This is a genomic window from Roseibium sp. TrichSKD4, from assembly GCF_000148725.1.
In the GTDB taxonomy this organism is placed as follows: domain Bacteria; phylum Pseudomonadota; class Alphaproteobacteria; order Rhizobiales; family Stappiaceae; genus Roseibium.
Map to the genome: position 1 here is coordinate 170150 of NZ_GL476314.1, position 50015 is coordinate 220164.

At 51.7% G+C, this 50015-nt stretch carries 42 protein-coding genes, 1 tRNA gene and 3 pseudogenes (1 of these 46 cut by a window edge); 22 read left to right on the forward strand and 24 right to left on the reverse strand.

The genetic code is table 11. From position 1 onward, the window contains the following. Both TRICHSKD4_RS12855 and TRICHSKD4_RS12860 read right to left on the reverse strand, forming a co-directional pair. Positions 1–1075 (reverse strand): annotated as a pseudogene (locus tag TRICHSKD4_RS12855) (amidohydrolase); it reaches 763 nt to the left of the window's first position. Positions 1076–1236: 161 nt separating this feature from the next. Then, positions 1237–1698 carry a DUF302 domain-containing protein gene (locus TRICHSKD4_RS12860; protein WP_009759458.1) on the reverse strand — a complete coding sequence of 154 codons (462 nt, stop codon included), beginning with the start codon at positions 1696–1698 and terminating at the stop codon, positions 1237–1239. Between the two features lie 278 nt (positions 1699–1976). Between TRICHSKD4_RS12860 and msrP the strand changes: the two genes are divergently transcribed. Beyond that, a complete protein-coding gene (gene msrP / locus TRICHSKD4_RS12865) occupies positions 1977–2942 on the forward strand; it encodes a protein-methionine-sulfoxide reductase catalytic subunit MsrP (protein ID WP_009759459.1) in 966 nt (321 codons plus the stop codon). Positions 2943–3477: 535 nt separating this feature from the next. Here the strand turns inward: msrP and TRICHSKD4_RS12870 are convergent. The 4 genes from TRICHSKD4_RS12870 to TRICHSKD4_RS12885 all read right to left on the reverse strand — a co-directional run bounded on the left by TRICHSKD4_RS12870 (position 3478) and on the right by TRICHSKD4_RS12885 (position 7050). Further along, positions 3478–3798 (reverse strand): hypothetical protein, encoded by a 321-nt coding sequence (locus TRICHSKD4_RS12870; RefSeq protein WP_009759461.1) that lies wholly within the window; start codon positions 3796–3798, stop codon positions 3478–3480. Positions 3799–4104: 306 nt separating this feature from the next. Next, entirely contained in the window at positions 4105–5001 is an 897-nt protein-coding gene (locus TRICHSKD4_RS12875) for a LysR family transcriptional regulator (RefSeq protein ID WP_009759463.1), read from the reverse strand. A gap of 39 nt (positions 5002–5040) precedes the next feature. Next, on the reverse strand, positions 5041–6009 hold the full coding sequence (gene trxB / locus TRICHSKD4_RS12880) for a thioredoxin-disulfide reductase (protein WP_009759464.1): 969 nt from the start codon (positions 6007–6009) through the stop codon (positions 5041–5043). Positions 6010–6075: 66 nt separating this feature from the next. Beyond that, positions 6076–7050, reverse strand: coding sequence for a mitochondrial fission ELM1 family protein (locus TRICHSKD4_RS12885; protein WP_009759465.1), 975 nt, complete (start codon positions 7048–7050; stop codon positions 6076–6078). A gap of 211 nt (positions 7051–7261) precedes the next feature. Here TRICHSKD4_RS12885 and TRICHSKD4_RS12890 point away from each other — a divergent pair, with 211 nt between their 5' ends. Next, the gene (locus TRICHSKD4_RS12890; protein ID WP_009759466.1) at positions 7262–7732 is read left to right on the forward strand and encodes an Lrp/AsnC family transcriptional regulator; all 471 of its coding nucleotides are present in this window, start codon (positions 7262–7264) and stop codon (positions 7730–7732) included. Positions 7733–7757: 25 nt separating this feature from the next. Here the strand turns inward: TRICHSKD4_RS12890 and TRICHSKD4_RS12895 are convergent, their stop codons facing one another. The 4 genes from TRICHSKD4_RS12895 to TRICHSKD4_RS12910 form a co-directional block, all read right to left on the reverse strand. Beyond that, entirely contained in the window at positions 7758–8036 is a 279-nt protein-coding gene (locus TRICHSKD4_RS12895) for a hypothetical protein (RefSeq protein ID WP_050763420.1), read from the reverse strand. 90 nt (positions 8037–8126) lie between these two features. Then, positions 8127–8600: a transcription elongation factor GreA gene (greA, locus tag TRICHSKD4_RS12900; RefSeq protein ID WP_009759468.1), complete on the reverse strand. Its 474-nt coding sequence runs from the start codon at positions 8598–8600 to the stop codon at positions 8127–8129. A gap of 113 nt (positions 8601–8713) precedes the next feature. Next, complete coding sequence (gene carB, locus TRICHSKD4_RS12905; protein WP_009759469.1) at positions 8714–12076, reverse strand: carbamoyl-phosphate synthase large subunit; 3363 nt, start codon at positions 12074–12076, stop codon at positions 8714–8716. A gap of 188 nt (positions 12077–12264) precedes the next feature. Next, a complete protein-coding gene (locus TRICHSKD4_RS12910; RefSeq protein WP_139052100.1) occupies positions 12265–12537 on the reverse strand; it encodes a helix-turn-helix transcriptional regulator in 273 nt (90 codons plus the stop codon). 888 nt (positions 12538–13425) lie between these two features. Between TRICHSKD4_RS12910 and TRICHSKD4_RS12915 the strand changes: the two genes are divergently transcribed. Next, positions 13426–13869, forward strand: a complete 444-nt coding sequence (locus tag TRICHSKD4_RS12915) for a MerR family transcriptional regulator (RefSeq protein ID WP_040616861.1) — start codon at positions 13426–13428, stop codon at positions 13867–13869. 129 nt (positions 13870–13998) lie between these two features. On the opposite strand, the gene carA is transcribed toward TRICHSKD4_RS12915, so the two are convergent. Further along, positions 13999–15180 carry a glutamine-hydrolyzing carbamoyl-phosphate synthase small subunit gene (gene carA / locus TRICHSKD4_RS12920; RefSeq protein ID WP_040616862.1) on the reverse strand — a complete coding sequence of 394 codons (1182 nt, stop codon included), beginning with the start codon at positions 15178–15180 and terminating at the stop codon, positions 13999–14001. Between the two features lie 243 nt (positions 15181–15423). Between carA and TRICHSKD4_RS12925 the strand changes: the two genes are divergently transcribed. From TRICHSKD4_RS12925 to TRICHSKD4_RS28155, 4 genes are all read left to right on the forward strand, one after another. Beyond that, complete coding sequence (locus TRICHSKD4_RS12925) at positions 15424–15915, forward strand: GatB/YqeY domain-containing protein (protein WP_009759474.1); 492 nt, start codon at positions 15424–15426, stop codon at positions 15913–15915. A gap of 155 nt (positions 15916–16070) precedes the next feature. Beyond that, complete coding sequence (gene dnaG / locus TRICHSKD4_RS12930) at positions 16071–18035, forward strand: DNA primase (RefSeq protein WP_009759475.1); 1965 nt, start codon at positions 16071–16073, stop codon at positions 18033–18035. A gap of 412 nt (positions 18036–18447) precedes the next feature. Then, positions 18448–20457, forward strand: coding sequence for an RNA polymerase sigma factor RpoD (rpoD, locus tag TRICHSKD4_RS12935; protein ID WP_009759477.1), 2010 nt, complete (start codon positions 18448–18450; stop codon positions 20455–20457). A 65-nt stretch (positions 20458–20522) separates the two neighbouring features. Further along, positions 20523–21770 carry a DUF930 domain-containing protein gene (locus TRICHSKD4_RS28155; RefSeq protein WP_139052101.1) on the forward strand — a complete coding sequence of 416 codons (1248 nt, stop codon included), beginning with the start codon at positions 20523–20525 and terminating at the stop codon, positions 21768–21770. 2 nt (positions 21771–21772) lie between these two features. Here the strand turns inward: TRICHSKD4_RS28155 and TRICHSKD4_RS12945 are convergent, their stop codons facing one another. Beyond that, a complete protein-coding gene (locus TRICHSKD4_RS12945) occupies positions 21773–23233 on the reverse strand; it encodes an MFS transporter (protein ID WP_009759479.1) in 1461 nt (486 codons plus the stop codon). Positions 23234–23403: 170 nt separating this feature from the next. Here TRICHSKD4_RS12945 and TRICHSKD4_RS12950 point away from each other — a divergent pair, with 170 nt between their 5' ends. The 6 genes from TRICHSKD4_RS12950 to TRICHSKD4_RS12975 all read left to right on the forward strand — a co-directional run bounded on the left by TRICHSKD4_RS12950 (position 23404) and on the right by TRICHSKD4_RS12975 (position 28109). After that, the gene (locus TRICHSKD4_RS12950; RefSeq protein WP_139052102.1) at positions 23404–24186 is read left to right on the forward strand and encodes an outer membrane protein; all 783 of its coding nucleotides are present in this window, start codon (positions 23404–23406) and stop codon (positions 24184–24186) included. 96 nt (positions 24187–24282) lie between these two features. Continuing rightward, entirely contained in the window at positions 24283–24708 is a 426-nt protein-coding gene (locus TRICHSKD4_RS12955) for a ketosteroid isomerase-related protein (protein WP_009759481.1), read from the forward strand. A gap of 274 nt (positions 24709–24982) precedes the next feature. After that, positions 24983–25462 (forward strand): nuclear transport factor 2 family protein, encoded by a 480-nt coding sequence (locus tag TRICHSKD4_RS12960; RefSeq protein WP_009759482.1) that lies wholly within the window; start codon positions 24983–24985, stop codon positions 25460–25462. Between the two features lie 76 nt (positions 25463–25538). Continuing rightward, positions 25539–25850, forward strand: a complete 312-nt coding sequence (locus tag TRICHSKD4_RS12965; RefSeq protein ID WP_009759483.1) for a helix-turn-helix transcriptional regulator — start codon at positions 25539–25541, stop codon at positions 25848–25850. Next, positions 25847–26908: a permease gene (locus tag TRICHSKD4_RS12970; protein ID WP_009759484.1), complete on the forward strand. Its 1062-nt coding sequence runs from the start codon at positions 25847–25849 to the stop codon at positions 26906–26908. The genes TRICHSKD4_RS12965 and TRICHSKD4_RS12970 overlap by 4 nt, the downstream gene beginning before the upstream one ends. A 103-nt stretch (positions 26909–27011) precedes the next feature. After that, the gene (locus TRICHSKD4_RS12975; RefSeq protein WP_009759485.1) at positions 27012–28109 is read left to right on the forward strand and encodes an FAD-binding oxidoreductase; all 1098 of its coding nucleotides are present in this window, start codon (positions 27012–27014) and stop codon (positions 28107–28109) included. A 9-nt stretch (positions 28110–28118) separates the two neighbouring features. On the opposite strand, the gene TRICHSKD4_RS12980 is transcribed toward TRICHSKD4_RS12975, so the two are convergent. The 3 genes from TRICHSKD4_RS12980 to speD all read right to left on the reverse strand — a co-directional run bounded on the left by TRICHSKD4_RS12980 (position 28119) and on the right by speD (position 30165). Then, a complete protein-coding gene (locus TRICHSKD4_RS12980; RefSeq protein WP_009759486.1) occupies positions 28119–28628 on the reverse strand; it encodes a cytochrome b in 510 nt (169 codons plus the stop codon). A gap of 149 nt (positions 28629–28777) precedes the next feature. Then, positions 28778–29650: a polyamine aminopropyltransferase gene (gene speE / locus TRICHSKD4_RS12985; RefSeq protein WP_009759487.1), complete on the reverse strand. Its 873-nt coding sequence runs from the start codon at positions 29648–29650 to the stop codon at positions 28778–28780. Next, a complete protein-coding gene (speD, locus tag TRICHSKD4_RS12990; protein ID WP_009759488.1) occupies positions 29647–30165 on the reverse strand; it encodes an adenosylmethionine decarboxylase in 519 nt (172 codons plus the stop codon). The genes speE and speD overlap by 4 nt, the downstream gene beginning before the upstream one ends. A gap of 136 nt (positions 30166–30301) precedes the next feature. On the opposite strand from speD, the gene TRICHSKD4_RS12995 reads away from it, so the two are divergent. Further along, positions 30302–30892, forward strand: a complete 591-nt coding sequence (locus TRICHSKD4_RS12995; RefSeq protein WP_040616869.1) for a GNAT family N-acetyltransferase — start codon at positions 30302–30304, stop codon at positions 30890–30892. 56 nt (positions 30893–30948) lie between these two features. On the opposite strand, the gene TRICHSKD4_RS13000 is transcribed toward TRICHSKD4_RS12995, so the two are convergent. Beyond that, complete coding sequence (locus TRICHSKD4_RS13000; RefSeq protein WP_009759490.1) at positions 30949–31731, reverse strand: SIMPL domain-containing protein; 783 nt, start codon at positions 31729–31731, stop codon at positions 30949–30951. A 97-nt stretch (positions 31732–31828) separates the two neighbouring features. Beyond that, positions 31829–32896: an AI-2E family transporter gene (locus TRICHSKD4_RS13005; protein WP_009759491.1), complete on the reverse strand. Its 1068-nt coding sequence runs from the start codon at positions 32894–32896 to the stop codon at positions 31829–31831. 187 nt (positions 32897–33083) lie between these two features. On the opposite strand from TRICHSKD4_RS13005, the gene TRICHSKD4_RS13010 reads away from it, so the two are divergent. The 4 genes from TRICHSKD4_RS13010 (at position 33084) to TRICHSKD4_RS13030 (ending at position 38757) form a co-directional block, all read left to right on the forward strand. Further along, a tRNA-Ile gene (locus TRICHSKD4_RS13010) sits at positions 33084–33160 on the forward strand. 96 nt (positions 33161–33256) lie between these two features. Next, a complete protein-coding gene (locus TRICHSKD4_RS29320; protein WP_139052103.1) occupies positions 33257–34963 on the forward strand; it encodes a site-specific integrase in 1707 nt (568 codons plus the stop codon). A gap of 332 nt (positions 34964–35295) precedes the next feature. Continuing rightward, positions 35296–37398: a hypothetical protein gene (locus TRICHSKD4_RS13020; RefSeq protein ID WP_139052104.1), complete on the forward strand. Its 2103-nt coding sequence runs from the start codon at positions 35296–35298 to the stop codon at positions 37396–37398. Between the two features lie 606 nt (positions 37399–38004). Beyond that, a complete protein-coding gene (locus TRICHSKD4_RS13030) occupies positions 38005–38757 on the forward strand; it encodes an IS6 family transposase (RefSeq protein ID WP_009759495.1) in 753 nt (250 codons plus the stop codon). A gap of 65 nt (positions 38758–38822) precedes the next feature. Here the strand turns inward: TRICHSKD4_RS13030 and TRICHSKD4_RS13035 are convergent, their stop codons facing one another. From TRICHSKD4_RS13035 to TRICHSKD4_RS29325, 5 genes and pseudogenes are all read right to left on the reverse strand, one after another. After that, positions 38823–40103, reverse strand: a complete 1281-nt coding sequence (locus tag TRICHSKD4_RS13035) for an HlyD family secretion protein (RefSeq protein ID WP_009759496.1) — start codon at positions 40101–40103, stop codon at positions 38823–38825. A 6-nt stretch (positions 40104–40109) separates the two neighbouring features. Continuing rightward, positions 40110–40877 carry a hypothetical protein gene (locus TRICHSKD4_RS13040; RefSeq protein WP_040616815.1) on the reverse strand — a complete coding sequence of 256 codons (768 nt, stop codon included), beginning with the start codon at positions 40875–40877 and terminating at the stop codon, positions 40110–40112. Positions 40878–41026: 149 nt separating this feature from the next. Further along, positions 41027–42232, reverse strand: a complete 1206-nt coding sequence (locus tag TRICHSKD4_RS13045; protein ID WP_040616816.1) for an ATP-binding cassette domain-containing protein — start codon at positions 42230–42232, stop codon at positions 41027–41029. Further along, entirely contained in the window at positions 42216–43097 is an 882-nt protein-coding gene (locus TRICHSKD4_RS13050) for a cysteine peptidase family C39 domain-containing protein (RefSeq protein ID WP_009759499.1), read from the reverse strand. The genes TRICHSKD4_RS13045 and TRICHSKD4_RS13050 overlap by 17 nt, the downstream gene beginning before the upstream one ends. Positions 43098–43531: 434 nt before the next feature. Beyond that, positions 43532–43711: pseudogene (locus TRICHSKD4_RS29325) on the reverse strand (Tn3 family transposase); the annotation flags it as partial. 46 nt (positions 43712–43757) lie between these two features. Here TRICHSKD4_RS29325 and TRICHSKD4_RS13055 point away from each other — a divergent pair. The 4 genes and pseudogenes from TRICHSKD4_RS13055 to TRICHSKD4_RS13070 all read left to right on the forward strand — a co-directional run bounded on the left by TRICHSKD4_RS13055 (position 43758) and on the right by TRICHSKD4_RS13070 (position 48113). After that, positions 43758–44735 carry an IS30 family transposase gene (locus tag TRICHSKD4_RS13055; protein ID WP_009759501.1) on the forward strand — a complete coding sequence of 326 codons (978 nt, stop codon included), beginning with the start codon at positions 43758–43760 and terminating at the stop codon, positions 44733–44735. Between the two features lie 13 nt (positions 44736–44748). Next, positions 44749–45030 (forward strand): annotated as a pseudogene (locus tag TRICHSKD4_RS13060) (helix-turn-helix domain-containing protein); the annotation flags it as partial. Positions 45031–45113: 83 nt separating this feature from the next. After that, positions 45114–45866: an IS6 family transposase gene (locus TRICHSKD4_RS13065; protein WP_009759503.1), complete on the forward strand. Its 753-nt coding sequence runs from the start codon at positions 45114–45116 to the stop codon at positions 45864–45866. A 108-nt stretch (positions 45867–45974) separates the two neighbouring features. Beyond that, positions 45975–48113 (forward strand): ATP-binding protein, encoded by a 2139-nt coding sequence (locus TRICHSKD4_RS13070; protein ID WP_009759504.1) that lies wholly within the window; start codon positions 45975–45977, stop codon positions 48111–48113. 399 nt (positions 48114–48512) lie between these two features. Here the strand turns inward: TRICHSKD4_RS13070 and TRICHSKD4_RS13080 are convergent, their stop codons facing one another. Continuing rightward, on the reverse strand, positions 48513–49217 hold the full coding sequence (locus TRICHSKD4_RS13080) for a class I SAM-dependent methyltransferase (RefSeq protein ID WP_009759506.1): 705 nt from the start codon (positions 49215–49217) through the stop codon (positions 48513–48515). 177 nt (positions 49218–49394) lie between these two features. After that, the coding region (locus tag TRICHSKD4_RS13085) for an IS6 family transposase (protein ID WP_040616819.1) at positions 49395–50015 on the reverse strand (621 nt) is incomplete at its 5' end.

Consider the following 50015-nt stretch of genomic DNA (forward strand, 5'->3'; position numbering starts at 1 on the left):
TATCATCGCCTTGGCCGGGATGAATTGGCGAGGCATCCCACGCTTCATCATAGGGATAAAATGGATAGGCCCGAATGCGAGATGCGAGGTCTCCCGTTCGACCTGCTGCAAACAGAAGTTCAGCATCATTGTATCCACTGGAGAGTGCGCCCAAAGCCAGCTCTGAAATCGTTGTCAGTCCGAGTTTGCTCCAGGTTTGAGTGAGCTCGACCAATGCCGCCACCGGATTTACGTTTTGCATGGCCGGATTGGCTTGAAAGACCGGTTGGAATGCAACCTGGTTTTTCATAACGCCATTGAGCTTTCCATCCTCCCCGCGAACAAATTCGGCCCCTGGTGGGTTGATGACATCCTCGGTGATCCCGGCAACTTCAAACGCCTTTGAATTGGCATAGGCCAGATGACCTGAGGCATTCATCACAAATACAGGATTGTCTTTGGAGACAGCGTCGAGTTCGACAAAAGTGAGAGCATTCGGGCCGGTTTGAACTGATGGGTCAAAGTTCCGCGCTGCAATCCATTCGCCGGGCTTTACTTGAGTGGCCCGTTGTTTCAGGTGTGCCAAGACTTCTTCTGCAGTCCCAAAACGCGCCATGCCGACATAGTCCATCAAGCCAGCCACAATGCTTCCACTGACAACATGGATGTGTGCGTCGATAAAGCCGGGAAGGAGGACTTTTCCCTTCAAATCGATGATTTCCGCATCGCTTCCCGCTAATTGAAGAACCTCGATTTCCTCGCCAACTGCAAGAATTTTGTTTTCCCGTATGGCAACCGCCTCAGCTTCGGAGAAGGTCTCATCGACTGTCAGAATCGTACCGTTTCGATAGACCCGCGTTTTTGTAGCTTGCGCATTTGCTTTGGTGGCGCTGAAGGACAATGCCCCAATTGTTCCAACAACTGCCAGCGAGCCTTTTACAAAACCCCGGCGGTCGACCACCGCTTCGCAGCTAAAACCGGCCGGGGCCTGCTGTTCCGCCGATATTTTGGTGAGTTTTTTCGACAGTGCGGGGCTGTAAAGAAGCTGGCCGAGCGCGCCGCTGCAACACAGGCAAGTAAACGGGTCTGAATTCATGGCAAAAGTCTTTCAAGCAAATGGACAATAAGGATTGTACCAAAAGCAATCTGCCATCAGACACCAAGGGTATCAACTTGCGAAAAACACGTGTGGGCATAGGGTCTTTTCTGACCCTAAATCGATCAAAAGAGCGGCTGTTAAACCGCTCTTTTTAAATGTTACTTCGCGGCTTTGTCTGTCAGTTTGGCCAAAGCTCCGGTAATTTTCATGATGCTTGGATGGTCTTCAGGCAGACCATGTGCCTGCGCCAGCGTTTTGGGGGCGTGATAGGTGATCACAGTGCCGGTGTCAGTTTCAAAGGCGGACACGCGCATTGGAAGGTCGAGGCCAGCAGTGGGCGCATCTTTTATGATTGGCGTGCCCAAAACCGGGTTTCCGAAGATCAAGACCTGATTGGCGGGAATCTCCATTCCGGCCTTTTTTGCGCCTGCGGCATGGTCAATTCTGGCAAAAACCGTAGCGCCTGCTGCTTCAACGGCGTTCTGAAGATTGTCGATGGTTTGGGAAACTGAATGTGGACTGGTGAGCTGAGTGAAACTGTCATCCATGGCGAAACTCTGGCTTAAGGGGAGGGAGGCCAAAAAGGCCGTGATTACAAAGGCAAAAGCAGATCTGAGCATAAGTCTTCCTTAGCGTGAGAATATGCGAAATCTGATCACCAGCCTCTTGAGGCGCAAATAAACTTTTTGTTCTTTGTGTGTGTTTGAGAGGAAGTCGCTCCGGTTCATCCAAACAGACTTATGGTCTGAGCTTGTGCAAACCCATGCAGTTTTAGCCTGCGTTGCCGTAAAGGCTCGCTTGCTGTAATGGGTTTCGCCTTGCCGCTCATCACTTTGGCTTTACTTGCTTTTGAAGTCCCAATTGCCGTTTCCTCAACGCACGTTTCAGGAGCAGGAATATGACCATCTTTCAAAAACGACCCTGGGAATTGCCAGAGCGTGATGTGACACCAGAGGCGGTGTTCTTGAACCGCCGCAGTTTTATGACAGGGCTTCTGGCAACCGGCACGGCGCTGGGCGCTGGTATTGCGGCTCGTTCAGCCTTTGCCGAAGAGGACCCGAGTGCGCAGCTTTATCCGGTCAAACGCAATGATGGGTTTCAGGTGGATGACCGGCCTATGACCGAAGAGGGTATCGCGTCTACTTACAACAATTTCTATGAGTTTGGGTCGCACAAGCAAATTGCAGATGCTGCACAAGCGCTGTCGATCCGCCCGTGGACGGTCACCATTGATGGTGAAGTAGAAGAAGCCCAGACCATCGATATCGACGGGCTTTTGGCGAAAATGCCGTTGGAAGAACGGATTTACCGGCATCGGTGTGTCGAGGCCTGGTCTATGGTTGTGCCGTGGTCTGGCTTTCCTCTGGCTGAACTTGTCAAACTGTCAAAGCCGACATCCAAAGCGAAATATCTGCGGTTTGAGACCTTCCACAATCCGAAAGTTGCCAGCGGCCAGAAGCAGTCTTGGTATCCTTGGCCCTACGTTGAAGGCTTGACGATCGAAGAAGCCACCAACGATCTCGCCTTTATGGCAACGGGTGTCTACGGCAAGCCGCTTGCCAAGCAGTTTGGCGCACCTCTTCGTCTGGCTGTGCCGTGGAAATACGGGTTCAAGTCCATTAAGTCGATTGTCCGGATTTCATTCACCAGTGAGCGCCCGGTGAGTTTCTGGGAAGAAATTCAGGGCAAGGAGTATGGGTTCTGGGCGAATGTGAATCCGTCGGTGCCGCATCGTCGCTGGAGCCAGGCAAGTGAGCGCCTTCTAGGGACAGATCTTCGCCGTAACACTTTGCTTTTCAATGGATACGAGGAGCAGGTGGCCCATCTCTATAAAGGAATGGAAGGCGAACTGCTCTACATGTAATCGCTCGTTCTTTCAGGAGCATTTGGAGCGCATCTTTTGAACGTTCCGAAAATTTCAGACAAAAAAAGAGCCGGGTCCATTGGACCCAGCAGTCTAAATTCGAAATCACCAAAATGAGGTGAAATCACCTTCCAGAGGGGAACAGCTGGCAGTTGCCGGCCGCTGGGAGGAAGGTGCGGCGTCAACTGAACCAACAGTGATGCTTATATGCGATGCACAAGCTGATGAAACAAGAGGCAATGCTGCATTGCAGCTATGCAGTATTAACGTGTCTTAACTACTGGTATTCGCGAAATGCGTATCCATAGGCGCATTTCACGGCAACTTGTTGAAATTTAAAGCACAGTGCAGCCGAATAAGGCAAGTGAAATGATCGATATTGGTGTGTTGAACTAGAATGCAGGTCAAGATTGCTGCGATGCGGAATTTTGAGCAGGCACTAGGGCGACAGCGCACAGGAAGTGAGCAAAACACTTGGCCTCCTTTCGGAGGCCGGTTCGTGCTCAAGTGATTGAAGAATGTCTCGAACCAACACTCAGGCGTTTGGGTGATAGTATTTTTCGTCGATGATCAAGCCATTCGCCCAAGTCGTGACTACGGCTTGATCTTGTTTTACATGCTGACCGTCTTTGGTTTTGAACTCCATTGTGGCCTCATAGAAAGTCTTGTCCTTTCCGTCAGAGCCAGCTGAATGGGCGGTGTACTGGATGAATTCTGACACTTCAGAGAGAAGGTCTTCCTCAACTGCGATGCGATGCGCTTTGCCGACCTTCGGTTCTTGCCCGACTTCGCAAATCGAAACGTTCTGGTCAAAAAACTTTTCCATGCCTTCGAGGAATTTGCCGTCTTTAAGCATGACGAGAAGTTCGTTGAGATTGTTCAGATTGGTGTCGGTGATGTGGGTCCCCTGCCGTTTCGTTAGGCTAGGACCGGTATCCTAATAATTTGCGTTGTTCCAATAAGTTATGCCTATGATTGGCGGTCCGAACCCCAGGGTCTTGAACCTAGTCAATCTGCCGGGTGCGCTTTGTTGAGATTGTCGATTTGAACACACCTTCGCTCAGCCCTTGGGAAAACCCCAAGGCCAAATATTTTTCATAGAGATAGGTGGGGTAAAGGCACTGTTGCCAGCGAAAAATGTAGCTAGCGACTGGTCTGTTCCCTAAAATTCCCATTTCTCTGCGTTTGAGAGAAGAAACTCTCTGAAGGCTGTAATGCGGGCGGTGTTTTTGAGTTCCGATGGATAAACAAAATAGGTGTCGAACGAGGGTACTTTTTCCTCAATGTCCGACAAAACGCGTTTTAGTTCAGGGGCCCGCTCGACAATGTAATCGGGCAGCATGGCAATGCCGATCCCGCTTTGGACGGCGCGCCGAATAGCCAAGAGGTTGTTGATCCGGAGAATTGGAGAGCGCGGATCACCCGGAGCCCGCCCTGCAGTTTGAAGCCAGTTCATTCCACGCAAGAACGACGGAGCCTGCTCGCCAAAGGTGATGAGCCGGTGATTATCGAGATCCTCGGTGCTTTCCGGAGCACCAAAACGGCTCAGATAGTCCGGTGAAGCAAAGACATGGAAATGTACCGTGAACAGCTTGCGCTGGATCAGGTCTGGTTGGGTTGGCTGCCTCAGACGAATGGCAACGTCAGCTTCGCGCATGCCAAGGTCGAGCTCGTCGTCATCAAAGAGAAGCTGAAGTTCAACCTCCGGGTAAAGATCAACGAACTCGCTGATCCGGGAGGTCAGCCATGTTGACCCGAGGCCTACAGTGGTTGTGACCCGCAGGACCCCGGAGGGCTTTTCCTTGCTGTCGGTCAGGCGGCCTTGAACCGCTTCCAGCTTCATCAGAACATCGCGCGCGGTGCGATAGAGCAGTTCTCCCTGCTCTGTTAGCAAAAGCCCGCGTGCGTGACGGTGAAAGAGGGGGACGCCGAGATCGTGCTCCAGACCACTTACCTGACGACTTACAGCCGATTGGCTCATGTGCAGCGTATCACCCGCGTGGGTGAAACTGCCTGCCTGGGCAGCCGCATGAAAGATGCGCAGTTTGTCCCAGTCCATGTCGTCCCCCGATGTCTCGTTAGAGCTCTGGTCAGCCGATTATTCGGCAGCTTCTGATGTGCTTTGCGAGTCCAGCTCGGCCAGATATTTTTCCGCTTCCAGTGCAGCCATACAGCCCATTCCGGCAGCCGTTACTGCCTGACGATAAATGTCATCGGTCACGTCGCCAGCTGCAAATACCCCCGGAATGGATGTTTTGGTCGAGTCTGCTTCTGTGACCAGATAGCCGCCTGCTTTCAATTCCAGCTGGTCCTTGAACAGGTCCACAGATGGTGCGTGACCAATGGCAATGAAGACCCCATCGGTGGAAAGCTCTTTAGTCTCACCGGTTTTGGCGTGCTTCAGCCGAACACCTGTTACAGCCTTTGGAATTCCGCCACCAAGGATCTCGTCGACAACATGGTCCCAGACGATTTCTATTTTCGGATTTTTCTTCAGGCGTTCTTCCAGTATGCGTTCGCAGCGAAGCTCGTCCCGGCGGTGTACCAGAGTGACCTTGGATGCCAGATTGGCGAGATAGAGCGCTTCTTCTACGGCTGTGTTGCCGCCACCAACCACGACAACTTCCTTGTTGCGGTAGAAAAAGCCGTCACAGGTTGCGCAGGCTGAAACGCCAGCGCCCATGAATTCAGTTTCAGAGTCCAGCCCAAGCCAGCGTGCTTGCGCGCCTGTCGCAATGACCACGCTGTCTGCGGTGAAGACCGTGCCGCTGTCCGCTTCGAACCGGAACGGGCGAACGGATAGGTCAGCTTTCGTGATCGTGTCGTAGACGAGCTTTGTGCCGACATTCTCGGCTTGTTTTTGCATCTGCTCCATGAGCCAGGGGCCCATGATCGGGTCCGCAAAGCCCGGGTAGTTTTCAACATCTGTGGTGATGGTCAACTGACCGCCTGGTTGAATGCCCTGAACCAGTGTTGGCTCCAGCATGGCGCGCGCAGCGTATATGGCTGCTGTGTAGCCTGCGGGGCCGGAACCAATAATCAGAAGCTTTGTGTGTTCAGTCGTCATCTGTATCGCCTTGGCATTCTTCTAGCGCGTCTGTGTTGCCGCATCTTAACGGCTTCACCGTTCCTGTCATGTGACATTCGCGCTCATATGTGCGGTGTATCGTCTTTCGATTTCAGCAGCGATGAGCGGTGTTGCATCAATCGGGTCGTAGGTAGTGGTTATAAGCGGCCTGGGAAAGGGGTGCAGGATACCGAGTTCTCTAAGTGTCGCCAAAAAGCGATCAATTTTTTTGTGACCGCCATTGGGGTGGAAAACATGAATAGGGCGACCGCTAACGGCAGCCTCACCAATCATGTTTGTTGAATCGGCTGTAACGATAATCGCATCCGCCTTGGCCAGAAACTGCCCCAGGGGGTTCTCCCCCGTACCATCCCAAAGAAAATGTGTGCCATTGACGACAAGTTTTTCCAAAAAAGTCAGCAAAGGGCGGGGGGTGCGTCTGGAGGTGGTGATCATCAAAGATGCACCTCCGTTATCGCTCACCTCCTCCAGCCCGCGTATCAGGCGCTTAAAGTCCGCTGTTGTGTACTGGTGGTGTCGACTGTTGCCGCCAACAAGAACAGCGATCCGCTGCGCTGGCAGGTTGTCTATTCGTGGATCCGCAGTCGCCCGAATGTCTTTAAGGTATCGAGCACTGAACCGATGCGGCGATGTCGGCGTGACCAGAACATTTTCCCCACGCAACGCATCGTGCTCAGGCACCCATATGAAATCAGCGGCTGCTGTACCGGTTCTGGGATCCTTTAGGCAAACGGTGAATACAGCTCCGTTTGAAGCCGATTTCAAATGCCGCAGATAGGCAACAGCTCGGCGCCCCGAGGCGATGGCAATATCGGGAAGCGGAGGCTTGAGCGGACTATTTGGATTTCGAGATGATTCGCGCGGATCAATGGGGCCGTGGGGCAAAAACCATGAGAACGGAATGCGGGGGGACACCGTTTTGATTTCGTAATCCCCTCCAAGAGCACAGGCCACTCCTTCGCATTGCGCCAGATCACCTGCTTTTCCGTCCGTAATCAGCCAGATTCTTGGTAGTTTCATGAGATGGACCTGACCTGCGGCAAAAGGAATGACCTATCGTAATGTTTCGAAAATGAGGTGGAAATTGTTATAGTCTTGCACGAACGCGCAAAAAATCATACTTCGTTCGCAAAACATAGCCCTTGGACACGCACACTGAATGACACCCACCGCAGGTGCCAAGGCAAGACCAAAAACAATTCACTGTGGACGTGGCCCGAAGGAGACAAATGTGAAAGCGCGGCTAGACGCCATTGATTGGCACATTCTGAAAGAATTGCAACAAGACGGTCGAATGACCAATGTTGAGTTGGCTCGCCGCGTCGGAATATCCGCTCCGCCTTGCCTACGCCGTGTGCGCGCATTGGAGGAAGCGGGCCTCGTCTGCGGGTACCGCACCCTGCTGGATGAAAAGCAGCTTGGCTATGATGTGACTGCCTTTGCCATGGTGGGGCTTCACAGCCAGACAGAAGCGGATCTGGTTGCCTTTGAAAGCCAAGTGGAAAACTGGAAGCTTGTGCGAGAGAGCTACATGTTGTCCGGCGAAGTGGACTTCTTGCTGAAATGCATCGCGCCTGACCTGCAATCCCTTCAGAACTTCATCATCAGTGAACTGACGGCTGCGCCGAATGTTGACAGCGTGCGCACCGCTCTGACGATCAGAAAGACCAAAGATCTTCCGATCGTTCCAATCGACGAATAGTCACTGCTGGATGCAGTGTCCGGGCTTAAGCGGATGATTGAGAAACGCGACGAAGGCGTTTCTTCAGACGGCCGATGAGGCTGATATCATTGAGTGCTTTGGCAACAAGCGTAAAACTGATAGCCAGAAGTAGGCAGTGAGCAACAGCGACCAGCACTAGTGGCATCTCATACACGTAGGTGTTCAGGTAGGGATCAATTTCCTCGGTCCCTGTGTAGAGGCGATTACGGACGACATCTTTGTAGCTGGAGACAGTTCGTGCGCTGCCAGACTTGAGGAAGCCCAATCCATACACCAGCGACATCACTACCCCGACGCCTGCTCAAATCCAGAGTAAACTACTCCTTTTTGAACAAGCGTCAAAGGCGAAGATTTCTAAATTGCACGTTTGGCTTCAGACATATTCAACAGCAGTAATCTCGTAAGCGCGGGCTCCACCAGGAGCTGCCACTTCTACGCTGTCACCTTCAGTCTTGCCGATCAGGGCACGCGCAATGGGGGAGGAGATTGAAATCTTGTGCTGTTTCACATCGGCTTCGACATCACCGACGATCATATATTTCTTTTCTTCTTCCGTATCTTCATCAACGAGAGACACAGTTGCGCCGAATTTGATCACATCGCCAGACATCTTTGAAACATCAATGACTTCGGCACGGGACAGTTTGTCTTCCAATTCCGCGACCCGGCCTTCGTTGTGGCTCTGCGCTTCCTTGGCCGCATGGTATTCGGCATTTTCCGACAAATCGCCATGTGCACGGGCTTCTGCAATCGCCTCCACAATCCGTGGGCGCTCGACAGAAGTACGCTGCTTCAATTCCTCCTGAAGCATCGCGTAGCCGTCTGTGGTCATCGGCACTTTTTCCATGGGTCTCAGACCTTCAGGTTATTGGGCCCCCCTTTCACGAGGGCCACGGAATAAAAAATAGTCCAGCCGGAAAAGGTGTCCCCTTTTCCGGCCGGATAGGTGTCAGTTTAACCCTAGGCGAAGTAGGATTGCAAAGGTTTCACTTCAAGGGTTCCGGCCTTGTGGGCAACAATTCCTTTTGCTGCGGCAATCGAACCGGCCAATGTTGTGTAATATGGCACCTTGTTGACCAACGCTGCACGGCGCATAGAGCGGCTGTCTGCGATAGCTTGTGCGCCTTCCGTCGTGTTGAAAACCAGCTGGACTTCACCGTTTTTCACCGCGTCAACGATGTGCGGACGACCTTCCATCACCTTGTTGATCTGTTCGCAGGCAACGCCGTGTTCTGTCAGGAATTTCTGTGTTCCGGATGTTGCGATGATGCGGAAACCAGCCTCTTCTAGACTTTTCATTGCGTCCAAAACAGCTTCCTTGTCCGCATCGCGCATGGAGATGAATACGGTTCCTTCCTCTGGAACACCCGTTCCGCTGGCGATTTGCGACTTGGCGAAGGCTGTGCCGAATTTATTGTCCAGCCCCATGACTTCACCGGTCGAGCGCATTTCTGGACCGAGGATCGTATCCACGCCCTGAAAACGCGCGAATGGGAAGACCGCTTCCTTGACTGCAATGTGGTCGAATTTCTTTTCTTCCAACCGTAAAGAGGCAAGGCTTTCGCCGGCCATGACGCGGCTGGCGATCTTGGCCACCGGATCGCCGATGGTTTTGGCTACAAACGGAACCGTTCTTGAGGCGCGCGGATTGACCTCAAGCACATAGATTTCGCCGTCCTTGATTGCGTATTGGACGTTCATCAATCCGCCAACTTCAAGAGCTAGTGCCATTTCGCGTGTCTGACGCTTTAGTTCTGCAATCATGTCCTCGGAAAGAGAGAAAGGCGGAAGGGAACAGGCGCTGTCCCCGGAGTGAATACCGGCTTCTTCGATGTGCTCCATGATGCCGCAGACGAACACATCCTTGCCATCACACAGGGCGTCAACGTCTACCTCAATCGCACCTTCCAGATAGCGGTCAAACAGCAGCGGGTTCGTGCCAAGCACTGTGTTGATTTGGCCCGTCTTGTCGTTCGGATATTTGGCTCGAACGTCTGCAGGAACCAGTTCCGGGAGGGTGCCCAAAAGATAGGAGTTCAACTGCTCTTCGTCCCGGATGATCTGCATGGCGCGGCCACCTAGAACATAGGACGGACGCACGACAAGTGGGAGGCCCAGCTGGCTTGCAATCAGCCGACCTTGTTCCACTGAATAGGCAATGCCGTTTTCCGGCTGCTTCAAATCAAGCTTGATCAGCAGCTTCTGGAACCGGTCACGGTCTTCAGCAAGGTCGATCATGTCGGGCGCTGTGCCTAGGATCGGAACATCGGCCTTTACGAGCGTCTGAGCCAGTTTCAGCGGTGTTTGACCACCAAACTGGACGATTACACCGTGAAGGGTGCCTTTAGACTGCTCAACCTTGATGATCTCCAGAACGTCTTCATCGGTGAGCGGCTCAAAATAAAGTCGGTCCGATGTGTCATAGTCGGTGGAGACGGTTTCGGGGTTGCAGTTTACCATGATGGTTTCATACCCAGCGTCTTCCAGAGCGAAGGCGGCATGACAGCAGCAATAGTCAAACTCAATGCCCTGGCCGATCCGGTTCGGGCCACCACCGAGAATAACAACCTTCTTGCGCTCAGACGGTGCTGCCTCGCAAGCAGGTGCACCCATGAACGGTTTTTCATAGGTTGAGTACATATAGGCGGTCGGCGAAGCGAATTCGGCGGCACATGTGTCGATGCGCTTGTAAACTGGATGGATATCGTGTTCTTCGCGCAGGGTCGCAATGTCTTCTGCGTTGACGCCAGTCAGCGCGGCTAAACGTGCGTCAGAAAAGCCCATACCCTTCAGCATGCGCAGGTTCTGGGCATCTTTGGGCATGCCGTTCGCACGGATTTTGGCTTCGGTTGCAACAATCGCTGACATTTGCTCAAGGAACCAAGGGTTGATCCCGGAGGCCTTGTAGATGTCTTCGTTGCTCATTCCCAAGCGCATGGCCTGTGCCACATGCAAAATACGCTCCGGTGTCGGAGTTGCGACGGCAGAGCGAATGGCATTTTCGTCATTGCCCTGTCCCATGCCAGGAATATCGGTTTCATCCAAACCGGACAGTCCGGTTTCCAGGCCGCGCAGTGCTTTCTGGAAACTTTCAGCAAAGGTCCGGCCAATGGCCATCACTTCCCCAACCGATTTCATGGCAGTGGTCAGGACCGGATCAGAGCCCGGGAACTTCTCGAAAGCAAACCGGGGGATCTTGGTGACAACATAGTCAATGGACGGCTCAAAGGACGCCGGTGTGGCGCCGCCGGTGATGTCGTTTTCCAGCTCATCCAGTGTATAGCCAACGGCAAGCTTTGCCGCGATCTTTGCGATCGGGAAACCTGTTGCCTTGGAGGCGAGGGCGGACGAGCGCGACACACGAGGGTTCATTTCGATGACCACAAGGCGTCCATTGTCTGGATTGACCGCGAACTGAACGTTGGAGCCACCGGTTTCAACGCCAATCTCACGCAGGACTGCGATCGATGCGTCCCGCATGATCTGGTATTCTTTGTCGGTAAGGGTCAGCGCCGGGGCGACTGTAATGGAGTCACCCGTGTGCACGCCCATCGGGTCGACGTTTTCAATCGAACAAATAATGATGCAGTTGTCCGCCTTGTCGCGGACGACTTCCATTTCATATTCTTTCCAACCGAGCAGGCTTTCGTCGATCAGAACCTGGCCGACTGGGGAAGCATCGATGCCGGATTTGGCAATGGCTTCGAATTCTTCCTTGTTATAGGCAACCCCGCCACCTGTGCCGCCAAGTGTAAAGGCAGGGCGAATAATGGCCGGCAGCCCAATATCGTCCAGCGCGCGCATGGCTTCCAGAAGGCCGGCGTTCCGATCATAACCTTTGATTTTGCCGTTCTCATCGCGGATTGCCGGAGAGGAAGCAATGGCTGCACGTGGGTTTTCCAGCCCGATGGTATCCATGGCTGCCCGGAACTTCTCGCGATCCTCGGCTTTTTCGATCACATCGGCTTTGGCGCCGATCATCTGTACGCCGAATTCTTCCAGAACACCCATTTGCTCCAGATCGAGCGCACAGTTCAGTGCGGTCTGGCCGCCCATGGTTGGAAGCAGGGCGTCCGGACGTTCCTTTTCGATGATCTTGGCGACAATCTCTGGTGTGATCGGTTCGATATATGTTGCGTCAGCCAGATCCGGATCCGTCATGATGGTGGCCGGATTCGAGTTCACCAGAATGATGCGATAGCCCTCTTCTCGGAGTGCCTTGCAAGCCTGTGTCCCGGAATAGTCGAACTCACAGGCCTGACCAATTACGATCGGACCTGCGCCGATAATCAAAATGGAAGAGATATCAGTGCGTTTTGGCATCAGGGCTCGCAGCGGCCGTTCCAGATTTCAGGCGCAGTTATGGCCTGCCGGTCCGGCTCGTTCCAGTATGAGTGACAATGTTGGCTGAGCGCGTCTTATAGGCAAAAGGGTCTGCTGTGGGAACCCCGTCAAAGCCGCAAACTGCGTTTTGTTTGTGATTTGTAGGGCAAAGTTGCATTGGCCGAAGATCACGGGGCGGGATTTGTGTCCGCTAGAAGGGGGGTTTGTCCATCAAAATCATCTATTCCGTTTGAAAGGGCATAGCAGGCCAGACGGATTGATTTTGGGATTTCAACTGGTCGTCCTTCGCGGTTTCCCTTCTCATAATATTGGATCATGCGTTTTTTCAGCCCAAGCTGATCTGCTGCATCCTTTTGTTTCAGTCCGAGGGAACGTCTCCACTCGCGGAATTGTTCCGGCGTCATAACCGGAGTTTTTTTCGTGGGTTTTGTCTCAGCCATGACTGACGACTGCCTTCATTCCAGATCCTTCGAACCGCGTGATATGGCGATCCTTATACACCTCACTAAAAATCCTGTTGATACGACCCTGTCAATCTTCATGTGCACTGAGTGCTTTTGGGTGTCGTAAAGTCCTGCAACCTTGCGGAAGCAGTCGGAGAGGATGTCCTTTTCTCTTCGGAAGGTTGTTAAAAAATATATCGAGTGTGGAAACTATTATTGCCAATGTAAAACTTCTTTTTGAATCTCTAGTATTGTTAGAATTATCAATATAAATTCTGCTAATTTGTAATTTGATTTGCAAAAAGTGTCGCTGAGGATTAATGAGTGTTAATTCAGTTCCTTTGCGTAACTTAATTAAAATCATAAATTGTATTTTTTGCTTAGGTATACCCGTATTATTTCCATTGTTAATCTTTGCTTGAGTGTACCCTGCGTAATATTTCTTCCTATGGTAAGTATATTTTTTTGCAACTACCAAAGAACATCTATGCTGTATTTCTCATGTATAAATTATCGATAATAAATATTGCTAGTTTAACTTGAGGTTATGTTTTGATGAATTTGCGTTTATCTATGATCTTGTTTTAGATTTTTTAATATTGAAACTTTAGAAATGCTCTAGATGATGCGGGATTTTTTCCGTATTTTTTGCAAATTAACGAAAAAATGAAAAGAAAATGGATTTATTAACCCTGCAATAGTAGCAAAGTGACATCTATGTGATGTAAAAAGTTTTCGGCTCAACCGGCCAAATCAGTTGGTTGGACCTAAAAGTGGCAGAGATTTCGGCATGTGGGGCCTGACGTTGAGGAGAGGTGGGTTTCTCCTCGGAAGACGGCGCCGGACCTCTGTGAAAACCAAAACGAAAATGATCGGGCAAGAAAAATGAATAGTGTAGCAACAAAAATGGTGGTGGTTCCGGATATTGCGGGACCTGTGACAAACGTTACGGACGATGAGCAGATCCTCGCGATCTCCGAAATGTCCGAACTGTTTGGAGTGACACTTCGTACTCTGCGTTTCTATGAGGAAAAAGGGTTGCTTAACCCGGTGCGTCGCGGCGCTCGCCGCTTTTATGCACCAAAGGACGTGGCTCGCATGCGGGTCATTCTTCAGGTTAAAAAGATCGGTTTGACACTTGCGGAGATCCGTCAGGTCATCAAGCTGGTTGAAAGCAACTCGCCGAAGGATGCCCAATACACCGAACTGCGTGACATTTGCACAAGCCAGCAAGAGCTGCTGATGGAACAGAAGGCCGCCCTCGACGAACAAGTCGAAGAAGTGAACGGTATTCTGAACGCATTCGAAGAGCTGTTGGCAAAGCACTAAGTCAGCTTTTTGACAGTTTGACAGAACCGGCGCGTGGGCTCTGCTCACGCGCCGTTTTTTGTTTGATGTCAGAAACAAAAAAGGCCGCGAAACCGCGACCTTTTCTTGGAAATCTGGGAGCTATAGAACTCAGGCAGCTTTTTGACCGCGCATCATGTCCGTGAACCTTTGAAACAGATAGTGGCTGTCGCGCGGTCCGGGCGAGGCTTCCGGGTGGTATTGAACCGAGAAGGCTGGTTTGGTCTTGTGGCGCAGGCCGCAGTTTGAACCATCGAACAAAGACACGTGGGTCTGCTCGACATCCTCTGGCAGGCTTTCAGCATCCACGGCAAAGCCATGGTTCATCGAAGTGATCTCAACCTTGCCGGTTGTGTGATCAAATACCGGGTGATTGGCACCATGGTGGCCTTGGTGCATTTTGACGGTCGTTCCACCGAGGGCGAGCGCCAGCATCTGGTGCCCAAGACAAATCCCGAAAGTCGGAACACCCTTTTCAACGATCGACTTGATTGTTGTCAGGGCATATTCGCCCGTGGCTGCCGGGTCGCCGGGGCCATTTGAGAGAAACACGCCGTCTGGCTTGTGGCTCAAAACGTCTTCAGCAGTCGCTGTTGCCGGAAGGACGGTCACATCACAGCCCGCATCCGTCAAAAGCCGGAGAATGTTGCGCTTCACACCAAAGTCCAGTGCAACCACCTTGAAGTCGTGCGGGTTGGCCGTTGCGTATCCGCTTTCCCACTTCCAGGTCGTTTCGTTCCAGGTGTGCGACTGTGTCGTCGAAACGCCTTTGGCCAAGTCCATGCCTTCAAGGCCGGGCCATTCGGCTGCCTGCTTCTTCAAGGCTTCAATATCAAAGGAGCCATCTGGGCTGTGGGCGATCACCGCATTTGGAACGCCTTGTTCCCGGATTAATGAGGTGAGCGCGCGCGTATCAATGCCGCTGATCGCAATCAGGTTTCGGGCTTTCAGCCATTCATCAAGGTGCCGGGTGGCGCGGTAGTTTACCGGGTCGGTGATATCAGTGGCGAGAACCGCTCCGCGGATACCGCTGTTGGAAGCTGCATTCACCGTCTCGATATCGTCTTCATTCGTTCCCACATTGCCGATATGTGGAAAAGTGAAGGTAATGATTTGTCCTGCATAGGACGGGTCTGTCAGGATTTCCTGATAGCCGGTCATGGCGGTGTTGAAGCAGACTTCGCCAACGGCTTCGCCGGTCGCGCCGAGGCCATAACCTTCGATAATGCGGCCGTCGGCCAACACAATTAGGGCGGTCGCCGGTTTGGAGGACCATGCGTCTGCAGTCGTCATGTCTTGTATCCAGATGTTGTTGGTGCCATCATGCGCTGCAGATAGAGGCAACTTGTTCGGAGAAAGGCCGCTTCGTTCCGTCTGCATTAAGCGCGGGACTCTATGGGAAGTGCGCAAAATCGTCAACACGGTTCCTGCTAAAAAAATGCTTTCAATTTCAACAGCTTGTCGGTAATCAGCTTTGTGCGTGTCTTTTGCACGCACCAATAGGGTGGCCCGTGTGCGTTCGGGCAGGATAACAGTATGCGCGATAAGATCAGTGCAGCCTTGAAGGTTGCTCAGGATGAAGAAGACAAACGTCGCACAGCGACGCTGCGCCTTGTGCAGATGGCGATCAAGGATCGTGATGCAGCCGCTCGTGAGAACGGGCGCGACGGCGTGTCTGAAGAAGACGTGCTTGAAATCCTTCAAAAAATGGTGCGTCAACGCGAAAAATCTGCCTCGGAATTTGAAGAGGCGGGTCAGCTGGAACTGGCCGAACAGGAACGCCTTGAACAAAATATCATCAGCGAGTTTTTACCCGTTCAGATTGATGATGAAGAAATGCGTGCGATCTGTGAGGCAACGGTCAAGGATATCGACGCCCATGGGCTCAGAGATATTGGCCGATGTATGTCGACGCTGAAAGAGCGGTATCCGGGCAAGATGGATTTTGTCCAGGCGTCGTGCCTGATGAAAGATCTGTTGCTCTCCGAACCCGCAGTGGATCACAGCGCCGACGCTTCCAAACAGTAATATCCACATCGATCCACTGTTACGCGGTCCGTGCATATTGCCGAATACGCGTTCCCCTAGACATGTGGTATGGATGCAGGGCTGCGAAACAACTTTTTGTTTAGTGACCCATCACCCCTTTGGCGGACAGAGTTTTCCGCAAGGCTTAGACCGTAATGCGTTTTGACAACCGGCTTCTCGATGAAATTCGAGCTCGACTGACCCTTTCGGACATCGTTGGGCGCCGTGTGACGTGGGATCGGCGTAAAACCCAGCCGGGCAAGGGGGATTATTGGGCTTGCTGCCCATTCCATCAAGAAAAGAGCCCGAGTTTTCACGTTGATGACCGGCGCAACCGATACAAGTGCTTTGGCTGCGGAGCCTCCGGTGATCATTTCAAGTTTTTGACGGAAACCGAGGGGCTAAATTTTCCAGAGGCCGTGGAGCGCTTGGCCGAACAGGCGGGTGTTGCTCTTCCTGCACCTGACCCACAAGCTGCAAAGCGTGAAAAGAAGCGGGCTGGTCTGGCGGATGTCTGCGAAATGGCGGCCCGTTTCTTTCAGATGGAGTTTTCTGCGCCGCGCGGGGAGCATGCACGCTCTTATGCGCTGAAGCGCGGATTTACGCCGCAAACGCTTGCCGAGTTTCGGTTTGGTTACGCTCCAAGCACGCGCGACGCCCTGAAGAAATATCTGGCTGAGCGCGATGTCCCGGAAGAAGTGATGGTTGAGGCCGGTCTGGTCATCAAGCCGGACAATGGCCGACCGTCCTATGACCGGTTTCGTGGCCGGTTGATGATCCCGATTCAGGATGATCGCGGTCGTGTGGTTGCCTTTGGTGGGCGAACGCTGGATCCGGACGGGCAGCCCAAATATCTCAACTCGCCGGAAACCCCGCTCTTCCACAAAGGTGTGATGCTGTTTAATGCCCATAGAGCGCGAGAGCCTGCTTATAAGGCGGGTCGGGCCATCGTTGTCGAAGGTTATCTGGATGCAATTGCCTTGGCGCAGGCCGGGATCCCTTACGTGGTTTCAACACTTGGAACCGCGTTTACCGAGGATCAGGTGCTTCGTTTGTGGCGATTTGCGCCGGAGCCAGTGGTCTGTTTCGATGGTGATGCAGCGGGCACTGCCGCGGCGCATCGGGTAGTCGACCGGATTTTCCCTGTTCTAAAAAGCGGGTACTCCTTCCAGTTTTGTTTCCTGCCCGATGGCATGGACCCGGATGATCTCGTGCAGAAGGAAGGTGTGCCGGGATTTGAAGCGCAGGTTTCCAGTTCGCAAACCCTTTTTAATGTGGTTTGGGACCGGGAAGTTTCGGTTGCTCAACTTGATACGCCAGAGCGCAAGGCTGCACTGGAAAAACGCTTCGATGACCTGATCGACACCATCCGTGATCCTCGGGTCAAACGACGCTACCAGTTGGACTTAAAATTTCGGCTTTCCAACCTCTTTTTTGAGCAAGCGCGAAAAGGGCGGGGCGGGCGCCAGCAAGGGGCAGGGCGAGGCGAACGTCCAACGATTACCGGCCCCGCACCGTCACCAGATACCCCGCTCTTTGGAACGGAGCGCCTGATTTGCGGATTAAGTGTCAAATATCCGCAGTTTCTGGATCGGCATCTGGAGCGGATTTCAGCGCTGCGGTTTTCAGACCCAGTCCATCAAAGGTTCTGTGATACATTATGTGCTCTGGTGAACGGACTTGAAGAGACGCCTGTTGCGACCGTCGTTGATGGTCTGGATGAAACCTCACGACAGCTGATGGCTGAAGTGATCCAGCGCGAAGGCCCGTCCTCCGATGGTGCCGTCTCCCGTCATGGTGCCTTTTCAGCGTTGGCCCAGCGATTTCCGCTTTTGAAAGTTGATCCGCCAGAAGATTTCGTTGAGGCGGCGTTCCTGCATTTTCTGGATGTTCTTGAACTCAAGACGCTTGAGCAGGAATTGGAGAGGGAAATGGAAGCGGCGGAAACGGAACTTGACGAGGCGTCCTGGCATCGAATGCAGGCGATTACGCAAGATTTGTCCCGCCGGCGGGAAGAATGTGCTCGAGACGAGGGCGAACTTGCTGAGCGGGCGAAGAAGTTGAGATCAGCTCCACCATCGGCGCCGCCAGTTGATGCGCCAGCAATTCAGGCTGGATAGGCCCAAAAACACGCCAAACCTGAAAAAAATTAACGATTCTGGTTGACCACTGCCGAATCACACTTGCGAATCCCAAACGTCAAGCTAAATACAGGACAGCAGCACATTCGCGCCGCGACGATATCAATATCGGCGGCATTAGTCTTTCCTGCTGCAGATACCCGAATGTCAACGTGCGGGCGCAGGGCGCGCAGGCGCGTTTCTTGTGTTTCGACCGGAAATTTCCTGATGAGCAGGCAAAACCGGTGGCACGGTTAATTGGGACTTAAGGGACGCAGCTTAAAACTCGAATCAGGAATATTTCCGATGATGGCGACTCAGGGCCGAGAACCTGGCCAGCATCTGATCGGGTGGAAGCAATTTTGGGCGCGCCGCGGTTGCCTTTGAGGCAACTGCGATTTTGGAGCACAATATGGTAGCTAAGGCGACACAAGCAGACGAAACACAGGACAACGCAGCGGATGGTCCGGATGGCCCGCTCCTGGATTTGTCGGATGCCGCCGTCAAAAAGATGATCAAGGCCGCCAAGAAGCGCGGTTTTGTGACTTATGACGAGTTGAACGAGGTTTTGCCGTCCGAGCAAGTGTCTTCTGAAAAGATCGAAGACATAATGTCCATGTTGTCCGATATGGGCATCAATGTGATTGAGGCGGACGAGGCAGAAGAAGGCGGACCGGATGAAGTGGACGGCGGAGAGCTGACCACAACTAAGACAACCGCTGTTGCCAAAACCACCACGAAAGAGCCGACAGACCGAACCGATGACCCGGTTCGCATGTATCTGCGTGAAATGGGCTCTGTCGAGCTTCTGTCCCGTGAAGGCGAAATCGCCATCGCCAAGCGGATTGAAGCTGGCCGTGAGGCCATGATCGCAGGGCTTTGCGAAAGCCCGCTGACATTCCAGGCCATCATCATTTGGCGCGATGAGCTCAACGAAGGCAACGTGCTTCTTCGTGACATCATCGATCTGGAAGCAACCTATGCCGGCCCGGACGCAAAGGCTGGCCCGACTGGCGCGAATGATGATGACCCTGATGGGGAGTCCGGCAACGACAATGCTGAGGCACGTTCCCCGGATGCGGCCAATTCGGAACGCGGTGAAGATCAGGAAGGCGCTGAAGGCGATGACGAGGATGACGACGAGTTCGAATCCAACGTCTCCCTGTCTGCCATGGAAGCGGAGCTGAAGCCGCAGGTTCTGGAAACCTTCGACAACATCGCTGACAACTACAAAAAGCTGCGCCGTCTTCAGGATCAGCTGGTTGAAAACAAGCTGGCCAACAAGACCTTGTCTCCGTCTCAAGAGCGTCGTTACAAGAAGCTCAAGGAAGACATTGTTGTTGACGTGAAAAGCCTGTCGCTCAACCAGAACCGTATTGATGCTCTGGTGACCCAGCTTTATGACATCAACAAGCGCCTGATGGGCTATGAAGGCCGTCTTCTGCGTCTCGCTGATAGCTATAATGTCGACCGGTCTGACTTCCTGAAACAGTATCAGGGTGCCGAGCTTGACCCGAACTGGCTGCGCAAGGTGGCCAATCTTTCCTCTCGCGGTTGGAAAAACTTCATCGCGAAAGAAAAGGAAACTGTTCGCGAGTTGCGTCAGGAAATCCAGACGCTTGCAACCGAGACAGGCCTTGAGATCACTGAATTCCGCCGCATCGTTGCCATGGTGCAAAAAGGTGAGCGGGAAGCGCGGATCGCCAAGAAGGAAATGGTCGAGGCCAACCTGCGTCTCGTTATTTCCATTGCGAAGAAATACACCAACCGGGGCCTGCAGTTCCTGGATTTGATTCAGGAAGGCAATATTGGTCTGATGAAGGCCGTGGACAAATTTGAGTATCGCCGCGGTTACAAGTTCTCCACCTATGCAACATGGTGGATCCGGCAGGCGATCACTCGGTCTATCGCCGACCAGGCTCGTACGATCCGTATTCCGGTGCACATGATCGAGACGATCAACAAGATCGTCCGCACATCGCGCCAGATGCTGCACGAGATTGGCCGTGAGCCGACCCCGGAAGAGCTGGCTGAAAAGCTGCAGATGCCGCTGGAAAAGGTCCGTAAGGTTCTGAAGATCGCGAAAGAGCCGATCTCCCTTGAAACGCCGATTGGCGATGAGGAAGATTCGCATCTTGGCGACTTCATTGAGGACAAGAACGCGGTGCTGCCGATTGATGCGGCCATCCAGTCGAACCTGCGCGAGACCACGACCCGCGTGCTTGCGTCTCTGACACCGCGTGAAGAACGCGTTCTTCGCATGCGCTTCGGCATTGGCATGAACACTGACCACACGTTGGAAGAAGTTGGCCAGCAGTTCAGCGTTACCCGCGAACGTATACGTCAGATTGAGGCAAAGGCGCTGCGCAAGCTGAAGCACCCAAGTCGCTCCCGCAAGCTGCGCTCGTTCCTCGACAGCTAAGCAGAACGTATTGATACTAAAGAAAAACCCGGCCCGAGCGCCGGGTTTTTTGTTTTGGCTGCCTTTTGGCCGCAATTTTCGCTATGTATGGCGCGATGGAGCAGGAACAGCCCAAAGATGAGCGTGGATATTTCGGTGGCGGGCTGGTGGCTTCGCTGGTGCTGCATGTTGTTGTCGCCATTTTTGTGATCGAAGGGGTGGAACTGGAAGCCCGCGAGCCGGACATCATACCTGTGGAGGTGACGTTGGTTCCACCTCCAGAGCCGAAAACGCTTCCTGAACCTGAAGAAGATCTGGACGAATCCCCCTTGGAGGAACAGCCTCCAGAGCCAGAGCCAGAGCCAGAGCCAGAGCCAGAGCCAGAGCCAGAGCCAGAGCCAGAGCCAGAGCCAGAGCCAGAGCCAGAGCCAGAGCCAGAGCCAGAGCCAGAGCCAGAGCCAGAGCCAGAGCCAGAGCCAGAGCCAGAGCCAGAGCCAGAGCCAGAGCCAGAGCCAGAGCCAGAAGCATCCTCTCCACCTGAGACTGAGCAGGCCGGGGGCGAGGGGGAGGAAGCTCCTCCTCCTGCAGAAGATTTAGCGTTGCACCGGCAAGTCGAAGAGTTTGCAGATGAAGCGACCGGAACTGAGGCGGAGAACGCCGAACCTTCCGAAGTTAAGGAAGAACCCGTCGAGGAGGTTACAGAGCCAACGGATCAGGAAACGGACGTTGTTGGGGAACCTCAGGAGGAACTCGTCATTGAAGATCAAATCGGCGTGCCGGATGACACTTTGCCTGAGGAAGGTGCGGTGCTGGACGAAACGGTGGAAGATACTGCAGAGTCTGGAGAAGCCGACGACGCTGTTGATCCTGAGGCCAGTTTGGTCGGGCCGCTAGTTACAGAGGCCGTTCCGGTCAAAAAGCCGACTTTGCGACGCGGTGTGGCAAGTGCAGCTTCCAGCAACGCGGAGCTTCGACCGGAGCCTGTTCAACGGTTGATGTCGGGTGATTTACGGGATGATCCGCGCACGCGCTTTGCCATCAACGGGATGACAGAAGGTGAGCGCTTGGTGCTTTTGTGCCGTTCGGAATTGCAAGCTCAGCTCCTTGCCGCTTCTCCCCCGCGTCCGCCAGATATTCTTCCGTCGCCGCGCGCACGAAGCGGGCGCGTGTTGGAGGTGCGCCGCGTTGGATTTCGCTCCCGCGGGCAATGGTTTGATGTTGCCTTCAAATGCACCACGAACCGTCTTGTCACTCGGGTTGAGTCGTTCAGCTTGAAAATCGGTGCGCCGGTCCCTCGGTCGGACTGGGAGGCCAGAGGCTTCCCAGTCTTTTGACGTTATTTACTCTCTTGAGCGATAATGCGGCTGCGCAGCACCAGAATTGCGCTGGCCGGAATTAAGCTCAATGCAGCGACTATGTAGAAGATATCGGCTCCAGCGGCCTCAATTGCCGCGCGATCCAGAAGGCTTCCCTTTCCCGGATCAATCAATCCAATCGCGATCGCCAAAAGACCCGTCAGCCCTCCACCAATTGCCACACCAGCAGAACTGATCGTCGGCAAAATGGCTGACACAAGGTCCTGCTCGCTACCCTTGGCAGAATACATCATGGCGCGAACGAGGATCTGGTTGGAGATGCCATATCCGGCTCCGGTCACAAAAGCGGCCAGCATGAATATGGACAATGAGACGAGCGTAACGGCAACGCCTGTCATTGCCAGACCGGCTGCGATGAGCGCTGGTCCAATTGCCAGATATGTCATCTCTCGTGAGCGGGTTGGGGCCCGCGCCGAAATCCACGCAAATATGGTCCAGGCTGCAGCCAACAAGGCAGCCACATAGCTGGCCTCCGTCACACTGAGTCCCCACAGGACCTGTCCATATGTCGTGATGAAGAGAGCACGCACGGCGGCTGCGAGTGATGTCATGAAGACAATCCAGGTCCCAAGACCAATCAGGGTGGACGGGCGGAACGCCTCCTTTGGGAACAGCCGTGTTCCACAGCTAGCTTGATCAGCTTGAAGCAGCCAGATGGTGCAAACAACGCCAGCTATTAGAACCGAGGCAATGGCAAGGGGTTGGCGGAATTCACCAATGGCAGTCAAGAGCAGAACACTGACAAGCAGAAGGGACAGACGCCCATAGAGTGTTGATTTCCGGCCACTGGTTTCAGTCGAGGCGGCTTTTTTATGTGCCGGAACAGCAACCAGGATCAGGGCCAGCAACAAAAGCGTAAGGGGAATGTTGATCAGGAACGCTGCTCGCCATGACCAAAGTTCAGTCAAGAACCCCGCCGATACCGGCCCAATGCCGGCCGCCAAGGCACAGACCCCTGCCAAAAGAGCGAAGATCTTTGGGGCTACATTTTGCGGAAAAATGTCGGGAATGAGCGCGTAACAAAGTGCAATGATCATGCCTTCGCCGAAACCCTGAACGGCGCGGCCCACAATCAAACCTTCAAAGAAGGGGCTGAGGCCTGCAATCACGGAGCCAGCGGCTAACAGCAGCGTTGCAAAGATGAATGGAGCGCGCCCGCCGTGGCGCTGTTTGAGGGCCCCGGTCAGGCACCCGGCCAGAATCGCCATCATCTCAAAGGATGAAAATACCCAAAACGCCCGATTTTGCCCGCCGAGGTCACGAAGAATGTCTGGCAAAACAGCGCTGGTGACAAAGCCGTTGATTGCATGTGACCCAACACCAAGAACGAGAGTGAGGGTGCCGATGGCTCTGGGACCCATAAGAAAGTCGGTTTGAAACCCGGACCACCAGGATCGGGGAGGGGATGTGGTTACAGACATCGCATAATCCAATATAGAAAGAAAAATCTTTCCATATTGATGCGCCTGATAATTTGAAAAGTAAAGACTTATTTTATTTCAGGCATAGCTCGCTCGTCGTGAACACTTGAATATTGCATCTGTTTGAGTTTTCTATTTTTGGTAGAATTGTTTTTGGCGGCAGAGGTTTCATGTTGAAGTTTTTTGGAGCGTTTGTAGCAGGCATGTTTTTGTCGCTTGTTGGGGCAAACGGCTGGGAAACGCCCAAAATCCGAGATGGTGGTGCTAGCAAATGGGAGTTCATTTTTGCTCCTTATCTGCTTGCGCCGACAATTGAAGGTGATTCCAGTATCGGACGCCTTCCCAATGTTGGTTTGAATGTTGCACCGGGCTCCATATTCGAGCACTTGCAGTTTGGGGCAATGGGCCATTTTGAGGCGCTCTATGATCAGCGTTTTGGCCTAGTTCTTGATGTCGCCTATATGAACCTCGGTTCAGGAACGACCTTTCCTGCCGTTGGAGGGTCGGTTAAATCCGGTGTCAAACAAGCTGTTACCGAATTCATGTTGGGTTATAGGTTTTGGAAAAGTGATCGTGCTTGGTTGGAGGCCTATGCTGGTGGACGTTGGTGGCACAACGAGCTGAAGGTGACTGCTGCTGTTCCTGCCGCAGGTTTTTCGCGCACGATTACAGAGAACTGGGTAGACCCGGTTGTCGGACTTCGAGGGCAGGCGTTTGTTGCGGACAAAGTCTCGCTCTATGGGAGCGCAAATATTGGCGGTTTTGGTCTCGTCTCGGATTTTTCCTGGGCTCTGCAAGGTGGTGTCGGCTATCACTTTACGGATCGTGTGGCCCTGCAGCTGCAATACAAGGGCACCGGTGTAGACTACGATAATGACAAGAGCGGAGCCTCTGCATTTTCATATAATACGGTCACACATGGTCTGATGGTTGGCGTCGCTATCCGCTTTTGAAATCACTACGAATTTCCGAACATGTAAGAAATTTGACCTATCGTAAGAATCATGTGGCTGGCGTAAGAGCCCTAATGACGTAAGGCGGTGTGGCATATGAGCATGACAGAAACGCGGGAATTGCTGGAAGCCTATTTTGCGGCATTCAATGCCGGTGAGACCGGTAAGATGGTAGCGTTGGTGACTGATGACGTGATTCATGACGTGAATCAGGGGGAACGCCGGGTCGGAAAGGAAGAGTTTTGGGCATTTAATCTGCTCATGAGCAAATCCTACAAGGAGCAGCTCAACAACATCGTGGTGATGGCATCTGAAGATGGAACCCGTGGATCGGCAGAATTCATCGTCGATGGCACCTATCTGGAAAGTCAGGATGGCCTTCCAAAAGCGGGTGGGCAAACCTATACGCTGCCAGCGGGTACTTTTTTCGAGGTCCGCGAGGGCAAGATTTCCCGGATCACGACTTACTATAATTTACAGGACTGGATCTCTCAGGTTTCCCTAGATCCAGCGGCGGAGTGAGTTGATCTCTCTATAATTTCATTAAAATTATATGCACTTATAAAGTGCATGTCAGGAGGCCGATTCCAAGTTTGTTTCGGGGATCAGCTTTCTCAACCAGTGTTGTGCGCTGCGTAATTTTTAGCGTTTTGAATTTGTTAAGGCTGGTGCCTTGTAGGCAGCGTTTCAATTCACAGGATGTTGTGAGGAGCCAAGTTCGCCTTCAGAATTATGGGAGTGTTGGCCGATCAATTTGACCGGGCCTGTTTCCAGTAAAACTGAGCGAGGGCGTGCAATGACGCAAACGAGACTTCGGGCGCTTTTGAATACATTCTTCGCCGCATTCAATGCCGGTGATACCGCACAGCTGAGCCAGCTTGTAACCGATGATGTTGTGCTGGACATCAATCAGGAGCAGCGTCGGGTTGGGAGAGATGCATTTTTGGCGTTCAATGCCTTGATGCGCCAATCTTTCAAGGAGCGGGTGTGCAGCTTACGGATCCATGTGTCCGAAGACGGTATGAGAGCCGGCGCGGAGTACAAGGTTTCCGGCTCTTGCGCATTCAATTTAGGGGAGAATGGTGCGTGGTCATCATCTGCTCAGGAACGGTATTTGCTTTCGGTTGGAAGTTTTTTTGAGCTTCGGGGCAACCGTATTGCCCGCATGACGGCCTACTATAATGAAGTCGACAGGATCGCGCGTGCGGTGCCTCCGGGTGCTCAGTTGCCTCAATCTGCGCGGCTAAAGCAATTCGCGAACCAGATTGCAGCCTGATGAACGAGGGTGATTGACGACGCAACGGAATTAAGTTAGCTCTATATAACTAGAAAATTAGTTATATAGGTGCATTGTGGAGCTTGATACAGCAGCAGGTGGATTTGCAGCGCTTGGGTCTGAGGCGCGGATGCAGGTGCTTCTTAGTCTGGTTCGGGCGGGTGGCGATGGCCTGACGGTTGGCGAAATTCAGGTGCGCACCGGGATGGCTGCCTCTACACTTGCCCATCATTTGCGCCTTCTCACGACAGCTGGATTGGTTGAGCAGGAAAAACAGGGACGCAGTGTGATCAACCGCGCCGCGTTCTCTCATCTTGAGGAGCTCGCCGGATACATTCTCAAAGAATGCTGTGCCGATCAGAAATGCACAGATGGAGCGGCGGCATGAGCGAGAATGTAGAAACCACTTCCTGCTGCGGATCGGCTGCGGCGAAACCCACCGTATGGAGACAGCTGAAGCCTTATGTAGCGACACCCTGGAGCTTTGTTGTCGGAATTCCGGCCATCGTCGGTGTTCTTGATCCTGATCAGTTCACGGACGTGGTGCTGTTTGCGATAAAGGCTTTTGGCAGCACCTTACCTTACATTTTGTTTGCCGTTGTGCTGATTGCATGGCTCAAGGCGTCAGGCGCTGAGGCTTATGTTGGGCGTGCGTTTAAGGGGCGGGAAGTCCAGGCCATTGTCCTAGCCGCGCTATTCGGTGGTCTGGCGCCATTCTGCTCTTGTGAGGTGATCCCTTTCATTGCGGGCCTTCTGGCCGTTGGAGCGCCTTTGTCTGCGATCATGGCCTTTTGGCTGTCATCACCGCTCATCGACCCGCCAACGCTTTTGATAACTGCGGCTTCTCTTGGCTGGCCATTTGCAATCGGAAAAGCTGTCTTTGCGGTTGCTCTGGGTCTGTTCGGTGGGTTCATCGTTCGGGCCATGCTGACTGCTGGATTGTTTTCCAATCCCGTTAAACCGGTTTCCGTCAGCGGCTGTGGCTGCGGGCCAAACCCGTTTAACGGAACGCCGGTCTGGGCCTTCTGGAAAGAAGAAAAGCGTTCAACAGTGTTTCGGTCAGAGCTCATCGCCAATCTTCTGTTTTTAGCAAAGTGGCTGGCTCTTGCCTATGTGCTGGAAGCCTTGTTGGTGACCTATGTTCCGGCGGATTTAATCGCGCGTGTTGTCGGCGGGGAAGGACTGCTTCCGATCATCATTGCGGCACTTGTCGGCATGCCGGCTTATCTCAACAGCTATGTTGCACCCCCGCTTCTGGCCGGTCTTGTTGATCAGGGCATGAGCAATGGGGCTGCCATGTCATTCATCATTGCCGGGGCTGTCAGTTCCATACCGGCGATGGCTGCTGTTTGGTCGCTTGTAAAACCTAGCGTTTTTGCGACCTACTTGGGACTGGGGTTTGTCGGGGCTGTACTGTCCGGTGCGATTTATCAGCTGGTGATTTGACCTCTTGAAAAGTCTTATCTGATTGACAGAAAACAATTACCGGAGCCTTGTGCTCCGGTATTGGGACGCTAATCTGCCATTCCTGTCATCAGAGAGTATTTCCATGAAGGTTATTGTTGTTGGAGCTGGTGTCTCCGGCTTTTCCGCTGCTTGGGCGCTTGTCAAAAAGGGTGTTGAGGTCACGCTGATCGAGCAGGGACCGATCCCCAACCCTTTGTCCGCATCTGGAGATCAGCACCGTATCATCCGACGCGCTTATGGCGGCCAAGGTGGATATCAGCGCCGAATTGGCGACGCTTATGCGGCATGGGATGCCATGTGGGATGATCTGGCGGAGAAGCATCTGGTCGATACTGGCTTTCTGCTTCTGTCGCAGGTTCAAGGAGATGATGGCGATACCTACCTGCAAGGCCTGAAAGACGGGGGATATCCCGTCGATGAAATGACACCGGAAGAGACTGCGACCCGTTTTCCGTTTGTTGATCCAGAGACCATCCGGTTCGGCGCCTTCAGTTCAGAAGGGGGCGTATTGTTGTGCCAAAAAATTGCGACCGGTATGCGTGACTGGCTGACGAACTCTGGCGCGACCTTGCTTGAAAATACACGTGTTTCAGCCGTAAATGCCGAGCGCGGTGAGGTGACACTTGAAGAAGGTACAACCTTGAGCGCCGATCATGTCGTGGTTACAGCAGGCGCTTGGACGCTCGGGCTGTTGCCGTCCCTTTCCAGTGACCTAACGACCTACCGCACGGCAGTTGCCTATCTCACACCTCCCGAGGATTTGCGCGCAGCATGGGAGAATGGCCCAACCATCTTGGATGTTGGCGGAACGGTGGACGGGTATGTGCTTCCGCCCGTGGCCGGGACAGGGCTTAAAGTCGGGGCTGGGGTTCACAAGCGCGTAAGCGGCCCGAATGAGGGACGTGATCCGGAAGACGGGGAAGGCATCACCATCAGGAACCTGTTCGGCCCGCCCTTTGCGCGGATAGAAGAATATGGTGTCGCTGACGTTGTGACCTGTGCTTACACCTTCACGCGCGATGAGCATTTCTTTGTAAAGTCGGAAGGAAAACTGACGGCTGTGTCCGCATGCTCTGGGCATGGCTACAAGTTTGGGGCTGTTGTCGGACAGAAAATCGCCGAAGGCGTGACCTCCGGCGATCTTGGAAAAACGCGCATCTGGTTAGAGGCGCGAGACTAAAATAGAGCCTCAGATAGACGTTGTTTTGGAGGAGAGCATACGCTTGAGCACGTTGTCCTTTTGAACAAAGTGGTGCCACAGCGCGCCCGCAATGTGCAGCACGACAAGGACCACAATCACCTTTTCCATCAGGTGATGTGGTCCGCCTGCTTCCCGAACCCTAAAGAACCACATGGCGATGCCGCTCAATGGGGCGATGAAAAGGGCTGCATAAAGCAGAAAATGGGCAGCCTTGGCAGCTAGATCCTGCAGTTTGGGGGCGGGGGCAGGTGGCGGTGCGCCATGAATAAAACGCAGGGCAATCCGCGCTATCATCAGGATCAGAACAGTAACACCGAGCCAGATGTGGGCATTCCCAAGAGTGAAGTCCATTGTTCCCGGCGTCTGGCCGTCTCGCAGGGCGTGGCCGTATTCTTCAATGCCCTCTGCAAAAACGATTTGAAACAAAATCAGGGCGGCTATAGCCCAGTGCAGGATTATCTGCGTCTTGCTGTAGGTTTCAGGATGTACGCGTCCCATGGTGAGCCTTTAAACGTTGGTTTGACTTTTTGGCAAAAGCCCCAGCGGGCATCCACCTTGCCAACGATATAGCTTTCCTTGCGAGAAATACGCACATACAAATATGTAAGAAAATGTACAGGAAGAAAACATCTTCCTGTACGAAATTATCAAGCTGTTTTGCGACCTTCTTCAACGGCATCCAGAATGAAGCGCGGCAAGGCAAATGCTGCTGCGTGAACCTCTGGTGTGTAGTAGCGCGTTTCGATGGCAGCTGCTTCAAACCGTTCCGTCAAGACCGAAACCGGCGTTGATCGCAGGTCCGTGTTATCGGTTGCCCATCCAAGCGCCATGTGGCCACCAAAATACGTCGGGATGGCGGCGATGTAGGCTGCTGCATCCTTATAGATGCGGCTAAAGCGCTGAACACTCGTCACGAGTTCGCCGCGTTGCAGGAAGGGTACCCCGTTTTGGGTGACCAAAATGCCCCCGGGTGTCAGGCAGCGATGAACGTTGCGATAAAACTCTTCGGAGAAGAGAACGGCTCCGGGGCCTTGCGGATCGGTGCTGTCGACAATCACCACATCGAAGCTGCGATCTGTTTCGGCCATGAACTTCATGCCGTCTGCAATGACCAGCTCAAAGCGAGGATCATCCAGAACACGGGTGTTGAAATCGGCGAAATGCTCTTTTGAGAAGTCGACGACCGACCGGTCGATTTCGACCTGAGCCAGTGTTTCGACGGAGGTGTGTTTCAAAACCTCTTCTGCCAACCCGCAGTCGCCGCCGCCAACAATCAGAACATTGCGCGCGTTGCCGTGAGCCATCAACGGCACATGGGACATCATCTCGTGATAGATGAACTCATCGGCTGTGGTGACCTGTGTGATGCCATCCAGCATCAGGACCTTGCCGAAGACCGGATTGGAAAAGAGCACCAAATCCTGGTGCTCTGTCTTTTCCTGGTAGAGGATTTCATCGCAGCTGTAGCTGACTTGAACTCCGGGGTGGAGCGTCTCGTTAAAAGTCAATCCGTTGCTCATTCCACCTCTTTGCCTCGCAAAAGTTCCGACACGGCCGAGCGGCCTGGTTTGAAGGCTTCGTTCAAAACGTCAACGCATTTTTCGGGCATTGCATCCCCGCACATGAACACGTCGAAGGCGGCATATCCGACCTCTGGCCAAGTGTGTACGGAAATGTGGCTTTCGGCCAGCACGGCAACACCACTTACACCCGTTGGTTCAAACGGATGCAGATGAATGTGCAGCAATGTGGCACCTGCCTCGTCAACGCAGCGACGAAGCGTTTCTTCCATAAAATTAAGATCATCTAGACGCTCAGCGTCATAAAGATCGATGATCAGATGCGCACCAGCGCAGCGGACCCCTTCTCTTTCAATGAAATGGTCCAGCCTGTCGTCAGCTTCAGTAGCCTTGGACACGGCGGAGTTCAGTTCTTCCTTCTGGGTGGTGCTTCTTGGCCCGGCAACACAATTTGTGCCTTCTTCAACACGGGCCGCCAAGTCCATCCCCAGTTGGAAGAGGGCGGTATTTGGCATTACGCTCTCCCCAACCAGCAGATGAAACCCGGACTATTTCCGGCGCGTTTGCTATACATATAAACCGGTTGTTCCACAACAGCCGATCTGAAGAGTTTCTTCTGTTACGCTTAATATAACCGCGAAAGGTGTGGGTGTGAGTATAGAAATACGGGTCCTGACAGGCAGTGACTTGGTCAAAAATCTCCCAAAACTTGCCGAGTTGCGAATTAATGTCTTTAAGGACTGGCCCTATCTTTACGAAGGGTCGCTTGAATATGAAGAAAAGTATTTGGCACGTTATGCAAAAACGGACGGGGCCGTGATTGTCGGCGCTTTTGATGACGGCGATCTTGTGGGGGCTGCAACGGGTGAGCCGCTGGACAAGGAGGTGATCCAGTTCCGCAAACCATTCGAGGATCTCGGATTTTCACCAAGCCGAATTTTCTATCTCGCGGAATCGGTTCTCGATTCCAAGTACCGTGGCCGCGGGATCGGGCATCGATTTTTTGACGAGCGAGAGGCGCATGCAAAGCGTCTTGGATATTCGCAGACCGCTTTTTGCTCGGTGGTGCGGTCTCTGGACCATCCTGCCCAACCGGCAGATTACCGTCCACTTGACCCCTTCTGGAAAAAGCGCGGCTATGATGTTGTTGATGGTTTGATTGTGCATTTCCCTTGGCAGGACGTTGGCGACCAGCAGGAAACAGAAAAGCCGATGCAGGTTTGGATGCGTGATCTTTTATGAAAAAAAACCGGGCGCGATGCGCACCCGGTTGTCGAAGCAGACCACTTTCATTGAACTTAGTCTTCGATCAGTTCCCATTTGATTGTAACTGACGCTTGCAGTGTGTTTTCGCCAGCCTCAACAGGGACACTGTCCGCGGCCATCGCCATGGCTTCCATGCGCAGACCGCGCGGGGCAGGTGTGTAGCTGCCATTTTCTGAAATTTGCAGGACTTCACCAAGTCGGCTGCCGGCTGCTTCGGCATAAATTTCAGCCTTCTTGCGTGCGTTCTCAACTGCCTTTTTCCGAGCTTCGTCCATCTTGCTTTCAGGATCGCTGACCTGAAACGAGATGCCTCCGATCTGGTTTGCGCCGCTTTCCACAACTGTGCTCAGAAGGTCACCGAGCCTGTCGAGATCGCGGACATTCACTGTGACGCCGTTGCGGACATCATAACCAACAATTTTCGGAGCCTTGTTTTGCGCCCGTTTGGAGTGGTCATACCTAGGGTAAATGGAAAAGCCGCTGGTCTTGATGTCTTTGGCTTCAATTCCAGCTGACTTAATCTCGTCAATCACCGCCTTCATGGCCTTGGAATTCGCGCTGAGGGCTTCCGGTGCCGTGTCTCCAGGGGAGACGACTTGCGTCGTGATGACAGCCATATCTGGTGCGACGCTGATCTTGCCTTCACCAGAGATGGTGATGTGCGGAACTATATGCTCCTCGGCTTTCGCGAGACTGGGAGCAAAAGCGGCAAGGCTTAAGCCCAATGCAACAATTACTGGCAGCGCATTGCGTTTCAACAAAGCTGTTGGGGATAGGGAGACAAGAGATTGATTTGAAATAGCAAGGGATTTCATTTATGGGAATGACCTCTTTGTTTAACTGGTTGCAGCAACATCTGCCTGGAATACGGCAGAGCCATGACCGGAGAATTCAGCCGGTGTTCATTTGCTTTCAAGCTTTAGCAATATCTGGGTTTTCTGCGATTTTCCCATCTGCAGAAAGCAAGACTGCGATCGGTCTGGAGGTTGGGAAACGGGCACAAATGATCATAATTATGACGGTCAGTGGAACACACAGCACCATGCCGACCACACCCCAGATAGCCCCCCACAGCGCAAGTGACAGCATAATTATGATGCCGGAAAGGTTCAGGCTTGAACCCATCAATTTCGGCTCAATCAGATTGCCGATGGCGAACTGGATGAAGCCCAAACCAAATGTGATGACAAAAAACGGCGTCAGGCTATCGTAGTAGACCAGAGCCAGCATGCTCGGGAAAATGACACCGATCATGGATCCTATCGTGGGTATGTAGTTTAGCAAGAACGCAATGAATCCGAAAAGAGCTGCGTAGGGCAGCCCCATCATTGTGAGGATCACGCTGGTGAGTACGCCCGTTGCAATGCTGACGGCGGTTTTGATGCCAAAATAGTGTCGAATGCTCTCGTTGATTTCGGCGCGAACCCTAAACGCAGCTTCCGCCTTGGCCGGATTTGAAAACAGACGAGCGAACTTGATGTCGAACGTTGATTGTTCCAGAAGCAGAAACAGCGTGTAGATGAAGACAAGAGATGCGGAGCTGGCGATTTGGGTAACGAAGCCTGCGCCCGCCGTGACCATGCGCTGCACGCCGCCTTCCGGCAGGAGGTCGTTGAAATCAATTGGGTCGCTGAGCTTGAAAGTTGCCGTGATTTGAGTGACGAGATCGTTCAATCGTGCCTGATAAGTCGGCGCATCCCGGGCAAGGTCCGCAAGGTTTGCAGCAACCATGTCAAAAACAACCGTAGCTGCAACGAAGATCACAACCAGCGACAAACCAAGCGACAGCCATCCGGGAAGAACTGGCTTTCCGGAGCGCGACGGTGCGCGTGCCAGAGAAGCTGATAAGGCGTTGATCAAGTACCAGAGCATCAATGCGATGACAAAAGGCAACAAAAGGGATCGACCCGCCACCAACAACCAGCCGGTCAGACAAACCAGAATGAGGCTGAGGGTGACGGTCAAGAGAGAAGAGCGCATTGAAAGGCCTTGAGACAAAAGACAATTGCCTTATCGGTACCTTGTCTTTGCTCCAAGAGCTACCCTTGGAAATGGATAGAGATAGGGGATGTGTGTTGAAACCGTCTTGCCCCATCAAACGACCGCCTATATACGGATGCTGTTGCAGTCAGCAGTGGCGACTCATGTCGTGCAAATGATCTGCTGTGGGCCTGTAGCTCAACTGGTTAGAGCCGTCCGCTCATAACGGATTGGTTGGGGGTTCGAGTCCCTCCGGGCCCACCATTCTTTCTTTTTTTCTCTATAATTCAAAAAGATATTGAAATTCATGGGTTTGTTTGGCCTACTCTACTCAAAATCTCTACTACAAACGGAGGGCGAGTGGCCAAGGTACAGGGTCTGGTTCGGCAGGGAACGAAGTATTATTACAGGAGGGCCGTCCCCCCAAATTTGCACCCCGTTGCAAACAAGAAGGAAGTCTGGATAGCTCTTCAAACCTCGGATTATCATCGGGCGTGTCGATTGGCGCGGGAGGCTGCGACGGCAACGGACGTATATTTTGCGGAGTTACGGTCTGGAAAGACGAGAGCGAAGTCAGCTGAGGAAATCTTTAGCCGACCTATCTCCGAACTGGATTTGCAACTGGCTGCGAAAAGGCATCTTTGGGAACGTGAAAAGCGGGAAAAAACCGCTGCTGGTGATAATGTCGAAGAGACCGTGGAGTACCTGTCGTTGCTTCGAAGGGCTTATGATGAAGAAGCCCAGTTGATTTCGTCGCTTGAGGAGATCGTCACTACAATTGTCAGAGAACATTTTCCTCAGATAGAGCTAACCACTGCGGTGGATACGTCCACCGACATTCCCATCACAACCATTGGCGAAAGAAAGCCTGAATGGTGGAAGCTGATAGAGTTGGTTCGCCGAGCTGAAATGGAGCATGCACAAAGGCGTTTGAACCGGGCTCAGGGAGGGCATGGGGATGCTGCAATCGATCCTCTTTTTGCCGATATTGCATCCTTCGCAGCGCAGCCGCAATTGGATCGGGATGAGCATGTATCCATTGGCACGCTCATAGATCGGTTTCTAAAAGACCCACGACGCAGCGACCTCACCGAAAGTGCAGACAAGAAATATATCGTCACTTTTCGTGTTCTTAAGGAAGTGGTGGGGGCTGATTTTCCGGTAAAGGATGTTACACGTAGACACTGTGCTGAAGTGCAAGAGCTGATTGCTGGGTTACCCAAGAATATGGTGAAGTTGAAGCCGTACGATGGGCTCGATCTTCGCGCCTGTATCGCCCTACGTGCCAAAAGGAATGACCCTGCATTGTCTGCTGGGAGCGTAAAGGTCTATACACAGACGCTCTCCGCTTTCTTTAACTACGCGATCGATAGAGGTGTGCTCGAGCACAATCCAGCTTCTCGCTTGACGTTGTCTGGCGGTCGGTCCGAAAGAGTGCGTCGGCCCTACAAAATTGAGCACATCAACCAAATTTTAGCGGGGCTGAGTGACTGGTCATCAGAAAAGACAATCAGTTGGCGATACTGGGTGCCATTGATAGCTATCTTTTCCGGAATGCGGATGGGGGAAATCGTCTCTCTGCACGTGTCGGAGGTGGTCGACAAAGGCGCTCTCGGGACGGCTTTTCAGTTGACCCATTCGGCAGATCGTCCGCTTAAAAACAAGGGGGCGGAGCGTACTGTACCCGTTCACCCGGCTCTTATTGATCTCGGCCTATTGGGCTTTATCGACCAAAGGGTGAAGGAGAAATCGCTACTCCTTTTTCCCGACCTCAATGGCAATAGCCACGAGGAGCGGGCCCATGCTTTCCAGCGTCGATATGAGTACTTCCAGAAAAGGAAGTTGGGTATTCGTGATCAGGGTGTCTCGTTTCACTCTTTCCGCCATAATTTCCGCGATGCGCTACGTGAGTGCGGTGTGCCAATTGACACCACAAGGGCATTGGGCGGATGGAGCAGAGGTGGTGGAATTGAGTTTCACTATGGCGAGGGTACGAGTTTTGCCACTCTGGCGAAATGGATGTCGAAGGTGACCTATCCCGGACTAAACCTTGTGATCCTTCTTTGACGACTGAGTTCCGGGAATGTCGTAGCATTCTTGTGACTAGGATCATTCGATCTCGCAGTGGTTTGTTGTTCAGTTTGCACCCGGTTTCAAACTGCAATTTGCAGCATAGTACTCTTCTGATTTTAATAGGCGCGCTTGTAACTGCCCCGTTGACAGCTGGTGCAAGTGGTTGGGTCGCAGGCCTGATCGTTCTAGGAGAGGCCGTCGTCTTTGCACTGCCTGACTTTGTCGAAGCAGCAAACGCGGATAGCGAAGAAGAACGTAAGCAGCATTTCAAAGCAGGGTTGATCAATTTGGTGCTTGGGTTGGCGATCCCGCTCGCGGCCAAGGGCGTGAGCCTTATTGCCAAAGAGGGCCTCGCGGCAGCCAAAGGCCTAGGCAGGAATATTCTCAGCAAATTGGAGGAACCGCTCACACAGGAGAGCCCATTCTTGATGAATACTCTTCAGGACCTTGCTGAAAGTGAAGAGGTCTCTGTTCTCGGTGAAGTCAGGAACGCGTCCAAGGTGCCGGAAAGGTTCAAGGTTTCAGCTGAAGAACTTCCGGGAAAGGCCGACTACAAGTTCCACGAGCAGGGATATTTTCGCGGTCTTTATGTCAACTCGGAAGAGAATTTGGCAATCAGCTTGGACGGAGGAGAAACATTCATTCCAGTCTCGAGTGGCAGCGGAACCAACGAGTTCAAACTGGTCGGTAGATCAACCACATTCGTGCGACGTGCGGACGGATCATTTGACTTCAAATTCGTTTCCAGACCGCCGGGCGGAACCCCGTTCGACCCAGAGCAAGCCGCGTCTCGTTCAACTCAGAAACCAGGTGTTCGGCCCCCAGAAGAAATCGAACTTGAACCCGTTCCAACGACATCTGCGGCGACCTTGTCGATGTACAAATTGAACGGCCTGTTAGATCAGGTTGAAAACATATCGGAAGACGCGCGAAAAGCTGTCGTCGAAGAGTTTTCTCAAATGCCAGCAGAGAGGCAAGAGCTTTTCCTTTCGCGACTGGAAAAAGAGATTGGGAATGGCAACGGGAAGCGCTTCTTGGATCGTTTTACAGGAACGAAACCGGTGCCCGAGGCTACCGAGTCTGTTTCTCCGTTTGAATCCAAGCCAATCAGCAGAGCGCTGCGTAAGGAACTTGACAGGCCCTGGTTGAAGGGACGGTTAAAATCTGAAGAATTCAAGGAAGTCGAAGGCGCGGTCAAAAACAGTTCCCCTGACGATCGAATGCTCTTCCAGAAAGCGCTGCAGCGAACCCGCAAAAACTCGAAGGCGGACTTTGCATTGGCATCGGCGCGTGTGCCTCAGGCCGACAGGAACGCATTCGCGGAAGCATGGCTTAGTAAAAGACCCACAGCGCTATTCGAAAATCTCAAGGGATACAACGAAGATGGTAGTATAAAGTTTAAATTGCCGCAAGGTATGTCGGATGAGTTGAAAGAGTTCCTTGAAACCACAGCTAAAGAAAACATGTCCGAAAAGGAAGTGAAGCAGCTTGTTGACGAATGGTTGACAAAGAGATGGCCTGATCATTTTCCTGCCGATGGTAAGGCCGCCGGTTTTACGAGAATTTTCACGAGTGCTGCGGGCAGGCAATATCTTGTGATTGGGCTGATTACCGGCGGAATTCCTACACTCGGCTTTATTGCATACCTGGCAGCGACATCGGATTCAAGTAGTCCAACAGCAAGTGGCGACGGCACCAAAAATACGGCGTCTCCAAACGGCCCCACAGGTGCCAACAACAATGACCCAACGGCGCCCTATGTCACCGAATTGCCGGACCTAAGCCGTGGACCAAACTGGGAACACCACAGCACAGAAACTTCAAGGTACTATGGTCCAGCGGAACCTAGGCCTGACAAGAATGGGGTCGTGAGAGGCTCAAACGGCAAAATAATTGGCACGTACGACCAAAACGGAAACCTAATTAAAGCTGGTTCAACCACCGAGATCATCAGACCTGATGGCAGCTATATCGGAACATATGTAAAAACAAAGATCTTCAAAGAAGACGACACGACAACACCTGAAGCAAACGAAGCCGGAAAGCAATTTTGGATCATTAAAGACAAAGCTGGAAACATTGTCGACACAGACGGCAATGTGATAGCAAAATACGTGGGCAAAAAAGATCATCCCACAGTGAAATTCGAAGATGGACGGCCATTTACTCAAGAGGTCTACGTCACAACTGACGGACAACAGAACCCTTCCGGCAATGGGCCACTAGAGGTTTATGTTTATTGGGATGATTTGTATGGCTGGGAAGGCTACGCCACTCCCTACCGCACCAATATCAATCGCTCTCCCTACTGGCGCACGTTTACGGTCAATGGAGAAGCGAGAACATACTATTACCCAAAGGAAGGGAAGCCCTATCTTGTAGAGGAAGAGGGTTCCACCTCCAGAGCGGACATCGGTACTATAACTTAACGTCTCGCAATTTGTCTAATGCCTACACCTTGATTTGATGTTTCTGTCGCAAACCTGCCGCTTTGCGACAGAAACAAGGACTTGCAGATCGCTGTGTGTGCCTTGTAGCCAATTGTGGGAATGCGTCTGCCCTTGCATGCCTAATCACACTCAAGTAGCGCCAAATCCGGCAATACAGGTTCAACACCGCGATCAAATTGTAAAAAACGACCACACCTAAAAGGCCAGGACAAAATCATTGGGTATTTGCAGGTGTCAAACTATTGTTAAGGGCGAACGAATTAGCAATTGGTCCTGGATTACGGGGCAAAGTCAATGTCCGATGGAGGCACGTTTGCTGCCAAGCGGTAAGTTCGCGACAGAGCCCAGAAATCTATGCCGCCCTGAAGTTTTCCAACTTCCTCCATGAAACAACGGCGATTGCGCAATTTTGTGAGCGGATCGCGCGTCGCGTAGAAACGCAGTTCCTGCTGGCCAGAGAGCATCTTCTGTGCGGAGCGCATCTTGGCATAGAGTTCTTCGGGCCCTGTCGCATAGTTTTCTTGTTAACCCCGGCTTGAGAATTCGGTGATGAAAAGGCGTTCCGATTTGTTGGAGTGCGGGTTTATGATTCTGAATGCCATTACCGAAAAGCTGAAGCGCCAATCAAAGGACGATTTCAAAGGGCGGCATTTCGAGGCATGGCTCATTGTTCAGGCCGTTGCCTGGTACTTGCGCTATCCGCTGAGCTATCGAGATTTGGAGGAGATGTTCCAGGAGCGTGGCTTCGAAGTAGATCACAGCACGATCAACCGATGGGTTCTTGCTTACGCGCCGATGATCGAGAAACGGCTACGCCAGTTTCGCAGACCCCATTGCGGTTCAGTTCGCATTGACGAAACCTACGTCAAGATCCGCGGCAAGTGGCGCTACCTGTACCGGGCCATTGACAAATGCGGCAATCCTGTCGACTTTCTGCTAACGGCAAAGCGCGACCTTGATGCGGCCAAACGATTTTTCCGCAAGATGCTGAAGGACGAGCCCCTGCTATCGCCGGGGAAGATCGGTACCGACGGTGCAAATACCTTCCCGTCAACGATCAAAACGACCGTCGATGACCGGCTCCTGCGTCCAGATCCAGTACATTATGTCACCAAACATCTACAGCAAAGGATCGAAAGCGACCATTTCAGAGTGAAGAAGAACATGCCAAAGACCGGCGGTTTTCAATCCTTCAAAACGGCGCGACGAACGATTGCCGGTTTCGAGGCTATGCTCTGGCTGAAGAAGGGTTTCGGCTTCACTGGCGATTGGACTGTCAACGAACAGAATGGTTTGCTCGCGCAGCTCTTCGGACTTCAAAAGGTTAACAAAGAATGAAAATACCGCCGATCGCAGGGTAGCCTTATCCTGCTGAAAGGTTTGCAACACGGCCACATGCGGTCTTACGTTTTTTCGGGTGTCCAGCTCAGAATTTCATATACTCGCTCGATTGGTTCAATGATCCAAGAGATCAGCGGACGTTGGTCAATGGAGATGAAACCTGTAACCTCCAATCCATCACGTAATTTGGGCAAAATTTCCCGATCAAAGGTCGCGTCCCTGTTGAATGCAGCCTCAATTAGGAAAGAAGGTTTGTCCTCCGCGCTCTGAGACGGCAAATTTAAGTTTGGTAAACCTGTTTCAGAAATATTTGTGATGACAGCGGGAAAGGTACCCCATTCCGACACATCAAAAGTAACGAGTTCGATCCGTACCGCATGACCAACCGCTACATCTCTAAGGTTTCGACTTTGCACAACGAATTCTGTAAAAAATCCACCTTGTTCTCGATGATCTTGGGAAATCTGAATAAGGGGAGCCCCATTACTAAATACTGATGACCCCTTTTGTGTTCTTATATGTGTAACAAAACCATTGAACGGCGCTAAAAGGGTAATACTATCTCGGTTTTCAAGATCCAGTAATTCCAAACTCAAAAGATCTATTTCGGCCATTACCTTTGTAATATCATTTTGAAGTGCTGAGGTGGTTTCCTGATTTCTCTTTTTCTGTTCCTCAGTGTTTCTTTGCAGGTGAAGAAGTCCCAATTTTTCTCGTATATGCCTTTGCTCTGTATCATTTATTTTTAAGAGACAAGTCTCTCTCTGATCTTCTGAAACAACACCACGATCGTGTAATGTTTGCAAGCGATCGCATTTCTGCTTGAGTAATTTCTCTTCTCCAGATATTGTTCTTAAAAGATGCTTATGAGTAGATTCTTCATTCGCTAACTGCCGTGTAGTTACGGCATGAGTCTCTTGTTCTAGTAGCAACTTATCTTCGAAGTTTGTTTTTTGGTTCTCTAGCTGCAAGATTCTCTTTTTGATACGCTCGCGCTCAATCTCGTTGGCATCACCTTTTTCTTCCCGTACAAGATCTGTGCCGATAGCGATTAGGGGTTGATTCTTCTTTACTGACTCGTCCCTCGACACCATCACCTCTAGTATACGTCCAGCCCGAGGAGCGGCAATATTTGCGATTAAACCCTGTGCTCTGACTTGCCCCTTTACTTTCCGAATTTCAGGCAATTTTACGGATATGGCCAACGAAATCGCAGACAAGAACGTAGTCGATAATACGAACACAATAATTTTAGTTGAAAAGTGTGTGGATGGTAGACCGCGGATAACCCAAGCTGCAACGTTGTTTGTTTTAGCGTGTCGCAGTTGACCAGACGAAGGCATTTGAGATTAATTCCTGTCTAGGTTCGAGGGTTGAAAGTAAGCCATAAACATAAACCAGTTACGCCACTCAAGCGGGTGTGCTGATATCTCACGACCAAGTATATAAGAAAGTTCAGTCATTCTTACCTGTTCGTCCGCCGAATATTCAACTAGCAATGTAAACTCAGGTGCGGACCTGTCTAACACGTTTCCGCGCGCATGACCCACCATCATCCGGGCTTTAAGAATAGCACGTAATCGCAAAACACCGGCGCTCAAACGCGCAGGCCGACCCAATAGCCGACAATCCTGCGTTGCACCAAAACGACCAGGAAGATCAGAGAAACAAATAACAACTCCTGGCATTTTTCGACACATTTTTACGCATGACTTTAAAGCGCCTGCTTTTTCTAAAGACCAAAGATGTGCTTCGCGCGTTTCCGCGAAAGTGTTCCATAATCGTGCTTCACGCCAACTACGTGAACCAGTTGCAGCAATACAATGAATAGGTATTTCCCGTGGAATCAGTTTGTCAATGGCCCACATTAGATTAAACATGCTTGAGAAATGAAAGGCTGCGAAAACAATATTTTGTTCAATTTTACATAGCTTTTCTATTTCATTTCCATTCACATTAACTAATCTGATGCGGCCAGCATAGTACTCTGTCTCCTTTGGGCTAGCTTTTGCTAACAATGTTCTGCAAGCAACCATCAACGGTCTGCGATATATCCCGTGCCATTTGCTCTGCTTGATGATCGGGTATACTAAGAGCTGCTTCGAAATGCTTTTCATCAAAGGCGAAACTCCTAGATATGTCTTTGAAAGAAAATCCGCCACCCAAGACACGAGCCTATAATACTTTGCTGGTAGGATTCTCAATAGACAGCTAAAAGCGGTAATGTGCAAGTATATAATTTGTGAAGAACCAATAAAATGCATATCTATGCCGCCTTGACTACTTTAAGAGCCCCATTATCCAGCTCAAATATTTGATCGGCTGAGTCCCGAATATTTTTTTGGTGGGACGCGACCAGCTTTATGCACGGAAGCTTCTTGATGTCGTCCCAAATATCGTTTGCGGTATCAACATCAAGATTTGCCGTAAACTCATCCAAATACAAAATGTCAGGAGCACGGTAAATAGCTCGTGCAATCAGTAATCTTTGAATCTCACCTGTAGACAAAATATGTCGCGCTATAGAAAACTCTGTCTTATCTCCATGATCCAACTCCTTGATTCTGTTGGAGATCCTCGCAATATCGATGGCTTTGGCATAGCGTTGGTCATCAACAAATCCATGAAAAGATGTGATGTTTTCTTGGATTGTACCGGAAAAAAGGGTATCTTTTGGTGTTACAGTCGCAACGTGGTTTCGAATTAATGGAATTGATTTTTCCTCTACATCTTTTCCATTTACTTGAATGCTACCTGCGGCTGTTGGAATAATCCCAACTAAAGCGCTAAGAAGCGTACTTTTTCCGGCGCCTGTTTTGCCGATAAACACTGCAGTTTGACCCTGTTTAATTGTGAGTGTGACATTTTCCAAAATCACATCAAGACTGCCTAATGGCGAAATGGCCAAATCGCGGCATGACAGAGACAGGAAAGGGGTTGGCAAAACATTTTTACTGTGATCAATATCGGGCTTAGTTTGAACAATGTCCGCCATACGATCAATATGGACCAGAGCAATGTTACGCTCGAGCAACGTGTTGAAGATGCGAATAAAATTATCGCCAAAGATATTTTTATATTGGATGTAGGCATAGGCCGCACCCACCGTAGCCTCGCCATTGATGATCCTGTAACCTGCCCAAGCGACCACAAGCAACTGCTCTGCGTGAAGTACCGCTTGCGACAAAGTATCAAAGGTGATGCGGTAGTTTTCTTTTTTGCGGCGTGCCTTTAAGCTCTGATTCAAGGAGCGCGCCCAAAGATTGCTTAGCGGGTTCACTACGTCAAAAACCTTGACCGAGAATATTCCTTCAACAGCTTGCAACATCCGACCATCCGCATCGGCTTTGCATGAAACTTCCTCAGCAGTGTAGCGACGTAATGGACCATAAAGGAGTATTCTGAGAAAAGAGAAAAGTACTAACCCAGAGAAGGAAATAAGAGCAAGAATAACATCATAGTATATCATCATCACAATAGAAAACAACAGCCAAATAAAGAGAGGAGAGCGCTACAAAATGATCGGTAAGAAACTCTGAAATCTTTTCCGCCGAGCCAATCCGTGCCAAAATATCAGCGGGAAACCTATTAGTGAAGTACAGGAAGGGTAACTTGAAAAGATGAGACGCGTTCGCATTTGACAATTTGCCAATCAGCGACACAGTCAAGATGTTCCTCAGCCAGTCCGTAAGAAATCGATAAACAGCCTCAAAGACATATATGACGCCAAATATAATTGCGAATGATATTAGAAGTTCAGTTGAGCTGTTTCGGATGGCCTCATCGACTACCAATTTGACATAGCTGGGTGCGGCCAAGAACAAAATCTGCAGAAATATACCACATAATAGTGCTGTAGAAAAATGTGTATTCACGCCAGCTAGAGCACGTACAAATTGCGAAATGCTAAGGAAGTCTAAAGCGCTATGCATGTCAGCATAGTTTTTGGTAGGTGTCACTTCTATTGCATATCCTGAGATATACTCTCTAGCCTCCTCTAGTCGAATCCTCCTTCTGCCCAAGGCAGGATCAACAATGGTTAGTGTTTGCCGAGAGGCATATTCAAGAATCACAAAATGATTATCACCCCAATGCAAAATGCATGGCGTCTGAAGTGCACATATTTCGTTTTCTTCAAAAGCTAATACACGGGGCACCAACCCGTAGGTGTCCGCAATCCGGCTAAGCTCAAAAAGTGATAATCCAGATTCCAGACGCACGGGATATTTAGTACGCAGGGTACGTAAGCTAACTTCACGCTTAAAGTGACCAGTGAGCATTGAAATGCAAGCAAGGCCACACTCGGTAACTTGGTCTTGAAAAACTGGTCGTACCACTCGTTGCCTCAATAATATTACAAAGAACCGGAGCTGCGATTAGCAGCTCCGGCAGCAAAAAAATATTTTATGAAAGGATCAGCTAGCACCAAAGACGCCTGCGACCGCAGCACCAAGACTAAATAGAGCGCCTACGAGGCCCCAATTTGAACCACCTTTGATGCTTTTTTGCTCAGCTTCTGAAACGATACGCAAATCTTTACCCTCCCTATGGTTAGAGTTAAATATTGATGGGTCACATTCTCCATTCACAGTAGATAGTCGATTACAACCCAACGAGACGATAGCCTTCCCTAAGGGAAGGCGCCCCACATTGATATAATTTTGTATCATTGTCAATAGTTCGCCCTGAGAAACCTCAGGCTGCTTTACATTCTAGGGTCAGAACAAGATTTGCTCCCGTAGACACGCTAAGGACGAACGGATTGTGAACATCATGCAGCCCGGAGGATATTTCCGGGGGGTCGCAACGTCCTTAGGCCTTCAGGTATTTGTTGCTCCGTGCCCCAGGAGTAGATGCCGGTCAGATTGATATGCTCACAACTGAGCGGTGAGATGTGCTTGAGCACGTCATCAGGAATATTCCGGCCCTGCTGGCGCAGATGAGCTACTGCTTAGATTCAGATTCGAAGTGCAACACCTGCTATTTGAGCAGGTGGCATGGGAATACAATACAGACATCTTGATTTGGCAGAACGGTGCCGGATTTGTGCGATGAGAAGCCTTGGACACAGCCTTGATGATATCGCGGCTATGCTTGGTCGGTCGAAGTCTACGATTAGCCGTGAGCTTAGGCGCAATAGCGGGGATAAAGGCTACAAGCCGGATCAGGCTGACCGGATGGCCTGGGCTCGTAAACTTCGCGGTCACTTGCTTGAGCGCCACAGCCAGCTTCGAGGCTGCGTCGTGGCCCGTCTTGGCATGGGATGGACCCCGGAACAGATCACTGGCCGGCTGCGGCTTGAAGGATCACAGCACACGCTCAGCCCGGAGTCCATTTACCGCTACGTCTACAGTGCACATGGACGCAAGGACAAGCTTCACCGGTATCTGGCCCAAAGGAAGGCCAAACGGGGGTATCGCCGCCGGAAAGGCCGCACATCGCGAACAGATGAGGCAAAACAGCCGATCTGGCTGCGACCGACAAAGGCTCATACCCGTGCCGAGGTTGGTCATTGGGAGGGCGATTGCATGCATTTTCGCAAACAGAGCGATATTCTCCTAACCCTTCAGGACCGCAAGACCAGGTACTGGATAATGAATAAACTTCCGCGCAAAGACGCTGAGACAACCGCGAACATGGTGCGAGACCGTTTCGCTGAAATGCCTAAAAAGGCCCGCAAAACAATTACTCTTGATAACGGAAGCGAGTTTGCCCAGCATCGAAAGCTGGAACAAAAGACAGGAGTGCGAGCCTTCTTCTGCGAACCGCACTCGCCTTGGCAACGCGGGTCAATCGAAAACGGAAATGGCCGTGTTCGGCGGGACCTGCCCAGAAAAACTGACCTTCAAAACTGGACGGACGAGGACATTGAAAACCTCACATTCATCTTCAATTCAACACCGCGAAAATGTCTTGGTTACAGAACTCCAATCGAGGCATTCGCAAAGGAAATAGGTGTTGCACTTAAATTGTGAATCCACCCCTTCTCAAAAAAAGCATGATCGGGGATGGGGTCGACGACGAATGAGATATCCCGCCTCCGAGAAACTTGAAATCATTCGACTGGTGGAGCAGTCCCATCTTCCAGTCAGACAGACGCTGGATCGGCTGGGTATTCCAAGGTCAACCTTCTACGTCTGGTATGACAAATATCAAACCGGTGGCATAGATGCCTTGCAGGACACGGCCCCCATGCCTGCACGGGTCTGGAACCGGATCCCCGATGATATCCGCCAACAGGTCATTGATCTGGCCCTGGAAGAACCGGAGGGCCTGTCGCATAGTTTTCTTGTTAACCCCGGCTTGAGAATTCGGTGATGAAAAGGCGTTCCGATTTGTTGGAGTGCGGGTTTATGATTCTGAATGCCATTACCGAAAAGCTGAAGCGCCAATCAAAGGACGATTTCAAAGGGCGGCATTTCGAGGCATGGCTCATTGTTCAGGCCGTTGCCTGGTACTTGCGCTATCCGCTGAGCTATCGAGATTTGGAGGAGATGTTCCAGGAGCGTGGCTTCGAAGTAGATCACAGCACGATCAACCGATGGGTTCTTGCTTACGCGCCGATGATCGAGAAACGGCTACGCCAGTTTCGCAGACCCCATTGCGGTTCAGTTCGCATTGACGAAACCTACGTCAAGATCCGCGGCAAGTGGCGCTACCTGTACCGGGCCATTGACAAATGCGGCAATCCTGTCGACTTTCTGCTAACGGCAAAGCGCGACCTTGATGCGGCCAAACGATTTTTCCGCAAGATGCTGAAGGACGAGCCCCTGCTATCGCCGGGGAAGATCGGTACCGACGGTGCAAATACCTTCCCGTCAACGATCAAAACGACCGTCGATGACCGGCTCCTGCGTCCAGATCCAGTACATTATGTCACCAAACATCTACAGCAAAGGATCGAAAGCGACCATTTCAGAGTGAAGAAGAACATGCCAAAGACCGGCGGTTTTCAATCCTTCAAAACGGCGCGACGAACGATTGCCGGTTTCGAGGCTATGCTCTGGCTGAAGAAGGGTTTCGGCTTCACTGGCGATTGGACTGTCAACGAACAGAATGATTTGCTCGCGCAGCTCTTCGGACTTCAAAAGGTTAACAAAGAATGAAAATACCGCCGATCGCAGGGTAGCCTTATCCTGCTGAAAGGTTTGCAACACGGCCACCTTATCTATGCTTCCAAACGACTGGATGTGGTGCAGTCGAGAATTCGACAAATGATCGCAAGACTTGGGACATTTAGGGAGCAGGTTGTTGGAGAGTTGGAGAATTCTCAATCTGATCCCGAATCCCGCCTTGCATGGTGGACGCTGCAAAGCATGACAGCTGACAGTTTCAATGCAGCCTATGCAGAGAATCTGATTGGTGTAGGTGAGGAGCAACGACAATATCAAAGGCAAAGGCGCCAACTGGCATCACTTCCATTGAGCCAGAAACAAACTGAGTTTCTTCTTAAACTTGAAGGAGTGATTTCGGGAGAGACCGGCATTTTCGAACTCCGACGGCAAGAGCTTGCTGTCAATCTCGAAGCACAAAATGCGCTCTTTCGCATCAGACGCGATGCGAACCTCGTCAATGAATTGGCTATTGGGTATGCGTCTAGAGCAGAAGCCTTTCTTGCCAAGGAAAGATCAAGCTCTTCGTCCACCATTCAATTTATCAAACTCACCCTTGCAGTTGTCAGCTTGGTGAGCTTTGCTTTAGCATTATCAGCCGCATTGTTCGTCTCGCGCTATGTTGCCTACAATATTGGACGAGTAGCTGATGCAATGGTGCGCTTGGCCAATGGAGACAGGGCATCCGCTCTGCCGCGTAAAACAGGCAATGACGATGAAATTGGCGATCTGAACAGATCGTTTCGTAGTTTCAGAGCGAACGCCCTACGGCTTGATCGGTCACACAAGCAGCTCAATCAACGCAACGCGCTATTTGAGAAGGTTTTCGCCAATATTGCCTATGGAATCGCGATTACCGATGCGAGCGGCAAGGTGACAGCTTCGAATCCAGCCTTTGCGGATATTTTGGAAATCGATCCTGCCAAGCCGTTCCGGGAGCCGCTTGCCAAATGGTTTCATGAAGGAAAGTTTGCCAAGTCTGCTGCAGAAGCAAATGTAAAGTCCAATCTGCGCGGTCAGCTAGAACTAGTCGCTGAAGATGGTCAAATTTTGGAGTTGAGAGCAAGCCAACTTCCGGATGATGGTCGTGTCTGGTTGGTGGCGGATGTCACCGAAAGCCATACCTTGTCAGCTCGTCTGGCGCAGATCGATCGCATTGAGGCGTTGGGCAAAGTTGCAGGTGACACAGCTCATGATTTTGCAAACATCCTTTCAACGATCCGCACTCATGCTCATCTTCTCACAAGCGGGGCGACTTGTTTACAGAAGAACAATATCTCTGCAATTGAGAACGCCGTTGAGTTCGGCAGCTCTTTAACAGAACGTCTGCTGGCATTCGCGAAAAAGCAAAATCTCGCACCCGAGGTGGTTGAGCTCAACAGTTTACTCGAAGGGATGATCGAGCTTGCAGAAATTGGACTCAAGGAGAGTGTGGTGCTTAATGCCGTGTACGCTCAAGAACCCCTTCATGTGATTGCTGATCCAGGTCAGATGGAATCCACACTTCTCAATCTCATCTTGAACGCAAATAATGCGATTGAGAACAAAGGTGAGATCCAAATGCAATTGTTGTCGCATGACGGCGAAGCGACCATCATCATCAAGGACAATGGCATTGGTATGCCCGCTAATGTGCGAACAAAAGCCATCGAACCTTTCTTCTCCACAAGGGCTGCGGAGGGTGGATCCGGACTTGGGCTTTCAATCGTTTACGGGTTCGTCAAACAATCAGGCGGAAATCTTACAATCGAGAGCGAAGAGGGTAAAGGCACAGCAATTTCCATTTCCATGCCTCTGGCAAAATTAGGTGAGCTGGAGACCGAAAACCTACCAACCAAAACAGCTCTTGTGATTGATGATGACCAACAAATGCGACAAATCGTTGAAACGATCCTTTGTGGCATGAACTACAAGTCGACCTTGTGCAGCAATGCCAATGACGCGCTAAAGCACCTGGAGACCGGTAAATTCCATCTAGTTGTCAGTGATTTTGATCTGGGATCAGAGATTACCGGCCGTGATATTTTGGAGACCTCAGCCAAGAAATTGCCATATGCGATGCGCATTCTTATCTCAGGCAAGTCATCATTGAGCGACGACTATGATGGACCCAACACAATGGTTCAGAAACCTGTCACAGCAAAGAAGTTGAAACTCATCCTGCAACAAAATGACGCCTTTTCATCACCGAATTCTCAAGCCGGGGTTAACAAGAAAACTTTGCGACAGGCCCCAATTTGAAGTAATGAAAAGCCACTTTTGGTTTGCTTCGCGGCTGGGGTTCCAAGGGCCCTCCCTTGGCAAGTTGCATTTGGCATCAAACGGCCTCGGTTCGCTCTGTGACCGGGTTGTTTGTGCAAATATGCAAACTTGCGGGCGCAGTGCGCCCCTTTTCGGCTATGCTGTTCACGCAGCGTCCGCTTTGAGGAAAAACTCGGCTTTGCCGGTCAACGCTGCGATGTTCTTCGGGCTCTGCCCGTTCATTTTTGTCTTGTAGTTCAGGTCTGCACAAAGCGGTGAAAAAGTTGGCAATCAGGCCTGATGATGTAGAAGCCACGCCGCTTGCTTTGATGTGGGAAGGTATAATCCTCCAAGCTGCAGGATTATACCTCATGAATAAATGAAAACACTGTATCTTCATCAATCAGGTTTGCGCAGCCGCAGAAGTGTAAACAGTTTGAACGGCGGCAGGGTTTCCTCACATTCCGGGAGCAAGATTGTTCGATCCAGAACCCGGCTTTTTGGAAAGTCCGGGTTCCAGCCGAGCCGATGACCGAAGCGTTTCAAGGCTCTCTCCACGGTCAGACGCAACCCGGCCTCCGCGGAGAAGTGATTGACAAAGATTACCGTTCCACCCGGTTTCGTCACACGTTCTAATTCCCGGATAACCTTGTCGGGGTCTGGCACGACCGTAATAACGAACATGGCGACAACCACGTCGAAATGACCATCCGGATAAGACAGATCCGCAGCGTCCATAACTTGCAGCTGATCCACGTTATCTCTGCCCGCCGCTTTCGCCCGAGCCTGCTTCAGCATGTCTTCGCTAAGATCAATACCTGTAATTTTCAGGTGGCTGCCATAAAGCGGAAGCGACATGCCTGTGCCAATGCCCGCCTCAAGCACGTGGCCCTGAAGCTGGTTGACATGTTTGACCGCCGCACGCCGCCCCCAAAACAGGGGGCCAGCGAAAATGTAATCATAAATGGGAGCCCAACGGGCATAGGCAGCCAGAACCGCCGCCCCATCAAGCTTCTTCGTGCCCGATAGACCGCCCTTGAATATCCTTTCCGCCTTTTGCTTGAGGAGCCGGATATGCCTGGGAAGAGTGCCAGTCTGGTGCATGGAATGCCGTGTCTAAAATGGGTTTCCGTGCAGTATCTACGCGTTGAATGCCTGAAAGTAAACACACTTGCCGTAAGGTCAGCTCGGCACTATGGCCGCGACAAGCTCGAGCAGTGGTATTCCGGTATTGCCAACTTGTTGAATTCGTGGTGCATGACACCCCATTCTGGACGGGATTCAGGCGTTTATTTTTCCAGTGTAGTCTTGCCATATTGCGAATGCATCAGCCCTTGCATGCCGGTATGAAGGTGCGGACAGTTTATATCGGCGCGGCCGGAAAAGCGTGTTGATCTGATCATGGGCAGACAGGAAGCGTTGTGCCTGACGCGGAGATTTGAACCGGCCCATGATCTTCTCCCGTTTACGTGTTGGGCGATGGGAGTTCTCAATCCTGTTATTCAAGCCCTTGTGAGCGCGATGATCGGCATTTGGCGCAAGAGCCCGAACCGGCTTGGTGTAACTGCGCAGTTTGTCTGTCACCACGACCCGGGGTTCGCCGTATTGCGTGACCAGCGTGCCAAAGAAACGTCTGGCTGCCCTGGCATTCCGACGCGATTGAACCAGGATATCCAGTACGTCTCCATCCCCGTCAATCGCCCGCCAGAGCCAGTATTTGACACCACCAATAACGATCACCGCTTCATCCAGGTGCCATTTGCTATTGGGCTTTGGACGGTCACGACGAATGCAGCGCGCAAAATGTCGGCCAAACCGGTTCACCCATTTGCGGACTGTTTCCCTACTGACAGCAATTCCCCGCTCCGCTAGCAGGTCTTCAACATCCGCCGCGTTCAACGC

What these genes read in the sequence shown, in the direction of transcription:
- TRICHSKD4_RS12860 (WP_009759458.1), bottom strand. Translation starts at nt 1,698, where the DNA reads ATGCTCAGATCTGCTTTTGCCTTTGTAATCACGGCCTTTTTGGCCTCC.
- msrP (WP_009759459.1), top strand. Translation starts at nt 1,977, where the DNA reads ATGACCATCTTTCAAAAACGACCCTGGGAATTGCCAGAGCGTGATGTG.
- TRICHSKD4_RS12870 (WP_009759461.1), bottom strand. Translation starts at nt 3,798, where the DNA reads ATGCTTAAAGACGGCAAATTCCTCGAAGGCATGGAAAAGTTTTTTGAC.
- TRICHSKD4_RS12875 (WP_009759463.1), bottom strand. Translation starts at nt 5,001, where the DNA reads ATGGACTGGGACAAACTGCGCATCTTTCATGCGGCTGCCCAGGCAGGC.
- trxB (WP_009759464.1), bottom strand. Translation starts at nt 6,009, where the DNA reads ATGACGACTGAACACACAAAGCTTCTGATTATTGGTTCCGGCCCCGCA.
- TRICHSKD4_RS12885 (WP_009759465.1), bottom strand. Translation starts at nt 7,050, where the DNA reads ATGAAACTACCAAGAATCTGGCTGATTACGGACGGAAAAGCAGGTGAT.
- TRICHSKD4_RS12895 (WP_050763420.1), bottom strand. Translation starts at nt 8,036, where the DNA reads ATGTCGCTGGTGTATGGATTGGGCTTCCTCAAGTCTGGCAGCGCACGA.
- greA (WP_009759468.1), bottom strand. Translation starts at nt 8,600, where the DNA reads ATGGAAAAAGTGCCGATGACCACAGACGGCTACGCGATGCTTCAGGAG.
- carB (WP_009759469.1), bottom strand. Translation starts at nt 12,076, where the DNA reads ATGCCAAAACGCACTGATATCTCTTCCATTTTGATTATCGGCGCAGGT.
- TRICHSKD4_RS12910 (WP_139052100.1), bottom strand. Translation starts at nt 12,537, where the DNA reads ATGGCTGAGACAAAACCCACGAAAAAAACTCCGGTTATGACGCCGGAA.
- TRICHSKD4_RS12915 (WP_040616861.1), top strand. Translation starts at nt 13,426, where the DNA reads ATGAATAGTGTAGCAACAAAAATGGTGGTGGTTCCGGATATTGCGGGA.
- carA (WP_040616862.1), bottom strand. Translation starts at nt 15,180, where the DNA reads ATGACGACTGCAGACGCATGGTCCTCCAAACCGGCGACCGCCCTAATT.
- TRICHSKD4_RS12925 (WP_009759474.1), top strand. Translation starts at nt 15,424, where the DNA reads ATGCGCGATAAGATCAGTGCAGCCTTGAAGGTTGCTCAGGATGAAGAA.
- dnaG (WP_009759475.1), top strand. Translation starts at nt 16,071, where the DNA reads ATGCGTTTTGACAACCGGCTTCTCGATGAAATTCGAGCTCGACTGACC.
- rpoD (WP_009759477.1), top strand. Translation starts at nt 18,448, where the DNA reads ATGGTAGCTAAGGCGACACAAGCAGACGAAACACAGGACAACGCAGCG.
- TRICHSKD4_RS12945 (WP_009759479.1), bottom strand. Translation starts at nt 23,233, where the DNA reads ATGTCTGTAACCACATCCCCTCCCCGATCCTGGTGGTCCGGGTTTCAA.
- TRICHSKD4_RS12950 (WP_139052102.1), top strand. Translation starts at nt 23,404, where the DNA reads ATGTTGAAGTTTTTTGGAGCGTTTGTAGCAGGCATGTTTTTGTCGCTT.
- TRICHSKD4_RS12955 (WP_009759481.1), top strand. Translation starts at nt 24,283, where the DNA reads ATGAGCATGACAGAAACGCGGGAATTGCTGGAAGCCTATTTTGCGGCA.
- TRICHSKD4_RS12960 (WP_009759482.1), top strand. Translation starts at nt 24,983, where the DNA reads ATGACGCAAACGAGACTTCGGGCGCTTTTGAATACATTCTTCGCCGCA.
- TRICHSKD4_RS12970 (WP_009759484.1), top strand. Translation starts at nt 25,847, where the DNA reads ATGAGCGAGAATGTAGAAACCACTTCCTGCTGCGGATCGGCTGCGGCG.
- TRICHSKD4_RS12975 (WP_009759485.1), top strand. Translation starts at nt 27,012, where the DNA reads ATGAAGGTTATTGTTGTTGGAGCTGGTGTCTCCGGCTTTTCCGCTGCT.
- TRICHSKD4_RS12980 (WP_009759486.1), bottom strand. Translation starts at nt 28,628, where the DNA reads ATGGGACGCGTACATCCTGAAACCTACAGCAAGACGCAGATAATCCTG.
- speE (WP_009759487.1), bottom strand. Translation starts at nt 29,650, where the DNA reads ATGAGCAACGGATTGACTTTTAACGAGACGCTCCACCCCGGAGTTCAA.
- speD (WP_009759488.1), bottom strand. Translation starts at nt 30,165, where the DNA reads ATGCCAAATACCGCCCTCTTCCAACTGGGGATGGACTTGGCGGCCCGT.
- TRICHSKD4_RS13000 (WP_009759490.1), bottom strand. Translation starts at nt 31,731, where the DNA reads ATGAAATCCCTTGCTATTTCAAATCAATCTCTTGTCTCCCTATCCCCA.
- TRICHSKD4_RS13005 (WP_009759491.1), bottom strand. Translation starts at nt 32,896, where the DNA reads ATGCGCTCTTCTCTCTTGACCGTCACCCTCAGCCTCATTCTGGTTTGT.
- TRICHSKD4_RS13030 (WP_009759495.1), top strand. Translation starts at nt 38,005, where the DNA reads ATGATTCTGAATGCCATTACCGAAAAGCTGAAGCGCCAATCAAAGGAC.
- TRICHSKD4_RS13035 (WP_009759496.1), bottom strand. Translation starts at nt 40,103, where the DNA reads ATGCCTTCGTCTGGTCAACTGCGACACGCTAAAACAAACAACGTTGCA.
- TRICHSKD4_RS13040 (WP_040616815.1), bottom strand. Translation starts at nt 40,877, where the DNA reads ATGAAAAGCATTTCGAAGCAGCTCTTAGTATACCCGATCATCAAGCAG.
- TRICHSKD4_RS13045 (WP_040616816.1), bottom strand. Translation starts at nt 42,232, where the DNA reads ATGATGATATACTATGATGTTATTCTTGCTCTTATTTCCTTCTCTGGG.
- TRICHSKD4_RS13055 (WP_009759501.1), top strand. Translation starts at nt 43,758, where the DNA reads ATGGGAATACAATACAGACATCTTGATTTGGCAGAACGGTGCCGGATT.
- TRICHSKD4_RS13065 (WP_009759503.1), top strand. Translation starts at nt 45,114, where the DNA reads ATGATTCTGAATGCCATTACCGAAAAGCTGAAGCGCCAATCAAAGGAC.
- TRICHSKD4_RS13070 (WP_009759504.1), top strand. Translation starts at nt 45,975, where the DNA reads ATGATCGCAAGACTTGGGACATTTAGGGAGCAGGTTGTTGGAGAGTTG.
- TRICHSKD4_RS13080 (WP_009759506.1), bottom strand. Translation starts at nt 49,217, where the DNA reads ATGCACCAGACTGGCACTCTTCCCAGGCATATCCGGCTCCTCAAGCAA.